The sequence below is a fragment of the Microcoleus sp. PH2017_09_SFU_O_A genome (assembly GCF_020738625.1).
In the GTDB taxonomy this organism is placed as follows: domain Bacteria; phylum Cyanobacteriota; class Cyanobacteriia; order Cyanobacteriales; family Microcoleaceae; genus Microcoleus.
Genome location: NZ_JAEQCF010000011.1, coordinates 1 through 57,671, shown reverse-complemented (window position 1 = coordinate 57,671; position 57,671 = coordinate 1). Strand labels below are relative to the sequence as shown.

54 protein-coding genes, 1 tRNA gene and 1 pseudogene (1 of these 56 running past the window's edge) are annotated in these 57,671 nt (G+C 45.4%); 28 read left to right on the top strand and 28 right to left on the bottom strand.

Annotated elements, in window-relative coordinates; all coding sequences use genetic code 11:
* The 3 genes from JGK16_RS06915 to JGK16_RS06905 form a co-directional block, all read left to right on the top strand.
* On the top strand, positions 1–1,207 hold the final stretch of the coding sequence (locus JGK16_RS06915) for an AAA family ATPase (protein ID WP_293177549.1). It extends 1,715 nt beyond the left edge of the window; 1,207 of the gene's 2,922 nt are visible here — the last part of the coding sequence; its start codon lies beyond the left edge, outside the window; its stop codon occupies positions 1,205–1,207.
* Positions 1,208–1,288: 81 nt separating this feature from the next.
* A complete protein-coding gene (locus JGK16_RS06910; RefSeq protein ID WP_293177552.1) occupies positions 1,289–1,519 on the top strand; it encodes a DUF433 domain-containing protein in 231 nt (76 codons plus the stop codon).
* On the top strand, positions 1,516–1,887 hold the full coding sequence (locus tag JGK16_RS06905) for a DUF5615 family PIN-like protein (RefSeq protein WP_293177555.1): 372 nt from the start codon (positions 1,516–1,518) through the stop codon (positions 1,885–1,887). The genes JGK16_RS06910 and JGK16_RS06905 overlap by 4 nt, the downstream gene beginning before the upstream one ends.
* Positions 1,888–2,058: 171 nt before the next feature.
* On the opposite strand, the gene JGK16_RS06900 is transcribed toward JGK16_RS06905, so the two are convergent.
* Entirely contained in the window at positions 2,059–2,286 is a 228-nt protein-coding gene (locus JGK16_RS06900; RefSeq protein ID WP_293177558.1) for a hypothetical protein, read from the bottom strand.
* 459 nt (positions 2,287–2,745) lie between these two features.
* On the opposite strand from JGK16_RS06900, the gene treS reads away from it, so the two are divergent.
* Positions 2,746–6,135, top strand: a complete 3,390-nt coding sequence (gene treS / locus JGK16_RS06895) for a maltose alpha-D-glucosyltransferase (RefSeq protein WP_293177561.1) — start codon at positions 2,746–2,748, stop codon at positions 6,133–6,135.
* Positions 6,136–6,385: 250 nt separating this feature from the next.
* On the opposite strand, the gene JGK16_RS06890 is transcribed toward treS, so the two are convergent.
* Positions 6,386–6,706 carry a 2Fe-2S iron-sulfur cluster-binding protein gene (locus JGK16_RS06890; RefSeq protein WP_293157012.1) on the bottom strand — a complete coding sequence of 107 codons (321 nt, stop codon included), beginning with the start codon at positions 6,704–6,706 and terminating at the stop codon, positions 6,386–6,388.
* A 233-nt stretch (positions 6,707–6,939) separates the two neighbouring features.
* Positions 6,940–7,587, bottom strand: coding sequence for a sigma-70 family RNA polymerase sigma factor (locus JGK16_RS06885; RefSeq protein WP_293177564.1), 648 nt, complete (start codon positions 7,585–7,587; stop codon positions 6,940–6,942).
* A 223-nt stretch (positions 7,588–7,810) separates the two neighbouring features.
* On the opposite strand from JGK16_RS06885, the gene JGK16_RS06880 reads away from it, so the two are divergent.
* The 3 genes from JGK16_RS06880 to JGK16_RS06870 all read left to right on the top strand — a co-directional run bounded on the left by JGK16_RS06880 (position 7,811) and on the right by JGK16_RS06870 (position 10,195).
* Entirely contained in the window at positions 7,811–8,533 is a 723-nt protein-coding gene (locus tag JGK16_RS06880; RefSeq protein ID WP_293177567.1) for a phage Gp37/Gp68 family protein, read from the top strand.
* 137 nt (positions 8,534–8,670) lie between these two features.
* Complete coding sequence (gene rpsH, locus JGK16_RS06875) at positions 8,671–9,600, top strand: 30S ribosomal protein S8 (protein WP_293190039.1); 930 nt, start codon at positions 8,671–8,673, stop codon at positions 9,598–9,600.
* Positions 9,584–10,195, top strand: a complete 612-nt coding sequence (locus JGK16_RS06870) for a HEAT repeat domain-containing protein (RefSeq protein ID WP_293177573.1) — start codon at positions 9,584–9,586, stop codon at positions 10,193–10,195. Before rpsH ends, JGK16_RS06870 begins: the two co-directional genes overlap by 17 nt.
* Before the next feature lie 155 nt (positions 10,196–10,350).
* Here the strand turns inward: JGK16_RS06870 and JGK16_RS06865 are convergent, their stop codons facing one another.
* Positions 10,351–14,298 carry a hydantoinase B/oxoprolinase family protein gene (locus tag JGK16_RS06865; protein ID WP_293177799.1) on the bottom strand — a complete coding sequence of 1,316 codons (3,948 nt, stop codon included), beginning with the start codon at positions 14,296–14,298 and terminating at the stop codon, positions 10,351–10,353.
* 70 nt (positions 14,299–14,368) lie between these two features.
* A complete protein-coding gene (locus JGK16_RS06860) occupies positions 14,369–15,229 on the bottom strand; it encodes a M20/M25/M40 family metallo-hydrolase (RefSeq protein ID WP_293177576.1) in 861 nt (286 codons plus the stop codon).
* A gap of 47 nt (positions 15,230–15,276) precedes the next feature.
* Between JGK16_RS06860 and JGK16_RS06855 the strand changes: the two genes are divergently transcribed.
* The 3 genes from JGK16_RS06855 (at position 15,277) to JGK16_RS06845 (ending at position 17,231) form a co-directional block, all read left to right on the top strand.
* Positions 15,277–16,443: an AAA family ATPase gene (locus JGK16_RS06855; RefSeq protein WP_293190037.1), complete on the top strand. Its 1,167-nt coding sequence runs from the start codon at positions 15,277–15,279 to the stop codon at positions 16,441–16,443.
* An 81-nt stretch (positions 16,444–16,524) separates the two neighbouring features.
* Positions 16,525–16,815: a hypothetical protein gene (locus tag JGK16_RS06850; RefSeq protein WP_293177582.1), complete on the top strand. Its 291-nt coding sequence runs from the start codon at positions 16,525–16,527 to the stop codon at positions 16,813–16,815.
* Positions 16,782–17,231, top strand: coding sequence for a PIN domain-containing protein (locus JGK16_RS06845; protein ID WP_293201069.1), 450 nt, complete (start codon positions 16,782–16,784; stop codon positions 17,229–17,231). The genes JGK16_RS06850 and JGK16_RS06845 overlap by 34 nt, the downstream gene beginning before the upstream one ends.
* Here the strand turns inward: JGK16_RS06845 and JGK16_RS06840 are convergent.
* Both JGK16_RS06840 and JGK16_RS06835 read right to left on the bottom strand, forming a co-directional pair.
* Entirely contained in the window at positions 17,228–18,298 is a 1,071-nt protein-coding gene (locus tag JGK16_RS06840; protein ID WP_293190051.1) for a DMT family transporter, read from the bottom strand. The genes JGK16_RS06845 and JGK16_RS06840 overlap by 4 nt on opposite strands.
* 91 nt (positions 18,299–18,389) lie before the next feature.
* Positions 18,390–18,752, bottom strand: coding sequence for a hypothetical protein (locus JGK16_RS06835; RefSeq protein WP_293197552.1), 363 nt, complete (start codon positions 18,750–18,752; stop codon positions 18,390–18,392).
* A gap of 143 nt (positions 18,753–18,895) precedes the next feature.
* Here JGK16_RS06835 and sppA (JGK16_RS06830) point away from each other — a divergent pair, with 143 nt between their 5' ends.
* Both sppA (JGK16_RS06830) and aroH read left to right on the top strand, forming a co-directional pair.
* The gene (gene sppA / locus JGK16_RS06830) at positions 18,896–19,714 is read left to right on the top strand and encodes a signal peptide peptidase SppA (RefSeq protein ID WP_293177588.1); all 819 of its coding nucleotides are present in this window, start codon (positions 18,896–18,898) and stop codon (positions 19,712–19,714) included.
* Positions 19,715–19,941: 227 nt separating this feature from the next.
* Positions 19,942–20,349: a chorismate mutase gene (aroH, locus tag JGK16_RS06825; RefSeq protein ID WP_293177591.1), complete on the top strand. Its 408-nt coding sequence runs from the start codon at positions 19,942–19,944 to the stop codon at positions 20,347–20,349.
* A gap of 343 nt (positions 20,350–20,692) precedes the next feature.
* On the opposite strand, the gene JGK16_RS06820 is transcribed toward aroH, so the two are convergent.
* Both JGK16_RS06820 and crtR read right to left on the bottom strand, forming a co-directional pair.
* The gene (locus JGK16_RS06820; protein WP_293190035.1) at positions 20,693–21,268 is read right to left on the bottom strand and encodes a Uma2 family endonuclease; all 576 of its coding nucleotides are present in this window, start codon (positions 21,266–21,268) and stop codon (positions 20,693–20,695) included.
* Positions 21,269–21,401: 133 nt separating this feature from the next.
* Positions 21,402–22,292 carry a beta-carotene hydroxylase gene (crtR, locus tag JGK16_RS06815; RefSeq protein ID WP_293177805.1) on the bottom strand — a complete coding sequence of 297 codons (891 nt, stop codon included), beginning with the start codon at positions 22,290–22,292 and terminating at the stop codon, positions 21,402–21,404.
* A 70-nt stretch (positions 22,293–22,362) separates the two neighbouring features.
* Between crtR and JGK16_RS06810 the strand changes: the two genes are divergently transcribed.
* From JGK16_RS06810 to JGK16_RS06800, 3 genes are all read left to right on the top strand, one after another.
* Positions 22,363–22,611, top strand: coding sequence for a hypothetical protein (locus JGK16_RS06810; protein ID WP_293202899.1), 249 nt, complete (start codon positions 22,363–22,365; stop codon positions 22,609–22,611).
* A gap of 109 nt (positions 22,612–22,720) precedes the next feature.
* Positions 22,721–24,508 (top strand): pyruvate kinase, encoded by a 1,788-nt coding sequence (gene pyk, locus JGK16_RS06805; RefSeq protein ID WP_293190033.1) that lies wholly within the window; start codon positions 22,721–22,723, stop codon positions 24,506–24,508.
* A 92-nt stretch (positions 24,509–24,600) separates the two neighbouring features.
* A tRNA-Thr gene (locus JGK16_RS06800) sits at positions 24,601–24,672 on the top strand.
* 26 nt (positions 24,673–24,698) lie between these two features.
* Here the strand turns inward: JGK16_RS06800 and JGK16_RS06795 are convergent.
* The 6 genes from JGK16_RS06795 to JGK16_RS06770 all read right to left on the bottom strand — a co-directional run bounded on the left by JGK16_RS06795 (position 24,699) and on the right by JGK16_RS06770 (position 33,872).
* Complete coding sequence (locus tag JGK16_RS06795) at positions 24,699–27,500, bottom strand: site-specific DNA-methyltransferase (protein ID WP_293190031.1); 2,802 nt, start codon at positions 27,498–27,500, stop codon at positions 24,699–24,701.
* Positions 27,493–27,900, bottom strand: coding sequence for a DUF5615 family PIN-like protein (locus JGK16_RS06790; protein ID WP_293177715.1), 408 nt, complete (start codon positions 27,898–27,900; stop codon positions 27,493–27,495). Before JGK16_RS06790 ends, JGK16_RS06795 begins: the two co-directional genes overlap by 8 nt.
* A complete protein-coding gene (locus JGK16_RS06785) occupies positions 27,884–31,168 on the bottom strand; it encodes a BPTD_3080 family restriction endonuclease (protein ID WP_293190029.1) in 3,285 nt (1,094 codons plus the stop codon). Before JGK16_RS06785 ends, JGK16_RS06790 begins: the two co-directional genes overlap by 17 nt.
* Before the next feature lie 450 nt (positions 31,169–31,618).
* Positions 31,619–32,677, bottom strand: a complete 1,059-nt coding sequence (locus tag JGK16_RS06780; RefSeq protein ID WP_293190027.1) for a potassium channel protein — start codon at positions 32,675–32,677, stop codon at positions 31,619–31,621.
* A 336-nt stretch (positions 32,678–33,013) separates the two neighbouring features.
* A complete protein-coding gene (locus JGK16_RS06775) occupies positions 33,014–33,574 on the bottom strand; it encodes a Uma2 family endonuclease (RefSeq protein ID WP_293190025.1) in 561 nt (186 codons plus the stop codon).
* A gap of 166 nt (positions 33,575–33,740) precedes the next feature.
* Entirely contained in the window at positions 33,741–33,872 is a 132-nt protein-coding gene (locus JGK16_RS06770; protein ID WP_293190023.1) for a hypothetical protein, read from the bottom strand.
* A gap of 11 nt (positions 33,873–33,883) precedes the next feature.
* Between JGK16_RS06770 and JGK16_RS06765 the strand changes: the two genes are divergently transcribed.
* A complete protein-coding gene (locus JGK16_RS06765; protein ID WP_293190021.1) occupies positions 33,884–34,984 on the top strand; it encodes an iron-containing redox enzyme family protein in 1,101 nt (366 codons plus the stop codon).
* A 123-nt stretch (positions 34,985–35,107) separates the two neighbouring features.
* Here the strand turns inward: JGK16_RS06765 and JGK16_RS06760 are convergent, their stop codons facing one another.
* Positions 35,108–35,827 (bottom strand): methyltransferase, encoded by a 720-nt coding sequence (locus JGK16_RS06760; RefSeq protein ID WP_293177730.1) that lies wholly within the window; start codon positions 35,825–35,827, stop codon positions 35,108–35,110.
* A gap of 280 nt (positions 35,828–36,107) precedes the next feature.
* Between JGK16_RS06760 and JGK16_RS06755 the strand changes: the two genes are divergently transcribed.
* A complete protein-coding gene (locus JGK16_RS06755) occupies positions 36,108–36,275 on the top strand; it encodes a hypothetical protein (RefSeq protein WP_293190019.1) in 168 nt (55 codons plus the stop codon).
* Between the two features lie 21 nt (positions 36,276–36,296).
* On the opposite strand, the gene JGK16_RS06750 is transcribed toward JGK16_RS06755, so the two are convergent.
* Complete coding sequence (locus tag JGK16_RS06750) at positions 36,297–36,539, bottom strand: ChaB family protein (protein ID WP_293190017.1); 243 nt, start codon at positions 36,537–36,539, stop codon at positions 36,297–36,299.
* A 198-nt stretch (positions 36,540–36,737) separates the two neighbouring features.
* Entirely contained in the window at positions 36,738–37,202 is a 465-nt protein-coding gene (locus tag JGK16_RS06745; RefSeq protein ID WP_293177736.1) for a YqhA family protein, read from the bottom strand.
* A 144-nt stretch (positions 37,203–37,346) separates the two neighbouring features.
* Here JGK16_RS06745 and JGK16_RS06740 point away from each other — a divergent pair, with 144 nt between their 5' ends.
* Complete coding sequence (locus tag JGK16_RS06740; protein ID WP_293177739.1) at positions 37,347–37,649, top strand: hypothetical protein; 303 nt, start codon at positions 37,347–37,349, stop codon at positions 37,647–37,649.
* Between the two features lie 78 nt (positions 37,650–37,727).
* Positions 37,728–38,144, top strand: coding sequence for a hypothetical protein (locus JGK16_RS06735; RefSeq protein ID WP_293177742.1), 417 nt, complete (start codon positions 37,728–37,730; stop codon positions 38,142–38,144).
* A gap of 273 nt (positions 38,145–38,417) precedes the next feature.
* Here the strand turns inward: JGK16_RS06735 and JGK16_RS06730 are convergent, their stop codons facing one another.
* Positions 38,418–38,786: a Lin0512 family protein gene (locus JGK16_RS06730; protein WP_293177745.1), complete on the bottom strand. Its 369-nt coding sequence runs from the start codon at positions 38,784–38,786 to the stop codon at positions 38,418–38,420.
* A 308-nt stretch (positions 38,787–39,094) separates the two neighbouring features.
* On the opposite strand from JGK16_RS06730, the gene JGK16_RS06725 reads away from it, so the two are divergent.
* Entirely contained in the window at positions 39,095–40,009 is a 915-nt protein-coding gene (locus JGK16_RS06725) for a branched-chain amino acid transaminase (protein ID WP_293177748.1), read from the top strand.
* Positions 40,010–40,148: 139 nt separating this feature from the next.
* Here JGK16_RS06725 and fghA read toward each other — a convergent pair whose 3' ends face one another.
* Together fghA and JGK16_RS06715 are read right to left on the bottom strand one after the other, a co-directional pair.
* Positions 40,149–41,003 carry an S-formylglutathione hydrolase gene (gene fghA, locus JGK16_RS06720; protein ID WP_293177751.1) on the bottom strand — a complete coding sequence of 285 codons (855 nt, stop codon included), beginning with the start codon at positions 41,001–41,003 and terminating at the stop codon, positions 40,149–40,151.
* A 90-nt stretch (positions 41,004–41,093) separates the two neighbouring features.
* Entirely contained in the window at positions 41,094–42,203 is a 1,110-nt protein-coding gene (locus JGK16_RS06715) for an S-(hydroxymethyl)glutathione dehydrogenase/class III alcohol dehydrogenase (protein WP_293190009.1), read from the bottom strand.
* A 78-nt stretch (positions 42,204–42,281) separates the two neighbouring features.
* Between JGK16_RS06715 and JGK16_RS06710 the strand changes: the two genes are divergently transcribed.
* From JGK16_RS06710 to sppA (JGK16_RS06700), 3 genes are all read left to right on the top strand, one after another.
* Positions 42,282–42,965: an SDR family NAD(P)-dependent oxidoreductase gene (locus JGK16_RS06710; protein WP_293190007.1), complete on the top strand. Its 684-nt coding sequence runs from the start codon at positions 42,282–42,284 to the stop codon at positions 42,963–42,965.
* 276 nt (positions 42,966–43,241) lie between these two features.
* Entirely contained in the window at positions 43,242–44,291 is a 1,050-nt protein-coding gene (gene fni / locus JGK16_RS06705) for a type 2 isopentenyl-diphosphate Delta-isomerase (RefSeq protein ID WP_293190005.1), read from the top strand.
* Positions 44,292–44,677: 386 nt separating this feature from the next.
* Complete coding sequence (sppA, locus tag JGK16_RS06700) at positions 44,678–46,498, top strand: signal peptide peptidase SppA (RefSeq protein ID WP_293190003.1); 1,821 nt, start codon at positions 44,678–44,680, stop codon at positions 46,496–46,498.
* Positions 46,499–46,761: 263 nt separating this feature from the next.
* Here sppA (JGK16_RS06700) and JGK16_RS06695 read toward each other — a convergent pair whose 3' ends face one another.
* Complete coding sequence (locus JGK16_RS06695) at positions 46,762–47,031, bottom strand: GlsB/YeaQ/YmgE family stress response membrane protein (protein WP_293177765.1); 270 nt, start codon at positions 47,029–47,031, stop codon at positions 46,762–46,764.
* A 461-nt stretch (positions 47,032–47,492) separates the two neighbouring features.
* Between JGK16_RS06695 and JGK16_RS06690 the strand changes: the two genes are divergently transcribed.
* Positions 47,493–48,680 (top strand): glycosyltransferase family 2 protein, encoded by a 1,188-nt coding sequence (locus JGK16_RS06690; protein ID WP_293177768.1) that lies wholly within the window; start codon positions 47,493–47,495, stop codon positions 48,678–48,680.
* Positions 48,681–48,807: 127 nt separating this feature from the next.
* Here the strand turns inward: JGK16_RS06690 and JGK16_RS06685 are convergent, their stop codons facing one another.
* Positions 48,808–49,521: a carbonic anhydrase gene (locus JGK16_RS06685; protein ID WP_293177771.1), complete on the bottom strand. Its 714-nt coding sequence runs from the start codon at positions 49,519–49,521 to the stop codon at positions 48,808–48,810.
* A 215-nt stretch (positions 49,522–49,736) separates the two neighbouring features.
* Here JGK16_RS06685 and JGK16_RS06680 point away from each other — a divergent pair, with 215 nt between their 5' ends.
* Complete coding sequence (locus tag JGK16_RS06680) at positions 49,737–50,558, top strand: MOSC N-terminal beta barrel domain-containing protein (protein WP_293190001.1); 822 nt, start codon at positions 49,737–49,739, stop codon at positions 50,556–50,558.
* A gap of 225 nt (positions 50,559–50,783) precedes the next feature.
* Here JGK16_RS06680 and JGK16_RS06675 read toward each other — a convergent pair whose 3' ends face one another.
* Positions 50,784–52,397, bottom strand: a complete 1,614-nt coding sequence (locus JGK16_RS06675; protein WP_293177777.1) for an adenylate/guanylate cyclase domain-containing protein — start codon at positions 52,395–52,397, stop codon at positions 50,784–50,786.
* A 72-nt stretch (positions 52,398–52,469) separates the two neighbouring features.
* The gene (ylqF, locus tag JGK16_RS06670; protein ID WP_293149305.1) at positions 52,470–53,327 is read right to left on the bottom strand and encodes a ribosome biogenesis GTPase YlqF; all 858 of its coding nucleotides are present in this window, start codon (positions 53,325–53,327) and stop codon (positions 52,470–52,472) included.
* A gap of 208 nt (positions 53,328–53,535) precedes the next feature.
* On the opposite strand from ylqF, the gene JGK16_RS06665 reads away from it, so the two are divergent.
* Complete coding sequence (locus JGK16_RS06665; protein WP_293202896.1) at positions 53,536–53,703, top strand: hypothetical protein; 168 nt, start codon at positions 53,536–53,538, stop codon at positions 53,701–53,703.
* Here the strand turns inward: JGK16_RS06665 and JGK16_RS06660 are convergent.
* A pseudogene (locus JGK16_RS06660) lies at positions 53,704–54,077 on the bottom strand (universal stress protein).
* A gap of 185 nt (positions 54,078–54,262) precedes the next feature.
* Here JGK16_RS06660 and JGK16_RS06655 point away from each other — a divergent pair.
* The gene (locus JGK16_RS06655; RefSeq protein WP_293177783.1) at positions 54,263–55,462 is read left to right on the top strand and encodes a phosphoglycerate kinase; all 1,200 of its coding nucleotides are present in this window, start codon (positions 54,263–54,265) and stop codon (positions 55,460–55,462) included.
* Positions 55,463–55,627: 165 nt separating this feature from the next.
* Positions 55,628–56,353 (top strand): pentapeptide repeat-containing protein, encoded by a 726-nt coding sequence (locus JGK16_RS06650; protein ID WP_293177786.1) that lies wholly within the window; start codon positions 55,628–55,630, stop codon positions 56,351–56,353.
* Between the two features lie 143 nt (positions 56,354–56,496).
* Here the strand turns inward: JGK16_RS06650 and JGK16_RS06645 are convergent, their stop codons facing one another.
* A complete protein-coding gene (locus JGK16_RS06645; RefSeq protein WP_293177811.1) occupies positions 56,497–57,162 on the bottom strand; it encodes a response regulator in 666 nt (221 codons plus the stop codon).
* Between the two features lie 70 nt (positions 57,163–57,232).
* On the bottom strand, positions 57,233–57,671 hold a 439-nt coding region (locus tag JGK16_RS06640; protein WP_293202894.1), incomplete at its 5' end, for an IS200/IS605 family accessory protein TnpB-related protein.

Sequence of the window (57,671 nt, the reverse complement as noted above, 5' to 3'; positions counted from 1 at the left end):
TGAGGGCGATATTGCGGAAATTGTTGCTAAATGGACGGGAATTCCGGTCAATCGGTTGTTAGAATCGGAACGCCAAAAATTGCTGCAATTGGAAAGCCATTTGCACAAGAAAGTTATCGGTCAAGAAGAGGCTGTAACGGCGGTTGCTGCGGCGATTCGGCGGGCGCGGGCGGGGATGAAAGATCCCGGTAGACCGATCGGCTCTTTCTTGTTCATGGGCCCCACAGGCGTCGGTAAAACCGAGTTAGCGCGGGCGTTGGCGGAGTTTTTGTTTGACAGCGATGATGCGATTATCCGCATCGATATGTCGGAATATATGGAGAAGCAAAATGTCTCCCGGTTGGTAGGAGCTCCCCCCGGATACGTCGGTTACGATGAAGGGGGACAACTTTCGGAAGCAGTGCGGAGACGCCCTTATTCGGTGGTGCTATTTGACGAAGTGGAAAAGGCGCACCCTGATATTTTTAACATTTTGCTGCAAGTGTTGGATGACGGCAGAATTACCGATTCTCAAGGTCGAGTGGTTGACTTTAAGAATACCGTCATTGTGATGACAAGCAATATCGGCAGCGACCACATTTTAGAAGTGTTTGCTAAGAAGGGAAAAACTACCAAAAAACCTGCTGCTAGGAAGCAGGAACCGAAGGAGGTGTCAATTCCCAAGACTGATTATAAAGTTGCTGATGATGGCACTGTCGAGGTATCTGCCCAGCGAGTCGATATCTCAGACAAGAGTGAAAAAGACAATAGTGAAAGTGAAGATTTACCGACTCAAGAACGGGAGACAGACCAAGAGTACGAACAAATGTTAAAACGGGTGATGACTGCTTTGCGATCGCACTTCCGGCCGGAGTTTCTTCAGCGGGTGGACGAGACAATTTTGTTCCACACTTTGAGCAAGACGGAACTGCGGCAAATCGTCACCATTCAAGTCAAGCGGATCGAGCGGCTGTTGGCGGAACAGAAAATCACCTTGGAACTGTCCGATGCTGCAAAAAACCATATCACAGATGTCGGTTACGACCCAGTTTATGGCGCTCGTCCCCTGAAACGCGCTATCCAGCGGGAGTTGGAAAACCCGCTAGCTAACAAGATTCTCGAAAATGCGTTTGTTGAAGGCGATACAATTGCGATCGACTGCGTAAATAACCATTTGCAGTTTCGTAAAAAAGACTCTCTCCCCGCGTTGGTAGGTAACAGTTTGTAGTTGTGTTAGGAACAGGCTTTCCGGCCTGTTCCACAAAAAAGAAATCTTCTTGTTTCCCAGAAAGCCTGGTAGTTTAAAATCATGAAACAACTAACTAGAATCACTCTGAATCCAGAAGTAATGGGAGGAAAACCCTGCATTCGCGGCTTGCGAGTCACTGTTGGCACGATAGTCGGACTGATGGCATCGGGACACTCACCGTCAGGCATTTTGCAGGCTTATCCCTACCTGGAAGAAGCAGATATATATGAAGCGCTTGCCTATGCAGCGTGGCGAGTTGAAGAAGTAGAAATTCCTCTCAAAATAGCGTGAAAATTTTGATTGATATGAACCTGTCACCTGAGTGGACTGTCGTATTTACTAAATACGGAATAGAGTCTCTTCATTGGTCTACAGTCGGCGATCCTCGTGCCACAGATCGCGTTATTATGGAATGGGCGCGAGTAAATGACTATGCCGTATTCACTCATGATTTAGATTTTGGCGCACTGCTGGCCGCAACCCAAGCTGATGCTCCCAGTGTCATTCAAGTGCGTATTCAAGACGTGCTGCCTGCTAATATAGAGAGTTTGATTGTGGAAGTGTTACATCAATTTGAGCCACAAATTGAGTCGGGGGCGTTCATTTCTGTGGATGAAACGCGCTCTAGGGTGAGAATTTTGCCGATTACACTTCGATAATTATTTATGGCCTGTTCTACAAAAATAAATCTGCTTGTGGAACAGGCCAGAAAGCCTGTTATTCAAAAATTAAAAACAGGCTTTCTGGCCTGTTCCACAAAAATAAATCTGCTTGTGGAACAGGCCAGAAAGCCTGTTATTCAAAATAGTCAAGCCTGCTGCTTAATATTACTAATTAGCCATCGTGCGACTGGTGTAAGCATCCATGCTGTAGGCGGGAACGCGAACAGTGTAATCAATTTCTGTTCCAGTCATCGATTTTGCCAGTTGTTCAAAAGATTCATTGCTCCAATTGCGATCGTGAATGGGCTTGGACTGTTCGCCCAGGAAATATGCTTGAGTGCCAATTAAAGATGCTGCGACCCAACCGACGACCAAAAGAGCGATTACAATAGTCATTTTTGCTATTTCCTTAAACTTTTGTTGCTTTATGTAAACAAATGTAACAAAAATTTACAAACAGCGTCAAGGCAGTGTAGTGTCGTGCAAACCGTCCGGTAGGTAGTAAAAACCGTCACTCCGACGGCCGCCGGAGAGGGTTCGAGGGGGAGAGGGGACACGGGGAAAGGATTTATATATAAGTATGTAGGGCGTGCACCGCCAAGCACGGGTCTGTAATACGGCGATCGAGATCCGAATCATGAACTGTATCCGCAATAACAAATAAGATTGTTTAATTTTTTTAGTTAAGAACTTATAAGTTTTGCGTTCATAAATTACGATTAAAACTCTACCACTGGCATGACGAATCGCGATAGAATTATGCGTTATGATTTATCAGTTTGGATTTTTCACTAACAAATCCAAATTACCAAATCCAAATTACCAAATCCAAATTACCATTCTCCCATAAAAATTATGCCAAACTCAATGTTAAATAACGATCCCTTGTGGTTCAAAGACGCCATCATTTACGAAGTACCAATTCGCGCTTTTGCAGACAGCAATGCAGACGGCATCGGCGACTTTCGGGGACTCACAGAAAAACTAGATTACCTGCAAAACTTGGGAGTAACAGCAATTTGGGTACTGCCATTTTTTCCCTCGCCACTCCGAGACGACGGCTACGATACATCTCACTATACCACCGTCAACCCGATTTACGGCACGTTAGACGACTTTAAAGAGCTTTTAGAAGCAGCGCACCAGCGCGGAATTCGAGTTATTATTGAGTTAATTGTCAACCACACTTCCGACCAGCACGCATGGTTTCAGCGAGCGCGGCGCGCCCCGAAAGGCAGTAACGAAAGAGATTTTTATGTGTGGAGCGATACGCCGGAAAAATATCAAGATGCTCGGATTATTTTTCAAGATTTTGAAACTTCTAATTGGGCTTGGGATGCGGTAGCAAAAGCTTATTACTGGCACCGTTTTTATTCTCACCAACCAGATTTAAATTACGACAATCCCGCCGTCCGCCAAGCCATCTTAGATGTGGTAGACTTTTGGTTGGAACTGGGAGTAGATGGACTGCGAATGGATGCCGTGCCTTATCTGTACGAGCGGGAAGGTACTAACTGCGAAAACCTGCCAGAAACTCACGTATTTCTCAAGCATTTGCGGCAGCACGTAGATGAGAAATTCCCGAACCGGATGCTGCTTGCTGAGGCGAATCAGTGGCCGGAGGATGCGGTTGAATATTACTCGGGTGGCGATGAATGTCACATGAATTTTCATTTCCCGCTGATGCCGCGTTTATTTATGGCTTTGCACATGGAAGATAGCTTCCCAATTAGCGATATTCTCCAGCAAACTCCGCAGATTCCTAATAATTGTCAGTGGGCATTGTTTTTGCGGAATCATGATGAATTGACGCTGGAAATGGTGAGCGATGAAGACCGAGATTATATGTATCGGGTTTACGCTCAAGATACTCAGGCGAGAATTAATTTGGGTATCCGCCGCCGCTTGGCTCCGCTGATGGGAAATAACCGCCGCCGCATTGAGTTGATGAATGCTTTGCTGCTGTCTCTTCCTGGTACGCCGGTGCTTTACTACGGCGATGAGATTGGGATGGGTGATAATATCTATTTGGGCGATCGCAACGGGGTGAGAACTCCGATGCAGTGGAGTAGCGATCGCAATGCCGGTTTCAGCCGCGCTAACCCGCAGCGGCTGTACGCGCCACCAATCGTTGACCCTGAATATCACTACGAATCTGTGAACGTGGAAGCGCAGCGGGCGAATCCAAGTTCACTCTGGTGGTGGATGAAACGCTTGATTGCTGTGCGCCAGCGCTTCCAAGCATTCGGCCGCGGCACTTGCGAGTTTCTGTACCCAGAAAACCGCAAAGTTTTAGCTTTTGTTCGCACTTATCAAGACGAACACATCCTCGTAGTCGCTAATTTGTCGCGCTTCGTGCAGACGGCAGAATTAGACCTTTCTCCGTTTAAAGGTGCTGTGCCGGTGGAGATTTTCGGTCGCGCTGAGTTTCCACCTGTTGGCGAATCACCTTACTTTTTGAGTTTGAGTCCTCACACATTTTACTGGTTTACTCTTACTCCTAAACCCGAAGAATTTTCGCTGCACGGTTTTAAGACAAACTTGCCTAGTTTGGCGGTAATCGGCAATTGGAAAACCGCTTTTGTAACAAGTCAATTAAGCGAGATGCTACTCTCTCTTTTGCCAAACTATTTACGCAGCAATCGCTGGTTCATCGGTGCAGATAGGACGATTCAATCGTTGGAAATTAGTGAAATTATTCCTGTAGAATGTCACAATGGTGCGGGAGAAGAATCTACAGTTTACATTCTGTTTGTGCTGTTGAATTATACAGAAGGTATGCCGGAAACTTACGTTTTGCCCGTAGGTTGGGAAGAGATGAAAGGCGATGCGGACGATCGCGCGATCGCACGCCTGCACTTCCCTGAAAGCAACGAAGCCGGGGTGCTATTTGATGCTGCTGGGGACAAAGGCCTGCTGAGCGCGCTGCTGGGGGCGATCGGCAATTCTCGCAGTTACAAAGGTACAGCAGGTCAACTGGTGGGAATTGCCGACATTGCATTCAACTCAGACCAAGATTTATCGCAGCTCGAACCTCACCTGTTCAAAAAAGAACAAAGCAATACATCCGCAGCTTACGGCGATCGCTACGTCCTAAAAATATTGCGAAAAGTCGAAGAAGGAATCAACCCCGAATTAGAAATCGGGCGGTTTTTAACCGATCGCAACCCGATCCAACACTACGCTCCAATTGCCGGAGCCTTGGAATATCACACAGCCGAAAAACAAGTAATTACAGTCGGAATACTGCAAAAACTAATCCCCGACAGCAGGGACGCTTGGTCTTATACATTAGACACGCTGCGCGACTATTTCGAGCAAGTAATGACAGTAGAAGCCAAGCATTTAGGCGATAATTTATCGACAGATCCCGAAAACTATTTACCCAGCGCTTTGACCGCACAAATGCGGCAACCAAACTCTCTAGTAGCCGATTTATCCCTAGAAATTCCGGCCTTAGCTCGCGAACTAATCGGCTCTTACTTAGCATCAGCCGAACTTTTAGGTCAGCGGACAGCGGAACTTCACCTCGCTTTAGCTTCAGACACCGAAAATCCCGCTTTTGCTCCAGAAAACTTCACCTCATTTTACCAGCGTTCCATCTACCAACACATGAGAAATATGGCAGGAAGAACTTTGCTGCTGCTGAAAAAGCGGCTGTCAAAACTGCCGCCAGAAGCGCATAAACTAGCACAAAATCTCCTAAACCGGGAAGAGTTGCTGATGGAACGTTTCAAGTCTATTTTGAACTTGAGAATCACGGCGGATCGAATTCGCTGTCACGGGGACTTCCATTTCGGACAAGTTCTTTATACAGGTAAAGACTTCGTAATTATTGATTTCGGAGGAGAACGGAATCGACCGTTAAGCGAGCGGCGGATGAAAAGATCGCCCCTGCGAGATGTGGCGGGAATGCTACAATCTTTCAATTATGCTGTTACTTTGGCACTGCGAAATGAAGTTGAAAGCGGTATGATCCGCCCTGAAAATCTTCCGGAGATGCAGCAGTGGGCGAATGTTTGGCACCGCTGGGTCAGCCTCACTTTTCTTAACAGCTATTTGGTAACAGCAGCCGATGCCAGTTTCTTGCCAAAATCTATACCAGAACTACAAGTTTTGCTGGATGCTTACATTTTGGAAAAAGGGGTTGCTGAGCTGGCCTACGAACTCAATTACCGCTTGGATTGGGCGGAAATTCCGCTGAAGCGGATTCTGGAATTGTTGAAATTTAATGGCAAGCCGTAGTTGATTTTTAAGTAGTGAGTAGGGTGCTTGTGGCGCACCTGGCATTAACTCGTTTCTGCTGGTATACGAATAATAATTCTCTGAATTTAGTGCTGTCTCGCTCGCGAGCTGTCATCGCGAGCGAGACAGCACTATAATATAATTATGATGTCACGGAATTTGACAGCTCGCGATCGGGACAGCACTATAATATGCACACCTTTGTGGAATCGCTAGCGAGACTCTGACAATATATAATACGCATCTGGCATTACTTAAAATAGAGAGCTGCTTCATATAAAACTTTTTCTTGATGAGTTAACAAAGTGCAGTCAGAAAGCGGGTAAGCGACACAGGTAACAGCGTAGCCAGCTTGCAATTCTGAGGGCTTCAAAAACTTTTGTTCGCTTTGGTCGATTTCACCGCTAAGCAGTTTGGCAACGCAAGCAGAACACTCTCCTTGCTTGCATCCATTCGGCAAGCGGATGCCGGCATCTTCTGCCATATCTAGGATATACTGGTCGTCCGGTACTGCGATCGTGCGATCGAGCGATCGCTCCTCATTCACCAGCCGAACTTGATAAACTGCCATTTTCACCTCTGATATTATTTCCGACTATTAGTGCGGTTGAAACCGATTTTTGTCAAATACAATCGAGACTCGGCGGTTGAAACCGCGTCTACACAAACGAAGTCCGCCTCCGCGGACTAAAGAATAATTGATGTTAGCTTCTTGATATCGGCGATTGAAACCTCTTCTTGTCAAACAAAGTCCGCAGCAGAGGGGGACTGAAGAATAATTGATATTAGCGGAATTCTCGGCTGCTAGACAAGTGCTTGTTGATAATCGAGATTTTCATCCAGATAAATAGCGCGAATATCCTGCGGCAAATTTGACTCTAAAGTTTGATATCCTTTTTGCAGCAAAGCCCTAACTTGAGCGGGCGAAATAGCTTCACCTTCTGCTTGCAAATAAGCTGCAATTCGAGTTTCGCTCCAGCGGAAAGTCTGGGCCATCAACACGACTAAACGTGGCAGTGGCGCCAACAATTCTAAGGCTTGTCTGACGTAACACCACAGGGGAGGCGAAGCGGATTGCAAAGAGTAGTGAATAGACTCAACTGGGGGTAATTCGGCTTGATTGATGCAGACAGCGGTGACATTAATCAGCCAGTTTTGGAGACTGAGATTGTCGCCATCAGGATCTTGGGTTTCGCGGCGCAAATCGAGGCCTCGGAGCTCGTGATAGATGTGCTGCCAGGTGTGGGCGAAGAGGTAATCGCCTTGTACGGGCGATCGCACGGAATGGCGGATCAGGGAGTGTACAATTTGAGCGTAGCGGCAAAAAATCGCCGTGAAGAAGCGGCCCTGATCGGGATGGTTTTGAAACAGGGTCAATAATTCCTGATCGCTGTGATGGAACAGGGATTTGACCACAGGGTGGTTGAGTTCGGAAAAAACTGGTGCTTGCACAATTGTTCTGTAAAGGTTTTGGGTATCAATGCTGTTGCAGCCCGATTCTACACTACGATCTACATTTAATGCAACTGCTTAAAAAGTGTTGATACTTAAGTCAATTTTAATTATATAATGGAGTTGTAGGTGATGCTGCATTCATCTAAATTGATACATATAAATTCTATGTATCCAGCGCATCTAAAAAGATAATTAGTTGTTTCAAGGGTCAAGTGTTTGTATGTCTAGCATTAATACTGGTATCGAGTGGTGCGATCGCACATGGAATCCAACAACTGGCTGCGATAAAGTCAGTCCCGGCTGCACCCATTGTTATGCAGAAGCATTAACAAAAAGGTTTCACACTAATTTTCCTAACGGCTTTGATTTAACACTCCATAGGAATCGCTTGGAAGAACCAAAACGCTGGCGAAAACCGAGCCGTATTTTCGTGAACTCGATGAGCGATTTATTTCATGAAGAAGTGCCAATAGATTTTCTCAAAGAAGTTTTTGAGGTAATGCGTGAAACTCCCTGGCATATATATCAAATTCTGACCAAAAGACACGAACGCCTTCGAGAAATAGCTGACAAATTAGACTGGCATGATAATATTTGGATGGGAGTTTCTGTTGAAAATCAAAACTACGTTAACAGGATTGACTGTTTGCGACAAGTACCCGCTAAAGTCAGATTTCTATCATGCGAACCACTTTTAGGTAATTTAGAACTAGATTTAACAGGCATTAATTGGGTGATTGTTGGCGGAGAATCTGGGGTAAAACACCGTCCCATCCAAGCAGAGTGGGTTGAGAATATTAAGCAGCAGTGCGAGGATGCTGAAGTCGCATTTTTCTTCAAGCAATGGGGAGGTAGAACACCTAAGGCTTCTGGGAGACTTCTGCATGAGAAAATTTGGGACGAGATGCCGGAAGGATGGGATAAACATCAATCTAGTGCATAAATAACAACAGATTCGATTTGTGATATAATAGGAGAGCTTACATACAGATTAATGATTTATCAACTTATTTGTTAGTTCATCGTGTGAAATTAGCACTATTAATTAATATTTAGTAAGTTACTTTGAAGGTTAAAAGTATGCTGATAAGTAATGCAGTGCGAGGCAAAGCGAATACTCCAGTTAGCTCTAGAACGATATATTCTAAGTTGACGACCATATATATTACCAAGAAAATAGTCAAATTTGGAGATGTTGTATATCAATTTTGTAACGTTAGTGGATTTAAAATAACTGGAGTTGATATTATAAATCCCTTAGTAACTACCGGGATATTTGTTTTGTTTTTTATCGGCTTGGTTTTGGCTTTTACAGATATAAAAGGTCTGGGATTTTTATTGATGGTCACAGCATTATACGCAATGCCAAATATTTGGCTCAAAAAATATGGACTGGAAGTATCTATGAATTCTGGTGAAAAAGCTGTCTTTACTACAAATGATATAAAGGGTCTCAAAGAAGTAATTGCAGAATTATCCAAATTCATCGAGAGTGACAATGAAACAGAAAATTGTGTCATAGATATTAACGATCGAAATATCTCATTGGCAAGATATATCGAAAATCAGGAAATAACCTGCGGAAATTTTGGTAGCTATACATCATTCAATCCGCCAAGCACAACATACGAGACAAGCGCAAATTATGAAGATGCGATCGCCCAGACAATCGCCTGCATTCGGGAAGCTAACCTAGCAGGGAATTTAACCGTCGTAGTTCCAGCAACAGAGGCAACTATCCACCTCGTACAAATAATAAAGAGTCAAGGATTAATCGCTAACTTCGAGTTAGTAGCCGACGCAAAGAACAAACATTTACTCCTGCACCTCAATTCTAAAGGGAACAACAGCAGCAACAACAAAATTACCGATCGTCAATTCGACTGGCTCAACCAGGAATTTCCAAAAGAGATAGTTCCCTTACTGCAAGATTTGGAAAGTCAAGATCCTGCTGTTCGTGCTAAAGCTGTATTGTCATTGGGAGAATTCTACAGTGAGCGAACAAAATGAGTTCACCGAGTCAAAAACCAGGACAATTGAGTTGATATGTCATATTTTGCAAAACGATCCGTCTTCTCTTGTTCGCATTAACGCTGCTGAAGCTTTGGCTAAAATGGGTGCTGACAGCAAAGAGGCGATCGCTACTCTATATCAAGCTGCATTGGAAGATAGCGATCCAAGTGTTCGGGCTAGTGCTGTTGCCGCCCTTGGAGAGATTTACAGAAATGCTATAATTTTTAATGTACTAAATCAAGCCATTAACACTATGTCAGAGCGCAAAGTACAAATGAACTTTAACGCCCCCGTCACAGGTGCTGCGGGGAATGTTGAAGGTGACTTCATCAATAATCCACCTCAGAATTTAGTTGATGCAGCAGCAGAAATTCAGCAATTGTTGAATCAAATAGCTCAGACTAATCCAACTATGACTGAATCCGCTGTAGCTGTAGCTATTCAGCATGAAATAAAGGAAAATTCCACTCTTAAACAGCGGTTGCGAAGTGCTTTAAAAGCAGGTGGCATTGAAGCATTGAAAGCAATCTTCAATCATCCGCTAGTCAGCGTTCCTATTGAAACAATTAAGGGTTGGATAGAAGCTGAATAATATTAAGATATCGCACTTTTTGTATACCGTTCGCAGGAGTTAAGCTGTTCGACATTCAAACTGCACTATTTGTGTGCCAGACCCCATACTGTAAGGCGTTGAGGCAATAAATTTAAATGACTAACAGCTTATCACCCTCGATCCGATGAAGGCTATTAACCGCGATAGCTAGGAAAACCATAACCTCCGCCGCCAGGAGTTTCAATTACAAACACATCCCCCGATCGCATTTCGACACTCGCCGTACTCCCCAATTCCTCCACATTTCCATCAAATCTTTCAACATAATTTCGCCCAACTTTCCCCGCTTCACCTCCATGCAAACCGCAGGGAGAAATCACCCGCCGCCCGGAGAGAATTCCCGCAGTCATCGCTTCCAGAAATCGCACTCGCCGCACCACTCCATTACCGCCGCGATGATTTCCATTTCCCCCGCTATTAGCCCGGATTGCAAAACTTTCCAACAACACCGGAAACCGCCATTCCAACACCTCTGGATCGGTTAAACGCGAATTAGTCATGTGAGTTTGCACCGCATCTGTGCCGTCGAAATTTGCACCAGCACCCGAACCGCCGCAAATTGTTTCATAATATTGATAGCGTCGATCGCCAAATGTGAAATTATTCATGGTGCCCTGAGAAGATGCGATCGCACCCAGCGCACAATACAAAGCATCCGTAATATTCTGCGAAGTTTCCACATTTCCCGCCACCACCGCCGCCGGATAACGCGGATTCAGCATACAGCCAGCGGGATTGATGATTTCGAGAGGCTTCAAACAGCCAGCATTCAGAGGGATATCGTCATCTACCAAGGTGCGGAAAACATACAACACAGCCGCTTTACACACCGCAGCGGGAGCATTAAAATTGTTGAATTGTTGGGAAGAAGTGCCAGTAAAATCTATTTTTGCACTGCGCGCAGACTTGTTAATTGTAATAGCTACTTTAATTTGTCCGCCGCTATCCATCGGATAAGTAAACTCGCCGTCAGTCAAAACCTCAATTACGCGCCGCACAGATTCTTCAGCATTATCTTGCACAAAACCCATATAAGCTTGTACTGTTTCCAAGCCGTAATGTTCTACCATCTTGACAAGTTCTGCTAAACCGCGATTGTTGGCGGCAATTTGGGCTTGCAAATCGGCGATATTTTGTGCGACATTGCGAACCGGAAAATCCCCGGCTGTCAGAATTTGTAGTAATTCTGTTTCTCGGAATTTACCCTCGCTGACTAGCTGAAAATTGTCAAACAATACGCCTTCTTCAGTGACTATTTTACTATTGGGAGGCATGGAACCGGGAGTGATGCCGCCGATGTCGGCGTGGTGTCCCCGCGAAGCAACATAAAACAAAGGAAGCGAGGAATCACGATTAAATACTGGAGTAATTAGGGTGATATCTGGTAAGTGCGTGCCGCCATTGTAGGGATTGTTAGAAACATAAACATCGCCCGGTTTAATAGTATGACTTTGTGCTAGGATTAAAGCTGAAACACTTTCGCTCATGGAACCGAGATGCACGGGAATGTGCGGCGCGTTGGCAACTAATTGCCCGTTTGCATCGAAGATTGCACAGGAAAAGTCGAGGCGCTCTTTGATGTTGACTGAGGAACTTGTATTTTGTAAAGTCACGCCCATTTGTTCGGCGATCGCGCGAAACAAGTTATTAAAAATTTCTAGCAAAACTGGATCTGATTTAACCGCCGATGAATGGGTTTTAACTGCATTCATCTGTGTGGATCTGCGGTTCAAAATTAAGTCATTGTTTTCGGTAATTTCGCCTTCCCAACCCGGTTCTATGATATTAGTTCCAGTTGCTTCGACAATCATCGCCGGGCCCGTAATGCAGTCGCCAGATCGCAAATCGTCTCTCTGATAAACAGGCGTTTCCCGCCATTCAGCAGCAACATACATTTGTACAGGCAAGATGCCTGTGCCACAAGATGGGGAAGTTGTTGATGCTTCAGCCACAGGCAAGATGCCTGTGCCACAAGATGGGGGATTTGTTGATGCTTCAGCCACAGGCAAGATGCCTGTGCCACAAGATGGGGAAGTTGTATAATTATCAGCCACAGGCAAGATGCCTGTGCCACAAGATGGGGGATTTGTATAATTATCAGCCACAGGCAAGATGCCTGTGCCACAAGATGGGGAAGTTGTAGAATTATCAGCCACAGGCAAGATGCCTGTGCCACAAGATGGGGAAGTTGTAGAATTATCCAGTACATCCATTGTTTCTACAACTTCTACAGAAACTGCTTCTACAATTAGCGATTTTTCCGGCATAATAAAACTGTAACGCTGTCGGTGTGCTGCTTCAAAATCAGCCTGCATCTCCTCAACACTCCCAGCAAAATTCACCATCAAAACCGAATCGCTTCCCTGATATTTAAGATGCAGCTTCCTCACAACCAAAACCTCTTTCTCTCCCTCTGCGCCCTCTGCGCCTCTGCGGTTCAATTCCCCTTTTCCCTCCGCCTCCAATTGCGCTAAAATATCATGCAAATCCGCAATTAATTCAGCAGTTAATAATTGCTCGATCGCCCTTTCGCGCATAGCCCGCACATCAGCCAAACCCATACCGTAGGCGGATAATACCCCCGCGTAGGGATGAATAAACACCCGTTTCATGCCCAAACTATCGGCGATCGCACAAGCGTGTTGGCCGCCCGCACCGCCAAAACAGCACAAGGTATACTCGGAAACGTCGTAACCGCGCTGAAGCGAGATTTTTTTGACCGCATTAGCCATCTTTTCCACCGCGATCGCCAAAAACCCCTCCGCCACCTGTTCCGGTGTCCTCTCGCCCCCAATTTCCCCCGCTAACTGCACGAATTTTTGCTTAACTACGTCAGAGGCGATCGGCAAATCTCCCGTCAATCCAAACACTTTCGGGAAAAAATCAGGCTGAATTTTCCCCAACATCACATTACAATCAGTCACCGTCAAAGGGCCGCCCTTCCGATAGCAAGCAGGGCCTGGATTTGCGCCCGCAGACTCCGGCCCGACACGGTAGCGCGCGCCGTCAAAAAACACGATCGAACCGCCACCGGCTGCTACAGTGTGAATTGCCATCACGGGCGATCGCAATCTCACCCCTGCAATTTCAGTCTCAAATTCGCGTTCGTATTCGCCGTTAAAATGGGCAACATCTGTCGAAGTTCCGCCCATATCAAAGGTGATGATTTTGTCAAAACCAGCCTTTTTACTCGTTTGAACTGCACCGACAATTCCCCCAGCCGGGCCTGATAAAATACTGTTTTTTCCTTGAAATTGGGCGGCATCAACTAAGCCGCCGTTTGATTGCATAAACATTAATTGGGGGAATTGGGCATTGGGAATTGGGCATTGGGAATTGGGCATTAATAATCCCTCATTCCGAGAACCTACCTCAATTAACTCACTGGTTATTTGTTCGACATATCGGCGTAAAATCGGAGATAAATAAGCATCGACAACCGCAGTATCTCCCCGCGAAACTAATTTCATTAAAGGGCTGACTTCGTGAGATACTGATATTTGACTAAAACCAATTTCTCTGGCTATTTGAGCAACTTGTTTTTCGTGTTCCGAATAGCGGTAGCCGTGCATAAAGACGATCGCACAACTGCGAATTCCGTCATCGTAGGCTTGCTGCAAAGCCGGGATAAACTCAGGATTGACAGCAATTAACTCTTCACCTCGGGCGCTGTAACGTTCTGCAACCTCAATAACGCGATCGTACAACATCTCGGGCAGCACAATGTGGCGGGCGAAAATATTCGGGCGATTTTGATAGCCAATTCTCAGCGCATCGCCGAAACCTTTGGTAATTAACAGAATAGTGCGATCGCCCTTACGTTCCAGTAAAGCATTTGTCGCCACCGTCGTCCCCATTTTAATCGCTGCAATCTTGTTCGCCGGTATCGATTCCCCCGCCTCAATCCCCAAAATATCGCGAATTCCTTGCACTGCTGCATCGGTGTAGCGATCGGGATTTTCCGACAGCAGCTTGTGAATAACTAACCTACCATCAGGACTTTGGGCGACAATATCGGTAAAAGTACCACCGCGATCGATCCAAAATTGCCAGCAAGTGCGATCGGGAAAATCAACATTCATATCTTTTTCTATCATCTTCTTTCTTTATTCCTTCGCGTTTTTCGCGTCTTCGCAGTTCATTAAAATAAAATTATAGATATCGAATAGCCTCAACCAAGCCCCCACAAACACCAGCCAAAAAATCCAAATCCAAAGTCTCAATCTTATCACTCGGTTGATGATAGTGCGGATTCCGCATATTAGCCGTATCCGTCACCATAATCGCCGGATAACCATTATCCCAAAAAGGAACATGATCGCTGCGGCGAGTATCCGGCACAATCAAACCTCGATTCGGCACCGGCAACCACTCGCAATCCTGACCGACTTTGCGGATATTTCTGCTCAAAGTAATCATATCGCGCACAGTCCGCAAGTTCCCAATTAAAGCAATAAAGTTGCCAATATTCGGATAAAAATATTTTAGTCCAGCCGGATAGCTTTGGGAGTTCGGAGTGCGATCGCAATAACCCAACATTTCCAAAGCAATCATCAACCGAATTGACTGTTGCTGTTGCTTGCATTTAGCTGCATAATGCCTGCTTCCCCAACAACCAGATTCTTCCATATCGAACGCAACTAACTGTACTGGATATTTTAGCGGTTGAAGTGCGATCGCCCTTGCGAGTTCCAGCAACACAGCAACACCCGTAGCATTATCATCAGCCCCAGGCGTCCCCGGCACAGTATCGTAATGAGCGCCTATAATAATCGGCAAATTTTCTTGCTTCCCCCCCTTAGCAAGGGGGGGATTGAGGGGGGGTAAATCCAAGATAAAATTGTGATGAATTCGCCCGCGCACCGCAAAATCGTCGGTTTCTACAGCGCCCCACTGTCCCAACTGTTCGCGAATGTATTGCTGCACATAGAAGTGCCCTGCGGATGCCAAGTAAGGATTGCGATCGCGTACAATTTGAATTAGGTGGCTGTGCAGGCGTTCTTTTAGATCCATGACATCCGAGATACAATGAGTACATTCAGATTATAGGGGATTTAATTATGATTAAAGAAGTCAGAATCAAAAATTACAAGTCTATTCAAAAGCTGAAGCTGGAATTAGGACGAGTCACCGTACTGATTGGCGAAAATGGCTGCGGTAAGAGCAATATTTTGGAAGCCATCGCCCTGGCTTCGGCGGCTGCTAATGATAAACTGGATAACGAGTTTCTTGCTGCACGGGGGATTCGGGTGACAGAACCTCGATTTATGCGATCGGCTTTTGAAAAAGATAATCTTACTAAAGATATCAGCATTGAATTAAGACAGAATGATAAAGAACAATTTAGTTGTATTTTACAAAATGATAATTCTCCCTATTCTCAGTGGATTAGTAAAAAATTTTTTGGTAATTCTGAAATATCTACAGAGAATGCTCTTAAACTTTTTGTTGAGCAATACGGGGGACAAGACAAACTTTTATCAATTTTAAAAGGAGCAACTCAACTAACGGAACAAGAATTATCAATATTCAACAAGGATGTAGACTCATTTATTGAATTATATTATCTAAATAAGTTTATTGTTTACTCCCCTGAAAACCCAGCTTTACGAACCTTTGAAAAAGAAGGGCAAATTCAACCATTAGGCATTAATGGTCAAGGTTTGTTTAAACTTATAAATATCTTGAATGCAGATAACCCAGATAAACTTAATCAAATCAAAGACAAGCTGCAATTGATAGATTGGTTTAAAGATTTTGAAATTCCTCACAATCTATCAGCGATGCAAACTTCTCTCCAAATTACAGATAGATACTTAGATACAGATTTAAGTTATTTCGACCAAAGAAGCTCGAATGAAGGCTTTTTGTTTTTACTGTTTTACTTTACCTTGTTCATAAGCGATATCACACCTAAATTTTTTGCAATTGACAACATTGACGCTTCTCTAAATCCTCGATTATGCCGCCGGTTAATCGAAGAATTAGTCGAACTAGCAAAAAATAACGATAAACAAGTCATCTTGACAACTCATAACCCCGCTGTTTTGGACGGCTTAGATTTAGATGATGATGAACAGCGGTTGTTTGTGATTTCCCGCAACCAATTAGGTTATACTAAAGCTAGACGTATTCTCAACCCGGAACCTTTGGATGGACAAGAACCTGTAGATTTATCAGAGGCATTTTTGAGGGGCTATATCGGCGGACTTCCTGAAAATTTTTAATATGATTAAGTTTGGATTGATTACAAAGGGACTTACCGAATTTTTATGTCCTATAATAGAGACAAAGCTTAGGAGATTAGTATGCAAGCATACAAACTTAGAGGTAAAATAGATGAGGCTGGGAATTTGGTAGTTTTGGAATCCCTGGATATGCCAGCCGGAGATGTGGAAATCATCGTTTGGCCGGTGGCTGATGCGGTTGTCAGTTCCCCACAGCTAGTAATCCAGTCAGAAGAAGCTAACCTTAAAAGAAAAGTGAAAACTAAAATCAAGGCTTTGCAAGCCTGGTTTGAGAATACTCAGCCTGTCCCGCCTGACTTCGATGCAGAGGAAGCTAGATGGGAAGCTTTGAAGGAGAAACACAAGCTATGAAAATCTTGCTAGATACCAATATCATCTTAGATATCGCCCTTGAACGACAGCAATTTTTTGGTGAAAGCGAACAAGTTTTGTCCTTTGTTGAACAGGCACAAGTAGAAGGTTATATTTCAGCCTCTACTTTTGGCGATATTTACTACATCATACGCAAAGTTAAAGGTCGAGATTCAACGCTTGAGTTTTTGAAATATATAGCCACATTTTGTCAAGTGGCGACTGTGGATAGCTCTGCTATTTCAATGGCATTAATTTCCAACTTCAAGGATTTTGAAGATGCGATTCAGTATAGCACTGCCGTAGTCAATCAAATTGATGCCATTGTCACCCGCAACCCGCGAGATTTTCCGGTGACAACTCCTCGAATTGTCACTCCCAATCAGTTAATTGAAGAGTTAACCAATTCTGTCTAAACCTCCGGCTCCAATTCTGTAGCCCGCACTTGCACGGGAAATTCAACTGCATTCAACTCCGACGACTCTAATAACTGCACTTCCTCCTCAGAATTCGCTGCACCATTCCGGCCTTTCCCCAATTTCTCAGCCAAAGTATCCCGCTGATTAATCAAATAAATACTTACCAAAGTCAGCCCGACTCCCATCGATTGCAGCGGATTCAATACTTCGCCCAACAACAAATTGCCGAACAGCAAAGCAAAAATCGGAGTCAGAAAAGTCAGAGAACTTAAACTCGTCAAACTGCCGCTTGAAGCAAAGTAAAAGAATAAACCGTAGGCGATCGCACTTCCGAACACAGTAGAATACCCTAAAGCCATCCAACCCGACAAATCGATATTCACAAACTGCCCCGACTCAGTAGCCGCCGAAATCGCCAACAACGGCAAACCGCCTAAAATCATGTGCCAGCCCGTCGCCACCACCGGGTCAACATAGCGGCACACCCACCGCACCAAAACCGTACCTACAGCCATCGACAAAGCCGCCAACAGCATCAACCATTCCCCGCCCTGAAACACACTTTCGATACCCGCAGAAACCTGCACATTTTCAGGATGAAACAGCCCCAAAATAAAGCCATCCGGCAATCCAATCAAACTGATGCCGATAACGCCAATTACTAAGCCCAACCAGCCCCAAAAACCTATTTTTTCTTGAAACAGCCACAAACACAAAATCGCCACGGCTAGCGGTTGAGAATCAATCATCACTGAACCCAAACCCGCACCGGTTCTCGCCAAACCTTCGGCTAAAAATCCTTGAAACAAAGTGCCGTCAACTAATGCAAACAGCGAAATCCACAGCCAAGCTTTCCAACCCTGCGGCTGCTTTTTTCCCATCAAAGCCGCCGCCAGCAACACCAACACGCCCGCAGGTAATAAACGCACGACAGCCACAAACAGCGGTGTCGTGTGTGGCATCACCCCTTTCATCGCTACCATCGCGGTTCCCCACAGGAAAAACGGCGCAATGAGTAACAGCGGGGCAAAGGGCAGTTTGGAATCGGTAAGTTTTAGCTGCATGGCGGAGGCTCCAAATAATTGATGAGAGTGGCGCTCTCGGGAATGATGTAGATTTGTTAAGCAATTATTACAATTATATATCGAAGGTGGGTTAAGTGCGATCGAACGGGCAAGATGCCCGTTCCACAATTTGTGAAATTGGTTGTAGAACAGGCATCTTGCCTGTTGCAGTTCCACAATTTCTGCAATGGTTGTGGAACAGGCATCTTGCCTGTTGCGGTTCGACAATTTGTGAAATTGGTTGTAGAACAGGCATCTTGCCTGTTGCAGTTCCACAATTTCTGCAATGGTTGTGGAACAGGCATTTTGCCTGTTGCAGTTCCAAAATCAGTGAAATGTGTTGTGGAACAGGCATCTTGCCTGTTGCAGTTCCAAAATCAGTGAAATGTGTTGTGGAACAGGCATCTTGCCTGTTGCATTCCAAAATCAGTGAAATTGTTTGTGGAACAGGCATCTTGCCTGTTGCAGTTCCAAAATCAGTGAAATTGGTTGTGGAACAGGCATCTTGCCTGTTGCGAACACAAGCACAACATCTAACCCAATGAATAAGGCACACTAGAAGTGAGATACAAAATTTCACATTGCCCGAAACTGCCCATGATTTGGCCATTCAAGCCCCGCTACCGCAAACAAATCGCCCGCATCGAAGTCACCGGAGCGATCGCCGGAGAAACCCGCAAACGAGTTCTAGAAGCGCTCAAAACCGTTGAAGAGCGCAAATTTCCCGCCTTGCTGCTGCGGATAGACAGCCCCGGGGGCACTGTCGGCGATTCCCAAGAAATTTACAGCGCCCTCAAGCGTTTGGGCGAAAAAATCAAAATTGTCGCTAGTTTTGGCAATATTTCAGCTTCTGGCGGAGTTTACATCGGCATGGGAGCTCAACATATCGTTGCTAATCCCGGTACAATTACCGGCAGCATCGGCGTGATTATCCGGGGTAACAATCTAGAAGGGCTGCTAGAAAAAGTCGGCGTTTCTTTTCAAGTGATTAAATCCGGGCCCTATAAAGATATCTTGGCATTCGATCGACAATTGACCGAGCCCGAACAGCAAATTCTGCAAGACTTGATCGACAGCAGCTACCAGCAATTCGTGGAAACCGTCGCCGAAGCCCGGAAACTCCCCGTTGAAAACGTCAAAACTTTTGCCGACGGTCGCGTTTTTACCGGCCAGCAAGCCTTAGAATTGGGTTTGGTCGATCGACTCGGAACCGAAGAGGACGCTCGCCGCTGGACTGCCGAACTCGCAGGCCTCGACCCGGAAAAAACCGAATGCTGCACGCTAGAAAAACAAAAACCTTTCCTAAATCGCGTTTTGGGGAGTAGTCTGGATACATCCGGGCTTTGGGCTTACAAGAATTTGCTGGAATTCGAGCTGTCTACTAGCGGTTTGCCGCTGTGGCTGTATCGCCCGTGATTAAATAAATTAGTCATTGGTTATTGGTTATTGGTTATTGGTTATTGGTTATTGGTTGTTGGTTGTTGGTTGTTGGTTGTTGGTTGTTGGTTATTGACAAACCAACAAATAACAAGTAACCCTTCGACTCCGCTCATGGCAACGCAAATAACAAATAACAAGTAACAAATAACAAGTAACAAATAACCAATAACCATTGACAACTAGCAACTGACAACTGATAAAAAATGGAGAATATTTGCGTGGATTGGCAAGTGCGGGCGATTCGCGGGGCAACAACTGCCAGCGATAATTCGGTAGAAGCAATTCGAGAAGCGGTGAGAGAACTGTTAGATGAATTAGAAACAAGAAATAATTTAGATCCGGAATTAATAATTAGTGTTACGTTTTCTGTTACCCGCGATTTGGATGCTGTCTTTCCGGCTGCGATCGCCCGCGAACGCCCTCGGTGGTGCAATGTTCCTTTGTTGGACGTGCAGCAAATGTACGTTAAGGGTTCATTAGAACGCTGCATCCGCTTTTTAATTCACGTCAATTGGCCCGCACACACCGAAATTTATCATCCTTATTTGCGCGGAGCTCAAAATTTGCGGCCCGATTGGAATTTAGCCGTTGCAGTTGCTGCGGAAAAATAAGAAAATCACTTTTTGATTGATTCAAGAGTAAACCCACCAGCCATGGTGGGTTGATTTTTAACTGAGGAATGAAAAGATGTAATAACAAAATGAGTGATTACAAAGGATGTAACTACTGCCAACATTTTCGAGCAGACGGAACTTGTCCGGCTTTCGATCCAGGTCTAATTCCCTTAATAATTGTTGACGCGCAAATCAAACACACTAAGCCTTTGAAAAATCAGAAAAACACAATTGTTTACGAGCCAACTGAAAAACACATAATGTACAGGTATAGTCCTGATTAAGTATTGATGAAGTTGAGCTATTAGCTGCAATTGTTATGGATTGCAACAGTCTGTTGTTAATCCCAGATTTGCCGTAAATTCAAGGTAAATCCCGGCAACACATCTACCGAAACAGTTTGAGGTGCTTGCAATACCTCAACTTCTCGATCGGGGCGATAAATTTCCATTTGTTGCTTTTTGCGGTTAATTAACAAACCCAGACGACAGCCATTGTCGATATACTCTTGCATTTTGTCTTGAGTTTTTTTCAGGCTATCGCTTGGTGAAAGAATTTCAATCACAAAATCGGGACACAGCGGGATGAATTTTTCTCTTTGTTGTGCAGTCAAAGCCTCCCAGCGAGATTTTTCGACCCAAGAGACATCGGGAGATCGATCGGCTTTGTTTGGTAGAGTAAACCCTGTCGATGAGTCGAAGACTTCGCCGAGTTGAGTTTGCTCGTTCCAGATTGCCAGTTGTACAATCAGTTTGACGTTACGTTTTCCGGTTTCTCCTCCTGTCGGCGGCATCACGATTAATTCTCCATTAGGGTTCCTTTCTAGTTTTAAATCTGGGTTTTCTTGACAGAGTAAATAAAACTGTTCTTCGGTAAGTTTGATAATTGGGTTGAGGTCGAGAGTAATTTGGGTCATGGCAGTTGCGATCGGCTGAATTGAAATAGGCTTCTCCAGCAGATAAATTTATTTTAGCTTACCTTTTTCGGTTGGGATTGGCTTAGATAAAAAACATAAAAAAACCGGCTTCTCGAAGAAACCGGATTTTTTGTCAATCAGTGGCTTTCTTGTGATGCAGCCTAATCCCTAAAAAGATGTCATATATAAAACTCCAAAAGTCCTTTTTACCTTCCAATATTCCCAGACTTTGAGGAGAACCCTTTTCATCTAACAGCGGCTTCACAGCTTCATAAGCTGGCTTGTAATTGTACCAAGGAATTGAAGGCCACAAGTGATGGATCAAATGATAGTTCTGTCCCAAAATTAAAATATTCAGAATTGGACTAGGATATACTCTGGCATTTTTCCAGCGATCGCGCTCGTGAAACGGACGGTGTGGCAAATAATCAAAAAATAAGCCCAAGGCTAACCCCACTACCAAAGCAGGAGAAAACCAAAAGTTCAGCACATAGCCTAAATGGTCGTATTGAATTGAGAGATAAACCACTCCGATCACAAACAAACGGCTGAAAAACCATTCCCAAAGTTCGTATTTCCGCCACAGTTTGCGCTTAAAGAAGAAAATCTCGTGGTAAAAAAACCTCGCAGCAATTAGCCACAGAGGCCCACCCGTAGAAACATAATGGTCTGGATCGTTATCTGGGTCGTTAACGTGGGCGTGATGCTGCATATGTACCCGCGTAAATACCGGGAAAGCAAAGCCCAACATCAGCGCGCTACCGTGTCCCAAAATAGCGTTAATTGTACGATCGCGGTGCGCCGCGTTGTGAGACGCATCGTGAATCACCGTTCCAGCCATGTGCAACGCCAGCACGTTCAGCGAAAAACAACACCAATCCGGCCAGTCCCCGTACCAGTAACCCACAAAGGAAATCGCGATAATCGCTAATGCACTCAAAAACAACAGCAGCGTCGGATTCAAGTCACCCGGAGGACTCAGAAACTCTTTCGGCACTGTCAGCGGCCGTCCTGCCTCCGACATTTTTGTTAACACTCCTTAATATTTCACACTTGCGTAGTATAAGATACAAGTCTGCCAATAGTAAAGTTTCGTGAAAAAACAGAGTCCGATCGCCAGACAGTTGCCTCTGCACAAGAAGCCAAGTATTGCTGCGGTGAAACGATCCCAATCCTCGATTAGCCGCATAGCAGAGCAGCTCAAGTCTAATAAATGGGTATATCTGTATTTATGTCAACCCTGGGAGCGGAAATATTTTCTAAAAAAGCCGATCGCCAAGAAAAGATTACCGATCGGTAAAAAGTCAGATATTCTATATATTGGTCAATGCCTGCTGTTTTGACGACTATCAAAATTTTTAAGACTTGAGACTAGCGTCATTGCTTGTACTGAAAGATGAAAAGTTAGCCGAAATTTAAACTAGAAATCCTCCAGCCACCCCATCTCAATTCATGCAACTGCCAAAAGCCCTACGCCGAACTAAAATTGTAGCCACCATTGGCCCAGCAACATCCGACCCAGAAGTGCTCCGCAACCTCATAGAAGCTGGCGCCACAACTTTGCGACTCAACTTTTCCCACGGAACAGAAGATGACCACCAGCGCAGCATTCGCTTAATCAGACAAACGTCCTTTGAACTCAACCAGCCGGTCGCCATCCTCCAAGACCTTCAAGGCCCAAAAATTCGTTTGGGGCGCTTTGAAACAGGCTCTATAGTTGTCAAAAACGGCGATCCTTTCATTTTGACCAGCCGCCCGGTAGCCGGCACAGAGCTGATTTCCTCCGTCACCTACGAACCCCTAGCTTCGGAAGTCCCAGAGGGAGCCGTAATTCTGCTCGACGACGGAAAAGTGGAAATGCGTGTGGAAAAAGTAGACCGCGGCGCGGGAGAATTGTACTGTCGCGTCGTTGTCGGCGGCCCGCTTTCCAACAACAAAGGCGTGAATTTTCCGGGCGTATACCTGTCAATTAAAGCGCTCACGGATAAAGACCGCAAAGATTTAATGTTTGGCCTCGACCAAGGTGTCGATTGGGTAGCCCTCAGCTTCGTGCGGAATCCCCAGGATATGCTCGAAATTAAAGAACTGATTGCCAGTGCGGGCAAGCAAGTACCGGTAATTGCTAAGATCGAAAAGCACGAGGCGATCGAACAAATGGAAGAAATTCTCGCCCTTTGCAACGGCGTGATGGTCGCCCGGGGCGATTTGGGCGTGGAACTCCCCGCCGAAGATGTGCCGATTTTGCAAAAGCGCTTGATTGCAACTTCCAACCGCATGGGGATTCCGGTGATTACCGCTACCCAGATGCTCGACAGCATGGTCAACAATCCCCGTCCCACCCGCGCCGAGATTTCCGACGTAGCCAACGCGATTCTGGACGGAACCGATGCGGTAATGCTCTCCAATGAAACAGCAGTCGGCAGTTTCCCCGTCGAAGCGGTGGCGACGATGGCGAGAATTGCAGTGCGGATGGAGAGGGAAGGAATTAGGGGCAATATTAGAAATGTAGAAGATGTTGGTCGATCGATCACCAACGGCATCAGCCAAGCAGTCAGCCAAATCTCCGAACAGTTAAACGCAGCGGCCATCATGACGCTGACCAAAACCGGAGCCACAGCCCGCAACGTCTCGAAATTCCGACCCAAAACACCGATTTTGGCCGTTACTCCCCACGTAGACGTAGCCCGACAACTGCAATTAGTATGGGGAGTCAAACCATTACTGGTGCTGGATTTGCCCTCAACAGGCCAGACATTTCAATCTGCCATTAATGTCGCCCAAGAAAAAGAGTTCCTGTGCGACGGAGATTTAGTAGTGATGACAGCCGGTACTCAGCAAGGGGTTGCCGGCTCGACGGATTTGATCAAAATTGAGGTAGTCACAGCAGTTTTAGGCAAAGGCACCGGTGTCGGTTTGGGATCTGTGAGCGGCATGGCCAGAGTTGCTCGCACTGCTGCGGATGTAGCCAATTTCCACGCAGGAGACATTTTAGTAGTAGAACGCACCAGCGCCGAGTTTGTAGAGATGATTCGCAAAGCAGCCGGTGTAGTAACGGAGGAGGAAAGTTTGACTTCTCACGCCGCGATTATCGGTTTGCGTTTGGGCGTGCCGGTGATGGTGGGTGTGGAGAATGCCATGCGGGTAATTCGGGACGGCACGATGCTGACGCTGGATATGCAGCGTGGCTTGGTTTATTCCGGGGCCCGCGGCGGCTCAAATGACGGAGAACTTGCGGTTTAACAAGTTCTGAGTTTTGGGTTGTGGAGTTTTTCATGAAATTCTACAGCTCATTGCTTTTTTGTTGAATTTGTGCTATAATTCATAATCGTCTTGCCGATGTAGCTCAGTGGTAGAGTAATCGATTCGTAATCGATCGGTCGCGGGTTCAAATCCCGCCATCGGCTTTGGGTTTTGTGAAGTGTCAAAAGTTCTAAAGACTTTCATACACTTTTAACACTTCATCCCCGTAGTGGTTAATCACCTTAACCGCAATCTTTCCCGATTTACCATTCTTGCCTTTGGGAGAATCAAAAGGACGGCTAGTAGTAGAATACATCTGACTCCAAGCATCTTCATCAATTTCTGCTTTCAGCGCCCGCTTTAATTTTTCATAAGGTTGGTTAGCACCTGTAAAATAGGCATGACGCACAAAAAAGCTTTCCTCATTGTAGTCAGTGTCAATAAACCAACAAGCAATATCATCAGGCGAACTGCTGCGAATCTCCCCGGTAGTGGGATCGTAAATATCTAAACCTTTTAAGGTGACTACTAGCTGACCATTTTGGCGTTTTAACTCAATATCTGGTTCGCCAAATACCATAAATAAATTACCAGCCCCTGTTTTCTTGAGCAGTTCATCACCCAGTAACAAATCAGGATTCATGCGAGTGATTAAAACTTGCAATTTGCCATAACGTTTTGCTTCTTCATTAACATTAGGTTCAAAGGCAAAACCGCAGACAATTAATACATCATTCCCCAAGCCTTTAACAGCTTCTTTGGCAGCTTCTTTGATATCATCAACGCTGACAGTGCCGTATTCTGGCCCGATGTGGACTGCTACCCGCTTGATGGTTTCATCGCTTTCTGCGTACTCGCCTACAGCATGAATGTAAGTACCCGCATGAGATTCTAAATACTCTAAATTTTCAAACTTGAGGCGTTGATTTTTTAAAGTATTTTGGATTCCTGCCCTTTTCAGGTTGTCAATGATTCTGACTTCAAATTGATCTGATGCTTGGGTAACGCCTTCCTGTTCTGAGGCTGGGTATGCTTCATCAGTAGAAAGAATGCGGTGAGGTGAAAGACTTTCGACAGTAAACGGGCCAGTTATCCGAATGCGTTTATTGTTTTCATAAGGTTTGTCATAGAGTAGTTCCGTATCCGCATTACGGGCAATAGATTCATCGATTTCTTCCTGCCGTTGTTGCCTGAGTTGCCACCATTTAGCTATTAATTCTTTAGCTTCGTCTGACCATTTAGCATCGGATTCTCTGGGAATTTCCCATTCTTCCCAGGATTTTTTGAGTAACTGGTTTAATTGAGTGCGAACTGGTTCTAGTTGTAACTGCCATTTGGCATGGATAGTATCAATTTCTGGATTATTGGCGATTGATCCCAATGTAACATGAGGAACGCGCTTATAAACAAAGCCTTTTTTGATTGCGTTGTCTGTCTTAGGTTGTGTTGATGGCAGTTGTTTAGTGATTTCCGCTTCTTTCTGGATGCCGTCAGGGGAATCTGCTAGGAAGTAGTAGGGATATTTAGCAGACATGAGGCGAGTTCTAGCTAGTGCTAAAGCAACACGGCTTGTGTCGATGGTAATCCAACGTCTTCCCCATTGTTCGGCAACATACGCTGTGGTTCCAGATCCGCAGGTTGGATCTAATACTAAATCACCGGGATCTGTAGTCATTAAAAGACAGTTTTCAATTATTTTGGGATTTGTTTGAACTACATAAACTTTGCTTTCCGAGAAACCACCAGCCGTTTTTGCCCAAACATTTGTAATTTGGCTAACAGGGTAATCATCAAAAAAAGATTTATATCTAAGATATCCACCTAGTTTAATTATTCGGTTAGCTAATTTTAATCTTTGTATTCCTGGCAAATGCGTTTTCCAGCTTTTGCCCCTTAATGGATAAAATTTTTCGCCTTGATAATCAATAGGAAAATTTGTACTAGCTCCCCAACCAGTCGCAAGTAAATCGATGCGTTGAAAAATTTTTAAGTTATCGCTAATATGACTTTTTTCCTGCTTGTCTTCAGTTGTTAATCTCTGATGATTACCATCAATATCCTGTGCTAGAGTAAATTCAGAATTGCTTACTAAATTTTTTTCTTCATAGAGCTGTCTATATTTAACACTTTCTTTGTTTTTGGAGTACCAAATAATATAATCTTGAACCCCAGCGATGTATTTACTGCCTAGAGAAACTTTAGTAGTAGCAGAAATTTGACTAATAAAGTTTTCGCTCCCAAAAACCTCATCCATCAAACACCGAACCAAATGCACATTGTCATCCCCAATCTGCACAAAGATACTACCAGTTTCCGTCAATAACTCTCTTGCTACAACCAACCGATCGCGTAAATAACTCAAATAAGAATGAATCCCTAACTCCCAAGTATCCCGAAACGCTTTCACCTGTTCCGGTTGCCTTGTTACTTCTTCAGCCTTCCCATCTTTAACATCGCGCTTCCGAGTCGAAACCTGCCAATTAGAACCAAACTTAATCCCATAGGGCGGGTCAAGATAAATCATCTGCACTTTACCCTTTAAACCCTCCTTCTCCGCCAATGAATTCATCACCAACAGCGAATCACCCAGAATCATCCGGTTAGCCCACTTCACCCCATCCTTATGCTGATAAAAGTCAATTAATTGGTCAAACTCTAACCCATTGAAATCACTAAATAAACTTAATTGTTCCGCTGGCTGTTCTTTCTTAACCTGCTTCTTAAAATCCTCAATAATCGCATGGGGGTGTATTTTCTCCTGAATATAAATCGGCACAGCAGGCACTTCTAAATCCTGACTGTCCTGTTCGTCTTTCCCCTGCCACACCAACTGCGGATCTAAAGATGGATCGCGGGGATAGAGAACTTTTTGAGGTTTTTTCTCGTCGTCAGCCATAAAATCACGCAACTCTTCAGTAGGAATATTAGCCCGTTTATCCTGATGTTTCACACTATCAATAGGTGTAGATTTGTCATTCTTTTTCCTAGGCATTAGTTATTTCCTTATAGATAAATGTTTGAATTTTACAGCCTTTGACATTCTGCTTTTGTACTCGAAACAATCGAGACTTCAATTCACTGAAATCTAAAATCAATTCATGAATTTTTAAGGCTTGTTGTTCATAATCAAAATCTCCTTGACATTCTTTACACAGGATAATTCCACTGTGTTCTTTGACAAGCTTGTGTAGTTCAATAAAATCCTGCCTATTGAGCGTAATCACAGCCCGCTCTTGTTGATGGGCAAACTTGAGAACATCATCATCGGGAATTCCTTGATTAGCCTGTTTTGCGTCATAGGATGTCAACACATCATGTCCGAGATAACGAAGTTTGTTGACGATATCTAGGGGGAAATTTTCGTTAGAGTAAAGCCTAGCTATCTTCATCATCGTCATCCTGGGCAGCAATTACTCGATCGATTTCTGTTTGATGCTGTTCGTAGTATGACGAAGCTAATCTTAAATCTGCGGGAGTTAACCCCGGATAATTCCTCAGTATTTCCTCATCAGATGCCCCCAGTTTGTAAAAAGAAATAATTGTCCAGACAGGAATGCGTGTATTGCGTATCCTAGCGTTACCTCCACAAACACCAGGGGTTTTTTGAATGGTACTAATATTCGTGTCCGTTTGTGCTGTCTGCTTAGACAAATACATCCGAATAGATTTTTCGGCATTCCAAGGATCGGATATTTCTAAGAAATCCCAACGCCCTAATCCCCCGTGATTTTTTACTGCTGGTATCCAAAGAGTTCTAGCAGTCGCCACCTTAGCGGCTTTGTCCTTTCTCGCTTCCCCCGATACTTCCAAAATTAAATTCAATAGTTCTTTTGGCCCATCATTAATTCGCACAATAAAATCAGGCAAATAATTTCTCTGTTCCCCATTGAGAGTATAGGGAATAGTAAAGCCTAAATTGTGATTTTTTACATAGGAGATAACCTCATTCATTTGTTCTAAGGATTGCACCATCTTTGATTCCCAATTACTATCGAGTACCACATGGGAAACATGACATTTATGAGGGTTAGTCGTATAAACCGCACGGGCGGTGTCAAAGTCTACATAGCGAGTCGAACCAAAAGTATCATAGGGGCGGAGAATTGGCTTTAAAGATTTTCGCAACTCTCCTTCCACAATGGCATGATAAATCTTGTCTGTCGCATCGTGGGCAAATTCAGTCAGCATTAACAACTGAGGATAGGTATTGTCTTTGTAACGGACACATTCTTTGAGCCACTGTTTAGTTATTTGCAAAACTTGGGGAAACAACCAAGCTTGTACATCTGCATCAAAAAAATGTATTGTAGTTTTTTCTGGTTTCTGATTCCCATCCCATCGAAAATACTTTTCTAAGGTTAGTTTTGCCAACAAAAAAGCGACTTCCTGTTCTCTGTGGGATTTCAATTGATCCAATGTATGAATACTGGATTGACCAACAATGGGAGCATTGACTGTAAGAGTAGGCAAATCAGCCGTAGAAATAACATATTGACAAACATCTGTAAAATTAGCTGTTAATTTGCCCCTGCTAATGTCGTAGCGATAACCCGTCAATCGAGGGAAAGTAATTTCAGATTCATTTCGTTCTGCTAAAGCTCGAACACGGGTAGGGAGTGTTCCCCGCTTGGGTGTTTTATTAGAACCTGCACAGGGGATAAAAGCAAAGGGAATACCGTAAACTTCGGCATATTCGGGTTCATACATTCCCTCTTTATTCACTGCATAGTTAATCCGTCGCAGTCCCCGTCCAACAACTTGTTCGCACAACAACTGAGTGCCAAAAGCTCTTAACCCTAAAATGTGGGTGACGGTACTAGCATCCCATCCTTCAGTCAACATAGAAACAGAGACTACACAGCGAATGTGTTCCCCCAGTTTTCCGGGTTTACCAACGGTATTTAATACTTCGCGCAGTAACTCTTCTGGTGTGATTTTTTCGGGATCTTTACCTGGATATCTTTGTCGATATTCGGCTTTAAATTCTTCAATCTCCTGTGCTGTAATTTTTTTGAATTCAGCACTCATCGCCTCGCCTGATTCTAGTTGTTCGCTGTCTACCAGAATCGTGTTAGGTCTAGCTGTCCAGTTTTCGTTTTGGACGTTACTAAATAATGGTAGTTTACCGGGAGCTAAAACAGGTCTACCATCAGGATATTTTTTGCCAGTATCCCAGCCAGCAATATAGTCATAAACTAATTTAGAGACATTGGTATTATTACAAACAACGATAAATACAGGCGGTGTTTGTCCTCTGTCAGTAGCTTCTGTGTCCTGTTCCCATAATTCAAAAGCTTTTTTGTAGTTACTATAGAGACTTTCTAAGGCTCCCTCTAACTCTTTAGGAAGTTTTGGTTCGGGTGATGATTTACTTTCATCTTGGGTACTGCGTCCTTTCTTGGGGAGTTGATCGCGAATTAATGGCCAAATACTGCGATAAGCAGGCAATTCGCCTTTCATATTGTCGTCAGATACGGGGACGCGGGGAATTTTGACAATGCCTGATTCGATCGCATCAATCAAGGAAAAGTCAGAAACTACCCAAGGAAATAGATTGCCTTCTTGATAGCCAGAACCTTTTAAAAAGAACGGTGTAGCTGACAAGTCATAAACTACTTTGACCCCAATTTTTGACTTTATAGCTTCAATGCCAGAAATCCAAAGTTGTGCCTGATCGTTGCGTTTTTCTGCTTCTTTGCGGTCATCACCTTTGAGCTTGGCATCGTCATCACCAACGCGACGACGGTAACAGTGGTGAGCTTCATCATTAATCACGATAATGTTTTTCTTGTTTCCTAAACCTTTGCAAACTCGCCTTACCATTTGGTCTGGGGTTTCAGTGAAAGCACTTTTTTGTCCTTGGGCGAGAATATCTTTAGTTAACCGAGCTGCTGAATTAAGTTCTCGCAGTTTAAAGGCATGATAGTTAGTAATAACAATTTTAGCTTTTTCTAATTCTGGGATTAAATCTGGTGGTACTAGGTCAAGTTTTTTGTAGTAATTTTCAGCATCATTAGGTTGGAGTACCCGCAGGCGATCGCGCACGGTAATTCCTGGTGCTACTACTAAGAAAGCATCGCTAAATTTATTGTTCTGAGGGTTGGCGGCTTTATTAAGAGTATGCCACGCCATCAGCATTGACATGACTACTGTTTTACCGCTTCCTGTCGCCATTTTACAGGCCATGCGGAACAGCAGCGGGTTCGCATCTTCATTGAATTGTCGGAGTTGATTCTCAATCCAGTTATCGCCGCACTTTTTTGCAACTTCGGTGATATAGATAACTGTCTCTAAAGCTTCTATTTGGCAAAAATATAATTTACGTTCGCGATCGGGGTTAGTCCAATATGCCAACAATTTTTTAGTGGTAGGGGTAACGTAGAGATAGCCGCCACGTCTCCACAGGCTAACGCGATCGCGAATTTGGTTAATAAACTTGTTTTCTGCTACTCTGTCTTGTGTCCATTCACCTAGATTTAGCTCTAGTTGTTGAAACTGCTTGCTTTTTTTCTTCGGTTGGGCGATCGGGATAAAATAATGGCTGATGCGACGCTCTTCGAGAATTTCATCGGTAATACCATCATCGTCAAAGCGAAAGTGGTACTTGGGTTCCAAGAAGGCAGAGTTAATAATAGGATTTTCAATGACAACTTGATTCATCTATTTCCTGATACTTGTTATATGGACATAGCGATCGCCAATGATAGAGAATTCCTTATTCCCTAACCAATTGTCCCAAGGTCAGAGCAAATTCCCTCCAAATAGACTACCATCATAAATCATCCTTTTATCTATATTTTAACTGAAAATAAGTTACTTATATTTATATATCTACATAAAATATTATCTAAAATGATGGACTTCTGGAAATTGCTCATCTGCCCAAACCTCATAAAACAGTGCTGACACCAGCCATGCACCCACAAAGCAGAAATCTTAAACCTGGGCCCACAATTGGGACATTCCCAACCTGCGTAGGTGAAATCTGCCAAAGCGATCGCACCTCCCAACCCCACCAACTTCCCCAAGGATCGTCGGCGTTAACTCCTTCGCCTGTCGAAACCGCCCCAAAAGAGGACTGGCATTCCTCACGAGAAACCCCACATTGTATTAGTTCGGAGGGCGGGGGATGCGAAAACTTAGGGGGCTGAGGATTTGATTGAGGGCGCGCAATTGTTCGGCAGTACCCAAACAAATCAGCATATCTCCTCCTTCGATCGCAGTTTCTCCAGTTGGCCCGACAATCAAAGTGCCGCCAGCCCGTCGAATTGCTAACACTAATGCCCCGGATTGCGATCGCAATTTGGCATTTCTCAAAGTTTCTCCGACGTAGACACAACTATTCGGATCTACCAGAAATTCTTCCATATAAAAAGAACTATCCGTACCCGTCAATACGCCGTCTAAAAAATCCATCACCTGAGGGCGCAAAGCAGCCGCTGCCATCCGTTTGCCGCCCGTAATGTAGGGGGATACGACGGCATCGGCGCCGCCCCGCTGCAACTTCTTTACGGCTTCTTCTGTGGTGGCGCGGGCGATCGCCCGTACCTTCGGATTCAGAGTTTTCGCCGACAGCACAGTGTACAAATTCTCAGCATCCGACGGCAAAGCTGCTACTATGCAAATTGCGCGATCGATCCCCACATTCAACAAAGTTTCATCGAGTGTCGCGTCTCCCTGCACCGCCGTGTACCCCAACGCCAAAGCAGCCTGCACCGACTGTAGCGCCGAATCTACCACCACAAAAGGAATATTTTCTGCCTCAAATTCCAAGGCAATCTGTCGCCCCGTGCGCCCGAAACCGCAAAGAATGTAATGTTCGATCAAAGAATCCACCAAACGCCGCTGCTGCCTAATTCTTGCTCCTTCTTGAAAATATCCTTGAATCAGCGCTTCTGTAAAGCGGTTGACGATATAACCAATCACCATCACGCCCATCAAAATCAGGCACATGGTAAACATTCGCCCGCGTCTTCCGAGGGGGTGAATTTCACCGTAGCCGACAGTTGCTAAAGTAAATACAGTCATGTAAGCGGCATCGAGCAAAGGCCATTTTTCCACCAGCCAATACCAAAGAGTACCCGTGCAGAAAATGCCGCCAAGGGCGATGATGCCGCCCGTTAACTGTTTTTGCAGGCGCTGGTACTTTTGCTCTAAAGTTGAATACACCGATCGCCCTGACCTATTATTTATTACCTGCTACCAAATTTAAGCATATCAAGACTTAGGCAGAAACCCGGTTCCTCGGAGTAAATCTACAATCTACAATCTCAAATCGCCCGATCGACTTTCAATCCCGTCGCAGAGGTGGCGGTTGCTGGAATTGGCGAGCGGCAATTATTGCAGTGCGATCTGCAATTTTTATGAGGAGTATTTTCGCGCTCGCCTAGAATGCAAATAATCCTGAATTCAAAAAATAATGCAACTGCAAGCAAACTTAAAACCCATATCCACTAAGTCATTCCCAAATCTCAAATCTCAAATCTAAAATGGTATAATCCTGATTTAGCCGATCGCCAAATCCACACTAACTACAAATTCGGGAAAAGCCAGCGGCGACACTCGATCGCCCCGCCAAAACCTCAGCATTAAACTGTAACCGTTAACAGTCGGCTGGCGGTAAACTTCCAAGCAGTTTTCCTGTAAATTGACTATCCAGACTTCCTGAATTTGCGATCGGGCATAAATAGGAAGTTTCACATCTCTGTCATAGTCTATGGAAGTGTCAGCTACTTCTATTAATAGTAAAACTTCCGATGGGAGGGGGTGGGCGGTTGAATAGTAATCGGCGCGAGGTTGCAGCAATACTATATCAGGTTGCGGCTCAGTGCGATCGCTCAACTGAACGGGGTTCTGCACGTCAAAAGTAGCCAAATTTTCGGGAATTTGGCTGCACAGTCTGGCTAAGCGCCTCACAGAGGAAGCATGACGAGTTCCAATAGCGGCCATTTCAACAAGTTCTCCTTCTATCAATTCTAGGCGATCGCCCTCCGAAAGAATCCCAGCTTTACCCATCAGATGGTATTCTTCTACTGTGAAAAGTCTTTTGAGCAACTGCACAGCCATAACTTACCGTTCCTCTAATTAGTTCTTAGATTATAGTCGATCGAAACATAGCTATATTAACAGGGGTTATAAAAAATTATAACTTTGGTGGGATTTGTTTTTGACGAACCGCGAAGGCGCGAAGGACACGAAAGAAGAGGAAAGAAGAGGAGAGAAGAAGGGAAACTCACAAATATCTATCAATAGAAAGGTGTGTCCGGCTGAATGATTCGGTATCTTGAAAATAAGCAGCCAAAATATTCAGCAATCTGCAACGGTTGGCTGTTTTGGCAGGCTGCACAATAATCTGAGTTAACATAACTTGATTCCATGCAAAATACCGCAGATTTACTCCCCAAAATTGACTCGCCGAGTCTTCCTAAAAAGCAACCCGCACTTCCAAATTACGAAGCAGCCGATCGCCAATTTGTCAATTTGCTGCTAGTGGATGATTTAGACAAGACGGTGGCTGCAAAACCGTTACTTGTTAGCGATTTTGAAAGCGCGATCGCCGTGGCGCTGCGATCGGCATATCAGCAACCGGAGGGCGATGAGGCCGCGCACCGTTTCTTGCAGCGCGTACTGTACCGCATCAACCGCCTCAACTTGTTTTGGTACGACGATTTGCGCCGCTACAACAACGAACGATCGCACTATTTGCGAGGAGTGCGCGATCGCATCGAAGAACCTTGGCAGCAGTGGGAAATCGCCCAAATCGACGTTGCAGCCGTGCAAAACATCGAGAATGTCAAGCAAGCCCTGCGCGATCGTGCAGCCGTCGATGTCGATCCTCCGCTGTCTGAGATCGATCGCTACCTGCGAGAAGAGATGACAGCAGCGGGATACAGACACCTGCTGGCGATCGCCTCCTTCGACGGTTTAGTGGAAGCCAGCCGTCTTTCCCGCATCCTCGGCGGGGCAGGCAACGAAATTCAGTCAACCCTGACGCGGGTGCTGATCGAAGAATACGGCGGCGGTCGCTTACCCCGCAAGCACTCGACCTATTTTGCCCAAATGATGGCAGAATTCGGGATGAGCACAGAACCGGAGGCGTATTTCGATTTAGTACCTTGGGAAGTGCTCTCCAGCATCAACCACAACTTCCTGCTTACCGAACGCAAGCGCCACTTTCTGCGCTACAACGGCGGACTCACTTATTTTGAGGTGGCTGGGCCCGTCGCTTACCGCAATTATCTAGGCGCCGCGCAGCGCCTGGGGTTGTCCCAGGCTGCGATGGGTTATTGGGAACTCCACATCCGAGAAGATGAGCGTCACGGGCGCTGGATGCTTGATGAGGTGGCGATCCCGCTGGTTGACAAATACCCGCAGGATGGGTGGGAATTGGTGTTGGGCTACGATCAAGAGAAGTCGATCGGCGATCGGGCTGCGTTGGCTGTAGTGCGATCGATCCAAGCAGCAGAACACAATTGACACGTAGATGGGGATTTGCCGTTGGGTGGGGGCGGGTTCACAGACAATAATTGCCACTCAACCCACAATCTAATCAACCCGCCCCCACCGATAAAACAACGAACGATCGATCCGTGCTGTATTTTACAAGGCTGTCATTAACTGAATTAGCTCGATCGACAAATCTCTGGGCGACTTTTGCTGCTTCTGAAACAAAACTCCCGCCAGCAGATAGATATTTTCCGAATAAAAAGCCATGCCCTGTTTTTGCAGATTGGCGATCGCGCTTTTCACCTTCGGTTCCGAACTGTAATAGCCAAAAGTTAGAGGTGCAATCTCAAAATTCGCCACCGAGTAGCCTCGATCCAAGGCATCATCGATCAAACCCACAGGATTAGAATAGCTCGAAACCATCAGCAAAACTTTGTCGCAGCCCAAAGATAAAAGTTTTTTAGCAATTGTAGAACCATCAGTCCCGCCGTGCAACAGCGGCTGATAGAGCTTGTCATCCGCCGCCGGCAAGTAAGGCGGATTTGAAATTATACAATTCGCCGACTGATATAAAGGCGAATCAAAAAAAGAGCAATTTTGGACAGTGTATTGTTCGCTCAGTTGATATTGCTTAATTTGAGACTCAGCAATTTTCGACGCAACCTTATTTAACTCAAATCCTTGTATTTTTCCGTCAAAATTAGTTCTGACCAAAGACTTAATAACTGGACTTCCCTCTCCGGAACCAAATTCTACTATAAGTCGAGAATTGTCAGCGGTATCTAACACTAAACTTTCCAAGCAGTGCGAGTAAAAATCAGATTCTTCAGGGCAATGAAATACCTGTTTTAGAGGATGGGATGAAGTGAGCATAAATTCTGTAACAAAGTTTACTTTTTTAAAGTTATCTAATAAATAATTGTGAAGCCATCTGTCGCAAGAGCTATTTATAAACTTTTTAAATCTCTCTCTTGTCTCAGAAAGATTCGCGGACGTTGTTGGGCTTGGGCCCTCTTGGTTTCAGTGGTTATATAACCTGTCAGTCATACCTCACCTTTTTGAGAAAGGCTATAACTTATCAATACACTGCTTGGTTGGTAGTGAGGAATTCATTACTCGGAAAATGCGGACTTAATTCCTCGGAAAATGCGGAATGAATTCCCAACGATCGAACCTCAATCATATTGGTTCGATCGTTGGGAATTCATTCCTCATCAGACGAGAGATGACTCAAGTCCCAACGCTCAAACCCGATCGAGGTTATTTTAGCGGACACGATAGAACTGATAACGTTCGCGAGCGGGGACGCTCGCACTTCTGAGTCATGACTGATGACTAATGACTAATTACCACCAGACTGTACAGATTTGCGAGTTTGGTTAGTATCGTCGCCCTTGTGATGCCACGTGCCACCGTCACCTTGAACATACTCTGATTTTACGCTGTTCCAAGCAACGCGAGTAGCAGCATCTTGGCTCATTCCATCTTCGCTAGCGCTCTTAAAAGCCGCTTTAAAAATATTCTGCGCCCCTTGGGGTAGTTCTTGTGCTTCTGAAGGTAATGTGTCAAATTGTTGTTCTGGCATAATGGTCTCCTTTTTTTTAACATAAATGCTATTTTATATAGAATAAACAACTACCTTCCTCTCTCTAAAAGCAAATTTAAGACAGCATTTATCTCAGTCCGAAGACCGATGTAATCTTAAATTTATTAGTTTCAGAAAAAGGAACTTGCTTGCCGTTGCTGGTGGCACGGAATTTGGGTAATTTACCCGATCGCACAGCTATAAATCTGACTTCGGCTTTTTCACCTGCGAACTTAGAAAATACGTCAGCGAAGCGATTACTAAACCGATACTCCCTCCCAAGGGAAGGATGTTCGGATCGCCCTTCCACCTAACTACCTCAGCGAGAAACAATACGCTCAATACAACGACGATCACGCTGGTGAGCTTGGTTTTGAGATCCTCGATGCTGTGAATTTCCAGCCAGTGGGGTACTTTTATGCGCTCGTCAATGAACAGCTCGTAAAGTCCGAGGGCAGTAATGTAAAATACTGTGGCTAACAGAAACAAATCTACAACTTCGATCAAGGACAGAATCAGTTGTTTGGAGTTTTCGCTGGAAACCGCTCCTGTAGTTAGAATGTGGCCGATGGTAGCGACTGTTTCCAGCGCGCCGTAGACCAAAGGTAATAGCTTAGAAACTATTGAGTCTGTGGGGTAAGTTTCAATTGGAAAAACAATCAAGGGAACGGGACTAAATTTGCTCTCTTACCTTCATTATCCCGTAGCGAATATGAAAAGAGTTGTACGTTCCGTTGTCAATTTGACCATAAGGTTTTGCAATCAAAAGCGATCGCAGGACTCTACAAGGCAAAAGCAAGCATAACCATGAAATCTTCTAAATTGTTGAAAGTTGTTTTAGCAGGGGCTTGTACTTTAGGTTTAGCAACGGTTTCCTTAGCAGTGCCTGCTTCTGCCCAGTCGGGAGGCGGTGCAGGCACGGGTACTAGCGGTACGACAGGTACAACCGGTACCAGCGGTACAACTTCGGCGCCGACTGAGACTAATTCTGGAGTTTTGAGCGATCGGCGCGATCGCCCCAACAATCTGGGCTGGCTGGGTGCCTTGGGCGCGTTAGGTTTGCTCAACTTGTTTCGCAAAAAAGACGATGCAGCGTCGGTTCGTCGGTAGTTTCGGGCGATTCACGCTCGGGATAGATTCGCACGCGCGTACTATTGAAAACTTGAAAACATAGAGGCTTAGAAATTCATGACTTCACCAAATCGCCAAAATTTGTTCGTAAAATTGGTTACTGTTGCCGGAATTGCCGGCGTTAGTTCCTTGCTCGCCGTGCCCGGATTCGCAGAATTGAACCGCCAGACTAACGACTCGAACAATTCTAATTCTGCGGGCTTGATTGCGATCGACGCCAACAACAATACCAATCCCGGCGGCCGTCCTTTTGACTCGACTAATCCGAACTACACTAACGATTTGGGGGGCAGTCCTTCGGACTCTACAAATAGCCCCAGCAACAATAACAATCCCGATCGTTCTTCGGAAGCTCCTGTGAGCGATCCGAACAACAATACCAATCCGGGCGGCCGTCCTTTCGACTCTACTGTCCCCAGCAACAATAACGATGCCGGCGGCCCTAGCAACACTCGCAATAGCCCCAGCAACTAGAATAGACCTCTTAAATTTTGGGACGGGCTAGAAGCCCATCCCACAAGAAAAAAGATTTTTGTGGGATGGGCTTCTAGCCCGTCCTAACTATTTTTGCAAGAGGTCTAATAATCCAGTCCTTCAGCCGCAATAATTAGCTAGAGTCCGATCGCACTTTCACGCGATCGGACTCTATTTTTGCTGCTGTTAAACTTAGGCTAAATTAATAATTTTCTCACCGACGGGCGATCGCACTTGCGCGCCCGCCGATTTATTCAAACAACACACTATTAGTTACTGCTGATTGTCCACAAAAACAGTCACAGCCGCCACAGCGATTAACATTTCATCATTTTTATCATTCAGAGAGGCGATCGCCCTTCCTGGCACAATCATGCCCCCTTGCTCCACAATCAGAGTTTTGCTACCAAAAGGCAGCACCGCCAACACATCATCCGGCCGCACTTGTTCCGGGTAAGGAACAGCCACCTTTACCTCAACAATCATCTGATTGGGGTCAGTCAAACCCGCCACTTCCCAGACGCCTAGCAGAGCATTATTGGCGATCGCATTTCGTACAGCCCTAGCCGCCGCCACAGTAGGTTCCTGCCCGTGCTGGTCGATACCCATCCCCATTTCAATGATGAAACATTTACGTGCCACAGTTGCCCCTTCCTTGATTTTTGTGAATAGTCGTTAGCGAAGCTTACAGAAAAGAATCGCACTCTTTACCAAAACAATTATCAACCAAACCGACCGCAATTTTTATTATTTTATAAATCGTTATAACAACACAAGAATCATCTTAGTTCAAAAAAAACAATCAAACAACCGACAATCTCATAACCATAGTTAATCAGTCATTGTCAATCTAAAATCCCAAATCCCAAATCTAAAATCGCATAACTTATGGTAATATAACCAAAATCACCATTCCTCGCGGACTGCCAAACTCATCGCCAGCTTGAATCATGGATAGTTTTCTCCCCATCGCCTACTTTCAAAACCAATTTCTCCCATTTACCGACGCCAAAATCTCCATCGCCACCCACGCCCTGCACTACGGAACCGGAGTTTTAGGCGGGTTGCGAGGAATTCCCGACCCCCAAAATGGCGATCGCATCTTACTATTTAGATTAGACCGCCACTGTCAAAGATTAAGTCAAAGTGCCAGCTTCCTCCACTGCGATATTCCCGCCGACAAAATCCAACAAGTAATCACTGATTTTGTTAAAAAAAATCAGCCAACAAAATCATTTTACATCCGTCCATTTATCTACACATCAAGTTTAGGAATAGCCCCCAGACTGCACAACGTAGACACAGACTTCTTTGTTTACGGATTAGAACTTTCCGACTACTTGCCAAAAGAAGGAGTCAACTGTAGAATTAGCTCTTGGTACCGCCAAGAAGACCGCAGTTTGCCACTAAGAGGTAAAATTAGCGGCGCCTACATCACCTCAGCCTTAGCCAAAACCGAAGCAGTAGAATCCGGCTTCGATGAAGCTATCATGATGAATACTCAGGGAAAAGTCAGCGAAGCTTCAGGAATGAACATATTTGTCGCCCGAAATGGCAAATTAGTTACTCCCGGTTTCGATCAAGATATTCTCGAAGGAATCACCAGAGACAGCGTAATCACCATCGCCCGAGACTTAGGAATTGAAGTCACAGAAAGACCAGTTGACAAATCAGAACTGTTGATTGCAGACGAGATTTTTCTGTGCGGAACCGCCGCCAAAATTACGCCAATTAACCGAGTAGAAAACTATCAATTGCCTAAAAACAGACCCATCACCGAAAAGATTTTGGACAAACTGACGGGGATTATCGAAAATCGCGATAGCAAGTACAAAGAGTGGGTATTTGCGATTAGTCTGAATTAACGCGATACTCAAGGATCCATGAAGTAAATTAACCGGATTTGGTTAAATACCAAATCCGGTTAAATACCCCCTCGATCTCTTAGTCTGCGGAGGCAGACTTCGTGTGTGTAGTCGCGGTTTCAACCGCCGAGTCACTTTTTTACTCGCACAAAGCAGCCGCATGATGGCGAATGTGATCCTCCATAAAACTAGCTACAAAATAATAGCTGTGATCGTAACCTTCCTGCATCCTTAAAGTCAGCGGCTGTCCCACTTTTGCACAAGCAACCGCAAACGCATCCGGCAACAATTGTCCGTCAGCTAGATACGAATCATCAGTACCGCAGTCAATCAAAATCGGACGCTTGTATTGCTGTTCCAGCACTAATTCGCTAGCATCCCAAGCCTTCCAACTCTCCCGATCGCCACCGAGGTAGTGTCCAAATATTTTTTGTCCCCAAGGGCAGCGCACGGGCGCGCAAATAGGCGCAAAAGCCGAAACTGACAGATAGCGATCGCCATTTTTTAACGCGCAAATTAAAGCCCCGTGTCCGCCCATCGAATGCCCGAAAATTCCCTGTTTTTCACGTATCACCGGAAAGTTTGACGCGATTAAATTCGGCAACTCATCAACCACATAACTGTACATTCGATAGTGAGAATTCCAAGGTGCGGCTGTCGCATCCACATAAAAACCCGCGCCGCTTCCCAAATCCCAATTGTCGGCTTCCCCAGGAATGCCAGTATTTCGCGGGCTAGTGTCGGGCGCCACCAGCATTAACTCATATTTTGCTGCCCATTGTTGCGCCCCCGCTTTTGCCATAAAATTCTCTTCCGTGCAGGTTAATCCTGACAAGTAATAGAGGATTGGTACGGGTTGTGATTCGGCTTGTGGTGGCTGGTAGACAGTGAATTTCATCTCGCTGTTGCAGGCGGATGATTGATGGCTATAAAAGCCGAGTTTGCCACCCAAACTTTTATATTGTTTTTCCAGTTTTAGGGATTTTGAGATCATGTTAATTTTATTTCATTTGTGAATTAGATTTTTTTTACCGCAGAGAGCGCAGAGGGCGCAGAGGAAGAGAGAAGAGAGAAATATTTTTGTTCAAAATGTTAAAACTGTGCGTATTACTTTTCCTTGGTGCATCAAATCAAAGGCGTCATTAATTTGCTCGATCGGCATAATCTGGGTAATCAAACTATCAATATCAATTTTACCATCCATGTACCAATCAACAATTTTCGGAACATCGGTTCTGCCCTTCGCGCCACCAAAAGCCGTGCCTTTCCACACCCTACCAGTTACTAATTGAAACGGGCGGGTGCTAATTTCTTGCCCGGCTCCCGCTACTCCGACAATCACGCTCACACCCCAACCTTTGTGACAGCATTCCAAAGCTTGGCGCATCACATTAACGTTGCCGATACATTCAAAAGTGTAATCAGCTCCGCCTTTGGTTAAATCTACCAAATAAGGCACTAAATCGCCCTCAACTTCGCGGGGATTTACAAAGTGAGTCATGCCGAATTTTTTCGCCATTGCTCGTTTGTCGGGATTCATATCTACGCCGACAATCATGTTGGCTCCCACCAGGCGCGCTGCTTGGATTACATTCAAACCCACGCCGCCTAAACCAAAAACTATGACATTAGAACCTGGTTCTACTTTGGCAGTATTGATGACAGCGCCGATGCCAGTTGTAACGCCGCAGCCAATCAAACAAACTTTGTCAAAGGGAGCGTCATCGCGAATTTTCGCTACCGCAATTTCTGGCAATACTGTATAATTAGCAAAGGTAGAAGTTCCCATGTAATGGAAAATTTTCTCGCCATTAATTGAAAATCTGCTCGTGCCATCGGGCATTACGCCTTGCCCTTGAGTGAGGCGAATTGCTTGACAGAGATTCGTTTTGCCGCTCAAACAATACGCGCAGTTGCGACATTCGGGAGTGTAAAGTGGAATTACCCGATCGCCCTTTTTGACACTTGTCACTCCCGCCCCAACTTCCGCGACAATCCCGGCTCCCTCGTGGCCGAGAATTGCCGGAAACAAACCCTCGGGATCGGCGCCGGAAAGAGTATAAGCATCAGTGTGACAAACACCCGTCGCTTTGATTTCCACCAGCACCTCACCATCTCGCGGCCCATCTAGATCGACCGTTTCAATGGTCAAAGGTTGGCCGGCACTGCGAGCAACTGCTGCTTTTACTTTCATGCTTTCCCCCTGGGATGATTTGTTAAATGCTCCGTCAATATGTATTCTATTACTTAATCTAAAAATTGCACCAATTCTATGACAAAATTAATTGTAATTACCGGAGTCAGTCGCGGTCTCGGTCTCGCGATGACCGAAAAGTTTATTGAATTGGGACACACAGTTTTAGGATGCGCCCGCTCTTCGGAAGCAGTGGAAAAACTAAAACAAAAATATCGCGCGCCCCATCATTTTACTTGTTTGGATGTCGCTAGCGACGAGCTAGTCAAAGCTTGGGCTACAGAAATTTTGGCAAAGCAGCAACTGCCAGATTTGCTGATTAACAATGCAGCTATAACTAATTATTCCGCGCCTCTGTGGAATATCAGTAATGAAGAGTTTTCTGAGGTAATTGATGTTAATATTAAAGGTACAGCTAATGTGATTCGCCACTTTGTCCCGGCAATGATTGCTCGAAAAAGTGGCATAATTGTCAACTTTAGTTCGGGTTGGGGAAGGTCAACTTCGCCGGAAGTCGCGCCCTATTGCGCTTCTAAGTGGGCGATCGAAGGATTGACGCGATCGCTCGCCCAAGAACTCCCGCGAGGCATGGCAGCGATTCCTTTGAATCCCGGCATAATTCACACCGATATGCTGGAAATTTCTTTCGGAGAACACGCAGCAAGTTACACGCCAGTCAAAACATGGGTGCAAAAAGCAGTGCCTTTTTTACTAAAATTGAAACCTTCAGATAATGGCGTGCCGATGACCGTTCCGGGATAATATAGCAACAGAAAGCAGAATTTGCGAACATCTCTCTTTTCTACTCCTCTGCGCCCTCTGCGCTCTCTGCGGTTAAATAAAAAAAGGGAGCATCCCAATTGTGCAAACATATCCGCAAGGGCGAAGCATTCGCGCCTGTATCCTATCGACTATATAAGAGATTTTCAGCGCGAATGCTTCGCCCCTACAAAAAACGGGATGCTCTCTAAAAAAATCTCAGAAATCAAATAAAATTACTGTATTTCCCAATCAAAACTCTCTCCCCCAACAGCCACTGTGAACTTGCCATTAACCTCGCCCTCGCAAACCGAAACCCGCAAAGCAGACCACCTCAGGATCTGTCTCGAAGAAGACGTACAATTTCGCGAAACTACCAGCGGACTGGAACACTACCGTTTTGCTCACTGCTGTTTGCCAGAAATCGATCGCACCCAAATCGATCTCACATCCACATTTCTCGGCAAAAAACTAGGCGCTCCGCTGCTAATTTCCTCAATGACAGGCGGTACAGAACTAGCCCAGACCATTAATTATCGCCTCGCCGATGTCGCTCAGGAATACAAACTCGCAATGGGAGTCGGTTCCCAGCGATGCGCTGTCGAAAACCCTCAACTTGCTCCTACATTTGCCGTGCGCCGTCGCGCTCCCGATATTCTGCTATTTGCTAATATCGGAGCGGTTCAATTAAACTACAATTACGGTTTGGAAGAGTGTCAAAAAATTATCGATATTCTGGAAGCAGATGCCCTAATTTTACACCTCAATCCGCTGCAAGAGTGCGTTCAAACTGAAGGCGATACTAATTTTAAAGGACTGCTCGAAAAAATTGCTAAATTGTGCGATAAATTACCAGTACCGGTGATTGCGAAAGAAGTAGGCAACGGTATTTCTGGAAAAATGGCACAGAAATTGCGATCGGCTGGGGTAAGCGCGATCGACATTGCCGGAGCCGGAGGCACTTCTTGGGCCAAAATAGAAGGAGAGCGAGCCAAAGACGGCAAGCAGCGGAGGTTGGGCGCCACCTTTGCCGACTGGGGAATCCCGACAGCCGAGTGCGTTGTCAGCACCCGCGCCGTAGCGCCAGATGTTCCCCTGATTGCCTCTGGGGGCTTGCAAAACGGCTTGGATGCAGCCAAGGCGATCGCCCTCGGCGCGGATGTGGCGGGGCTGGCGCGGCCGTTTCTGGAAGCAGCCGCAGCATCGGAATCAGCAGCAGGTGTTCTAGCTGAGGTTTTAATTGCAGAAATCGCTACTGTGATGTTTTGTACGGGCTGCGCTAACTTAGATGAGTTAAAACATTCTGGGGTTTTGGAAAGGTTAAGATAAAAGTATGTCAGTTGGCAGTTGGCAGTAGACAGTTGGCAGTTGGCAGTTGGCAGTTGGCAGTTGGCAGTTGGCAGTGGGAGCATCTCAGTTTTGCATTTATAGAGCGTCTCCGCTCGCGAGCGGTATAATACTCGCGAGCGGGGACGCTCGCACTATATATAAAAAATGCTTTTTTCAAAAATGAGATGCTCCCGTTGGCAGTTGGCAGTAGTCAGTAGTCAGTAGTTACTGATTATTGGGAGAGATTCAAAAATAACAAATAACAACTGCTAATTACCAACTGCTAATTACCAATTACCAACTGTAACTGTTAACCATCAACTGTCAACTATCAACTATCAACTGTCAACTGTCAACTGTCAACTGTCAACTGACTAATTATCTAAATGAAAGATTTCCTAAAATATACTTGTGCAAGTTTGCTGGGAACCTTCCTGGGATTGTTGCTGCTGGGCGGCATCGGATTGGGAGGACTGGTACTGCTAATTGCTCTGGCGGCATCGTCGTCTAAAGATTCAGGCCCGCAAGTTAAAGATAAGTCTGTATTGGTATTAGACCTTTCTCTAAATATCACCGATAGCAAACCGAGCCGCAGCACGAGCGCGGCGATTCAAGAAGCACTTTCGGATGAATCCGGGGATGCTGTGACGCTGCGGACTGTTTTAGATGCGATCGAATCTGCGAAAAAAGACCCGAAAATCGTGGGGATGTATCTCGAAGGCAGTTCGGATTCCAGCAGCAGCGGGTTTGCTAATCTCAAAGAAGTTCGATCGGCATTACAGCGTTTCCGAGATGCCAAAAAACCCATTTTTGCTTACGAAATGGACTGGAATGAGCGAGATTATTACCTCGGTTCAGTTGCTAACACAATTGCGATGAATCCTTACGGATCTCTTGAAATCAACGGTTTTAGCAGTCAAGCAATGTTCTTAACCGGTGCTTTCGAGAAATACGGCCTCGGAGTGCAAGTCACTCGCGTCGGTAAATACAAGTCAGCCGTCGAACCGTTTTTGCTCAAAAAAATGAGCCCGGAAAATCGCCAGCAAACTCAAAAATTGCTGGGAGATATTTGGGGCGAATACTTAAAAACTGTCGGGCCGAGCCGCAAATTGAGCGTTCCCCAACTGCAAGCAGTTGCAGATAATGGCGGAACTTTGATGGCTAACGAAGCTCTCAAAGGCAAGTTAGTTGATAAAGTTGTCTACTTTGATGAAATTGCAACAGAACTGAAAAAACTAACAGGAACCGATGCAGAAGATAAATCTTTCAAGCAAATAAGTTTGAAAAACTACGCAAGAGTTGCTGAGAGTAAAAACTCTACTCGCGCTCACAAGAAAAACCAAATTGCTGTCCTTTACGCTGAAGGTGAGATTGTAGACGGCGAAGGCGGCCCGACTCAAGTAGGGGGCGATCGCATCGCTGAAGAAATGCGTAAAATCCGAGAAGATGACGACATAAAAGCAGTAGTTCTGCGCGTCAACAGCCCTGGAGGCAGCGCGACGGCTGCGGAAGTCATCGGGCGCGAAGTCGCGCTGACAGGCAAAAAAAAGCCAGTTATCGTATCGATGGGCAATTTAGCAGCTTCCGGCGGCTATTGGATTTCGATGGGTTCTAGCAAAATCTTTGCCGAAGCCAGTACGATTACTGGTTCCATCGGCGTTTTTGGGATGCTATTCAATGCCGAAAAGTTGGCTGCTAACAACGGCATAACTTGGGACGTGGTAAAAACCGCCCGTTTTGCGGATACTAACACGGTTTCCCGCCCCAAAAATCCTCAAGAATTGGCGAATATTCAGAGAATAGTCGATCGCATTTACGATCTATTTATCACCAAAGTCGCCGACTCCCGCAAACTGCCAAAAAACAAGGTGCAAGAAATTGCTCAAGGCAGAGTTTGGTCTGGTACGGCTGCGAAACAGTTGGGCTTAGTCGATGAAATTGGCGGCCTAGAAGATGCCGTTAGAGAAGCAGCTAAGCAAGCTAAGCTAGGCGACGATTGGCAGTTAGAAGAATATCCAAAACGCCGCAGTTTGGAAGAGCAAATTTTGGAAAGAATATCCGGCGTTCGCGTTGTGAAACCAGCCACCAAACTCGATCCGCTGAGTGCAGAAGTTAAGAAAATGCAGGATGAATTGGCTGTTATCAAGTCGATGAATGACCCGCAAGGGATTTACGTTCGCTTACCTTTCGACTTGCGGATTAATTAACTTTACTCTTCAACCCGCGTCGGCGGGTTTTGTCGCGGGTTTTGTCTGTGTAGAAGCGGTTTCAACCGCCGAGTTTCAACCGCCGAGTTTGTCTTTACTCTTCAACCCGCGTCGGCGGGTTTTGTCTGTGTAGTAGCGGTTTCAACCGCCGAGTTTCAACCGCCGAGTTTCAACCGCCGACTCCGATATTGAAAAACCCGGTTTCCTCAAGAAACCGGGTTTATGAATACCCTATACGATCGACTGGGAATTGGCAATATTTATTATGCAGCACGCTGAGTCAACAATCCCCAGATGAAAAGTACCACGATCGCGCCGATGACTGCAAAAGCTATGCTGGGTACAGTTAATGCTCCGAAGGATGCTCCCGCGCTAGTCCCCACAAAGACTTGGCCTAAATAACCTCCCACCAGCGCGCCGATAATTCCTAAAACTGTTGTTGCGACAAAACCGCCACCTTGAGTTCCCGGATAAATGGCTTTGGCGATCGCACCAGCAATCAGTCCTAAAACGATCCAAGCAATAATTCCCATTTCTTTTTCTCCTGAGTGTTTAACTTTCGTCTGCCTTGTCTTATGTTCTAAGAATAACAACTGATATCCCGTCCTTTCCTCTACCGTAGGGATGAACCGATAGAGGTAGAATTTCTCATGAATCGTCCTAATTTAAGGCTTTTTAATATGTCAAAAGAGTTATTGAAGAACGCACAACTAAGAATGCATAACGTAGAGCGCACAACTAAGAACGAAGCCTTTAATTATCTAGGATAGAAGGCTTTATTTATTTAGGACAGAAGCAATCGACTACTCATATAAAGTGCAATTTCAGAACGTCCCAACCGTTGGGTGCGGTTGGTACAACCAAATTTTTCTAAGGAAGAAAGGTACCTATGCTCAAAGCCGAAGGGCAATAGGAAAAATTTTTCTGGGACTTTTTGTGTTTTACTGGTAAAAAAATTACAATAATTCAGTCAAATTAGGAAAGTTGGCCCCCGATGAATCTGACACTGTGCACGATCGTGAAAAATGAAGAAGCAACACTGTCGCGGACTTTGGACAGCGTGAAGGGTGTTGTTGACGAAATTGTGGTGGTAGATACCGGTTCGCGCGATCGCACTCGTGAAATAGCCCGAGAATCCGGGGCGAGGGTTTATGACTTTGAATGGTGCGACGACTTCGCAGCGGCGCGCAACGAGTCTCTGAAGCACGCCCAGGGCGACTGGATTTTGGTGTTGGATGCCGATGAGGTGCTGGTACCGGAGATTGTACCTCAGATCCAGCAGGCAATTAAGAGCGATCGACTGTTGCTAATCAATCTCATCCGCCAAGAAATCGGTGCATCTCAATCACCCTATTCCCTAGTGTCGCGTTTGTTTCGCAATCGCCCCGGCATCCGCTTTTCTCGCCCTTACCACGCCATGGTAGACGACAGCGTGGCTGAGATTTTGCAGCGCGAACCAGAGTGGAAAATAGCTTCTCTCCCCGATGTGGCGATTTGGCACTCTGGTTATCACAAAGATGCGATCGCAGCAAAAAGCAAATTCCAAAAAGCTCAAACAGCAATGGAACGCTATATAGCTTATTATCCAAACGATGCTTATGCGTGCAGCAAATTAGGCGCGCTGTACGTAGAAAGCGGGCAAATCGCGCGGGGCATTAATTTATTAACTAGGGGATTGACTGCGGCGACAATTGATGAATCTATTGTTTACGAACTTAACTATCATTTAGGCATTGCTTACCGCCAGCAACAGCAATTTGCCAAAGCCAAAGAACACTATCAACTCGCAATTAATACAGATGTTTTCCCGGCGCTCAAATTAGGTGCTTACAATAATTTGGGCAATTTGCTCAAAGATGAAGGAGATTTGCCAGCAGCAGAAAAAGCTTACAAAGCAGCTTTAAAAATAGATCCCAATTTTGCACCAGGTCACTACAATTTAGGACTCACACTGAAAGCAACCGGAAATTTGGTAGATGCGATCGCCTATTACCGACAAGCCATTAAAATCGATCCCGAACACGCCGAAGCCCATCAAAACTTGGCAGTAGCGCTGCTGAAAATTGGCAAAATGCCCGAAAGTTTAGCAGAATTCAAAAGAGCGATCGCCCTTCACGAACAGCGCCGCCCCTTTGAAGCAGAACGCCTGCGCCGCGGACTGCAAGAAATGGGTTTAATCTAAACCTGCATATCTACTTTCTCGTTAAGTAGGTCATTTGTAGGGGCAATCGTCGGTAGTTTCCCATCGATCCCAGAGGGGTAAGCACTCTTGGCATTAACCCTACAAATTGCGAAAAATACCAACAAAATCAAGCAATTATCTCTACTTTGCCGCTGTCCAAATCGTAGCGCGCCCCAACAACTTTAAGCTTTCCCGCTTTCACTGCTTCAGCCAAAATAGGCGACGCAGATTTTAACTTTTTTACATTCATTTTTACATTAGCTCTGACTGCGTTATCCCAAGCATCGCCCAATTGATTTTTTGTAGCATCAACGGCTGGTTTAATCGCCGCCACCAAAGTGCTAATGTGACCCGGCACAGCTTTACCATCCAAAGCCGCTTTCACAGCACCGCAGCGTTCGTGACCCAGAATTACTAATAGCGGAACGCCTAATTCTAATGCGGCATATTCCATATTTCCGAGAACCCCGTCGTCGAGAAAATTTCCAGCTACTCGGATATCAAATAAATCCCCCAATCCTTGGTCGAAAATAATTTCGGGTGTTACCCGCGAATCAGAACAAGCAAGGATGGTTGCAAACGGATGTTGACCCTTTGCTACTTCGGTAATTCGCGATCGGCTTTGGTCGGGAAATGTCCGTTTTTGGTGAATATACCGCTGATTCCCGTTCATCAATTTCTTGAGTGCGGCCTCAGGAGTGATGTTTGAGACTACTCCTTCTGCATAGGCCGGTTCAGTTTTGAACAGCCCTGGGGCCATGGTTGCCACCAGCGCCCCTGCACTTGACATCCAGATCGCACTCCGCCTCGACATCTTGCCTATTTTTTTTGAGTCGGTCATTGCTTGCAACTCGGTTAATTGTTTTATATTTATTAGTATAATATTTGCCATCAGCCCAGCAAAAATTCTTTACTTTTTCTTTACAAGTAGCTGCCAAATATAAACTAATAAAAAATCGCCCCTTGTAATTTCATGGAATTAACTGCGGTCATCATTCTGCCTGCGGAGGATGCTATAGTGTATCTAAAACAACAATTATTTATCAATGAATCACAATGTCTTACGTCGCCAGCATTCATATCTATCCGGTCAAGTCCCTTGACGGCATAGCTGTCAGTCAAGCTAATATTCTTGCCAGCGGAGCTCTAGCAGGCGATCGCTCTTTTGCCATCTGCGATCTTTCCGGAGCATTTGTTAACGCTAAGCGCAACAGCGGAGTCCATTTTCTGCGCCTATCATTTGACATAAAAAAGAGAATCGCCGGTCTGAAAATTCAAGACACCGAACAAGAAATATTTTTTCATGTAGATAGAGAACGCCCCGCAATAGAATCTTGGTTGAGCAACTACTTCGGTTTCCCGGTCAAATTAATTGAAAACTTGCTCGCAGGCTTTCCCGATGATACCGCAGCACCCGGGCCAAGCATTATCAGTACCGCAACAATAGCCGAAGTAGCATCTTGGTTTCCCAGAGTTTGCGTTAACGAAATGCGCCATCGCTTGCGAGCTAATATTGAAATAGGAGATGTCCCGGCTTTTTGGGAAGATCGACTTTTCGGAGCAGCCGATGAAGTTGTCAGGTTTAAAATAGGGCCAGTAATATTTGAAGGTATTAATCCCGGTCAGCCCTGTCTGCAATCCAACCGAAATTCTGCTGCTCAAGAAGCTTATCCAAACTTGAAAACTATGCTAACAGCCAAGCAAAATGAAATCATGCCTGAATTGCAAAAAAAAGGGCATTTCAATCACTTTAGTCGGCTGCTCGTTAACACGCGAGTGCCACTTCAATCAGCCGGAAAAATAGTACACATAGGAGATGAAGTTCAAATCCTCAGCGTCAAAAACTCCCTATTTAATACCATTCCCGATCAGTTATAAAAGTTTTATGATGACTTCATATCAAATCCGGTAACACCGGAATTAATATTACCCAGAGTCAGGACGCGGCAGTGCCGTTTCCCTACAATTAAGTGGGCGTTAGTTACATCTCTTGCAAGCATGACGATTATTTTGGGGTAGGGAAACGGCTTTTGGAGTGTCCTCCGTTAGTCCAAATCAATATGCCCCATGCCCCATGCCCCATGCCCCATGCCCCATGCCCCATTACCTTAAATTTCTGTTGGTACTATAAACCACGATCGGTCTGTCAATTCCTTTAAAGCGGAAATCTCCCATCGGCTCAAAACTTTGGGGCGATCGCAGCAACGTGTAAGTAGCTTCGCTCACCACGCATTCCCCAGGCTGACAAATTCCCTCCATCCGAGCAGCCAGATTAATAGTCGAACCCAACACAGTATAATCAACTCTTTTAGAACTGCCGACATCACCAATTATTGCCTTGCCGCTGTTAATAGAAATCCGCAATTGCAGCGGTTCGCCCAAACTCTTATTTGCATTGAGTTCGTCAAGACGGTTGAGCATTCCCAAAGCAGCAGCCACCGCGCGATCGGCATGATCCGGTTGAGGTTCCGGCGCTCCAAAAAATGCCATAATACAATCTCCAATAAACTTATCTAAAGTTCCTCCTTCCCCAAAAACTTCTTGCAGCATTTCCTCAAAGAAATTGTTCAGCAACCGGGCAATTTCAGGGGGCCTCAAGCGTTCAGACATCGCAGTAAAGCCCACAATATCTGCAAACAAAATGCTGATTTCGCGTTCCACAGGCGGCAGGCGGTGGTCAATTAAAGTCCCCGTATTCATTAAATGCTGCACCACAGCCGGAGAGTGATAGCGTTCCAATCTTTGCCGCATAGTTTCTTGGGTGCGGAGTTTTTGTGTCAGCAGCCACCGCTGCACGCTAGAAGCAGCGATATTTCCTAAAGCTGAAAAAAAGCTCAAGTCTTCATCTCCGCCCAGATACCACTCTCTAGAAGTCAGTTGAGCGTCGCCGTAAAGCACTCCAAAAACTGTATTTTCATCCCAGAGAGGAACAGCTATCGCCGTGCGAATTCCTTTATCGATCATGCTTATATTGTCGTCAAACTGTTCGTCAAACTGAGCGTCGGCAGTTTTGAGAGCAACTTGTTCGTCTAATACTTTGCGGCAAATAGTCCGGCCGATCCAACTGCCGTCAGCAGGGATATATTTATTTTTGGCAGTGGGTCTGGCGGCAGTCTTAACTACTTCGAGTTCGCCGTTATTTTGAAAGTCTATTAATAGTGCCAAACGTTCGATATTTTTGATATCGCGGAACACGATTTGCTGGACTTGATCGAAAATTGCTTCGATGGATTCAGCGGTGTTTAAATACTTCGCAATATCGACTAAGTATTTTAAACGCGAGATAGCTTGTTCGTAATTTTTTTCAAGTTTTGTGTCTGGTTCTATCCACTGTTTTTGCAGTTCTTTAGCTTTGCCGAGGATAGTCACTCCTTCGGGCATGGTGCCGATTTCAGGAAGTTGGGGGTCAGAGCGATCGGGCAAAACGACAATCAAATTAATCCGGTGTCCCAGATAAATCACATCGCCCTGATTGACTAAGTGAGGTTGGTTGAGGGGACTGTTGTTTAGTAGCGTCCCGTTGGTACTGCCCATATCCTCAACTAGCCACTCCCCTGAAGCTATTTTAAACAAGCGGGTGTGGTGCCGGGAAATGTCAGAAAAAGGCAGTTGCAAATCGCATTCTAGCAACCTACCGATAATAAATTGCTCGCCTTCGACAGGCACGGTTTTTTCGATGATTCCATTAATTTGAAGTTCCAGATTCAGTTCATTCATAGACAGCACCGCTGTTGAATTTTCAAGGCTTTGATAAGACTTGAATTCATCAGATCAAATCTCCTACAAGTCTTATAAAGCTGGCGGCAACTCCAAAGTAAGCTGACCCAACACACCAGTTCTAAAATCGTTTAACATCTGCCGCGCCGTTCGTTCGACATCTCCTTTATACCTGTCTTTTGCTACTTCGTGCAAATAATCTTCACCATTGCTAGATCCTATATCTAATTTATACCGAGATTTGAAACCAGATACTGATATCAATGTGTCATCAGCCGCCTCCAGCCCGAGGAGCAAATCAACCATAGCTGCTGCTACTACCTGATTGTCGTAAGCTGCTTCGCCAATATCTTCGCAAATAGCTAATTTTATGGCATTTTCTTGATTGTTAATCCGGGTGGGGATTACTCCGGGGGCGTCTAGTAACTCAATTTCGTCAGAAATGCGAATCCATCGGAGCGATTTAGTTACTCCAGCTCTGCGGGCACTGTCTACTACTCTGCGCCCTAAAAGGCGATTAATTAAAGCAGATTTGCCGACATTGGGAAAGCCCATCACCACGGCGCGGACTGGACGGGGTAGCATTCCTCGATCGAATCTGCGTTTATTTAGCTGCACCCCAGCCTCCTGGACAGCATCGGAAACATCGTGTACTCCTTGACCGTGCTCGGCGTTAGTAAAATAAGCAGTTTCGCCCTGAGATTCAAACCAGGTTTCCCACGCATCGAGGGTTCTAGGCGTAATCATGTCCATGCGGTTGATGACCAACACTCGCGCCTTACCGCCCACCCAGGTAGGCATTTGGGGGTGGTAAGTCGCTAGTGGAATGCGGGCATCTCGGACTTCGAGCACCACATCTACCCGCTTTAGCTGTTCTTTTAATGCCCGTTCAGCTTTGGCAATGTGACCGGGATACCAGTGAATTTTCATTAGTTATTAGTTATTAGTTAGTTGTTAGTTGTTAGTGGTCAGTTATCAGTTGTTCGTTGTTCGTTGTCAGTTGTTCGGGGAGCATCTCAATTTTTGCAAAAAGCATTTTTTTGTTGTAGTGCGAGCTTAAGAGCTCGCTTGGTTTTAACAGCAAGCGAGCTCTTAAGCTCGCACTACAAAATCAAAACTGAGATGCTCTCGTTGTTCGTTGTCAGTTGTTAGTTGTCAACTGCTTTCGGAGTCAACTAAGAGGGCGAGCAAGGCGGGGCACCGCCCCAACTGTCAACTGCTTTCGGAGTCAACTGCCAACTGTCAACTGCCAACTGCCAACTGTCAACTGCCAACTGTCAACTGTCAACTGTCAACTGTCAACTGACTAAGGCACAATCAAAACTGCACAAGGAGACAGATTGATCACCCGACTGGTAACGCTGTCAGACGCACCATCATCAGTTAAACCCATCCGTCAGCCACATCACAAATCGTGAAAGCAGGTTTGCCTTCTCGTTCGATGATTTCAGCTTCAATTCCCTGCTGGGAAAACATCGACTGGGCTTCAGACAGCAGTTTGGCGACTGCTTCGGGGGAACTCATCACCTCTCGCGGTGCCTCACCCTCCTCGGCTGGGGGTTCGACTACCGACAGAATAACTAAACGAGAAGCGTAGGTTTTCACAATATTGACAACCTTTTCCGCCGCTTCGCGGGCTTCTCGGCTTTGATCTACAGGAAATAAGACAGTCTTGAACATAGTTCGCATTTCCCGGACACGGACTCCGATAAAATGTTTACGTTGAGCCAAATCAGTGCCGTTTGTTTCATCTTCCGTTTTTTGTACGGGCGCGGTTGAATGCGCCCGAGGCCCCAAGTGCAAGTGACGAGTGCCGCCATTTCAACGGAATTAGACAAAAACACAAATATTAGGAGGTTAATCCTGTGACAAAAAAAACTGTAGCAAATTTATCGGCATCGGACTTATCGGGCAAACGGGTATTGGTGCGCGCGGACTTTAACGTGCCGCTCGACAACGGCAATATCACCGATGATACTCGCATCCGGGCTGCTCTGCCGACTATTCAGGATTTAGCGTCGAAGGGCGCTAAGGTCATTTTGTGCAGTCACTTCGGGCGTCCCAAGGGTGTGACGGAGAAGTTGCGCTTGACTCCGGTTGCTAAGCGGCTGTCGGAATTGTTGGGGAAGGAAGTCAAAAAGACTAACGACTGTATTGGTGATGAAGTGGCTGCTACTGTGGCGGCGATGGCTGATGGCGATGTGATTTTGCTGGAAAATGTCCGCTTCTACCCTGAAGAGGAAGCAAATGACCCAGAATTTGCCAAGAAGTTAGCTTCTGTTGCTGATTTGTATGTCAATGATGCTTTTGGTACGGCTCACCGGGCTCACGCTTCGACTGAGGGTGTGACTAAGTATCTGAGTCCTTCGGTGGCTGGGTTTTTGATGGAGAAGGAGTTGCAATATCTCGGTAGTGCGATCGACAATCCGCAACGTCCCTTAGCTGCTATCATCGGTGGTTCTAAGGTTTCCAGCAAGATTGGAGTCATCGAAAAACTGCTCGAAAAGTGCGACAAATTGCTGCTGGGTGGCGGCATGGTGTTCACGTTCTACAAAGCTCGCGGTTTGAACGTTGGCAAGTCTTTGGTGGAAGATGACAAGCTCGAACTGGCTAAGTCTTTGGAAGCGAAGGCAAAGGAACGGGGAGTTACTTTCCTGTTACCTACTGATGTGGTAGTTGCTGACAAGTTTGCTGCTGACGCCAACACTCAAACTGTCTCCGTTGAGAGCATTCCCGACGGTTGGATGGGTTTGGACATCGGCCCGGATTCTGTGAAAACTTTCCAAGATGCTTTGGCTGATTGCAAAACGGTAATCTGGAACGGGCCGATGGGCGTGTTTGAGATGGAAAAGTTTGCTGCGGGAACTGAAGGAATTGCTCATTCTTTGGCTGGAATTACTAAGACTGGTACTACCACGATTATCGGTGGCGGTGACTCGGTGGCGGCTGTGGAACAGTTGAATCTGGGGCCAGAAATGAGCCACATTTCTACTGGTGGCGGCGCTAGTTTGGAACTGCTAGAAGGTAAGGAATTGCCTGGTGTTGCGGCTTTAGATGAGGCTTAATTAAGTTGACTGGGGCGGGCTTTGTTGCCCGCCTTGCGGCGAATGCTATTCTTTTTACCACAGAGAGCGCAGAGAACGCAGAGAGGGAGAAAAGAGTGAGGGAAATGGGTTGAAATTTTACTGTTTGCGAGTACGATCGATCTGAAGTGGCAGTGAGGTTTGTTTGTGAAATTTAAAATCTTGGCAAGTGTAACGGCAACTGTAGCAGTTTTAGCGCCGTTTTTGCTGGCACCCCCCGTGAAAGCTCAAAATCCCGATCACGTCCAACAGTTGCTAGAAACTAAGGAGTGTGAGGGCTGCGATTTGAGAAATGCTGATTTGTTTAAGGCGAGTTTGTACAGAGCTAATTTAAGAGGATCTGATTTAAGCGGAGCTAATCTCTACGAAGCTAATTTGCTAGAAGCAGATTTAAGTGGTGCTAATTTGGCAAATACTAACTTGGTTAATGCTGAAATGTATGGTGCCGACTTGGACAGCGCTAATCTGCGAAATGCGGATTTGTCTAATGCTTTTTTGGGGCGGGCAAATCTGACGAGAGCTGATTTGCGCGGTGCTAAGCTTTTTAATACTAATTTGGGCGAAGCTTATTTGCTGCAAGCTAATTTGTCGAATGCAGATTTGCGACGTTCGCTGCTGTTTAGAGTGAATTTGAATCGCGCTAATTTAAGCGGGGCTGATTTGTCTTTTGCTGACGTGCGCGATACTAATTTGCAGAATGCTATTCTGTCAAATACCAGGCTTCCTAGAGCTCAATTGACCGGGACAAATATCGATGCGGCGAGGGACGTGCGGCAGGCTGATTTGGAACGTGCAAATTTGCGGGGTACAAATTTGGGGCCGATGGTTTGCGTGACGACGAGTTTTCCTTATTGTGTTTTGAATTTGGAATAATATCAGGTTCTCTCGAACGACGACAATCAGATGGGTTTGTAGTGAGGACTTTAGTCCTCAGATTATGAGGACTAAAGTCCTCACTACAAACCGTTTTTATTGCGGGTAATTAAGGGCTGGTACACCGTAAGTTGAGACCGGAGCTAAGTTTGAGGTGGTTTGTATCCCCTTTCTAGGGCAAATCTCACAAGCTGGGCGCGATTTTCTAACTGTAGTTTGCTGAATATGCTGCCTAAATGAGCTTGGACGGTGCGGGGGCTAATAAACAGTCGATCGCTAATTTGTTTGTTAGTATAACCCTGGATCACCTCCCAAAAAACTCTTTCCTCGGCTGGTGTTAGAGGCAAAGGTGCTAGTGGTGGCAATACTGCGACAACTTTGGGCTCCACCGCCAGGGCGGTAGAAGTTTGCAGCAGTCGGACAATCTCGGCGTGAATGCGGTGGGAGCGCTCTAACTGAGCTTTCACCTTAGCCAAGATTTCTTCAGACTGAAAAGGTTTTACCAGATAATCGTCAGCGCCGATCGCATGACCTTCAACTTTTGCCTCAATTTCGCCTTGACCAGACAAAAATATAAACGGCACCAACTGTCCCAAACGTGTAGTACGCAAGCGCCGGCAAAACTCAAACCCGTCCATTTCCGGCATCATCACATCTGAAATCACCAAATCTGGGGGGGCATTTTCAAAAATTGAGAGCGCCTCAACTCCTGAATTAGCGCATTCAACCCGGTATCCTTGGCTTTCGAGATACATTGCCAAGACTGTTTGACAGTCTGCTTCGTCGTCAACTACTAATATTCTTTCCATGAGGGCCTTGCACCAATTCCAGTTGACAGTTCTTGAAACTGCGGCTGATTCTTTTACGCTGAACATTTCTCTACATAGCTGTGCAATGCTGGAGATGTAACGATCGCAATTCCGTCATGGCTGACAGAACAGGTCGAATCCGACAAAGCACGTAACAAGATATTACGTGATTTCCACAAGTCTTAGACGTATAGGCTTCTGACACATCAACAACAATCGAACCATTTTTGTCAGCTTGATGTTTGATGATTTGCTTGAAGCGATAATGGGCCCATGTCAACATTTGACGTGCCGACTTCTTGTTTATCTTCCGCTTGGCACGTTTGACCATTTGAGATGTTTCAAAAGTCGGCAGAAAAATAACTTGATAATTTGTGGTTAGAAAATGTGCGGATTTTTTATGCAGTTCGTCAACCAGATTTTGAATTTTACTTCTAATTCTGGCCGCAGCTTTTCTCATCGACCGTCTTTGTTTGGCAGATACTTTGGTCATTCTTCCCATTAACTTG

Coding starts and splice junctions, on each gene's coding strand:
- JGK16_RS06910 (WP_293177552.1), top strand. CDS start 1,289: ATGAAACAACTAACTAGAATCACTCTGAATCCAGAAGTAATGGGAGGA.
- JGK16_RS06900 (WP_293177558.1), bottom strand. CDS start 2,286: ATGACTATTGTAATCGCTCTTTTGGTCGTCGGTTGGGTCGCAGCATCT.
- treS (WP_293177561.1), top strand. CDS start 2,746: ATGCCAAACTCAATGTTAAATAACGATCCCTTGTGGTTCAAAGACGCC.
- JGK16_RS06890 (WP_293157012.1), bottom strand. CDS start 6,706: ATGGCAGTTTATCAAGTTCGGCTGGTGAATGAGGAGCGATCGCTCGAT.
- JGK16_RS06880 (WP_293177567.1), top strand. CDS start 7,811: ATGTCTAGCATTAATACTGGTATCGAGTGGTGCGATCGCACATGGAAT.
- rpsH (WP_293190039.1), top strand. CDS start 8,671: ATGCTGATAAGTAATGCAGTGCGAGGCAAAGCGAATACTCCAGTTAGC.
- JGK16_RS06865 (WP_293177799.1), bottom strand. CDS start 14,298: ATGAATGTTGATTTTCCCGATCGCACTTGCTGGCAATTTTGGATCGAT.
- JGK16_RS06860 (WP_293177576.1), bottom strand. CDS start 15,229: ATGGATCTAAAAGAACGCCTGCACAGCCACCTAATTCAAATTGTACGC.
- JGK16_RS06855 (WP_293190037.1), top strand. CDS start 15,277: ATGATTAAAGAAGTCAGAATCAAAAATTACAAGTCTATTCAAAAGCTG.
- JGK16_RS06850 (WP_293177582.1), top strand. CDS start 16,525: ATGCAAGCATACAAACTTAGAGGTAAAATAGATGAGGCTGGGAATTTG.
- JGK16_RS06845 (WP_293201069.1), top strand. CDS start 16,782: ATGGGAAGCTTTGAAGGAGAAACACAAGCTATGAAAATCTTGCTAGAT.
- JGK16_RS06840 (WP_293190051.1), bottom strand. CDS start 18,298: ATGCAGCTAAAACTTACCGATTCCAAACTGCCCTTTGCCCCGCTGTTA.
- JGK16_RS06835 (WP_293197552.1), bottom strand. CDS start 18,752: ATGCCTGTTCCACAAACAATTTCACTGATTTTGGAATGCAACAGGCAA.
- sppA (WP_293177588.1), top strand. CDS start 18,896: ATGATTTGGCCATTCAAGCCCCGCTACCGCAAACAAATCGCCCGCATC.
- aroH (WP_293177591.1), top strand. CDS start 19,942: ATGGAGAATATTTGCGTGGATTGGCAAGTGCGGGCGATTCGCGGGGCA.
- JGK16_RS06820 (WP_293190035.1), bottom strand. CDS start 21,268: ATGACCCAAATTACTCTCGACCTCAACCCAATTATCAAACTTACCGAA.
- crtR (WP_293177805.1), bottom strand. CDS start 22,292: ATGTCGGAGGCAGGACGGCCGCTGACAGTGCCGAAAGAGTTTCTGAGT.
- pyk (WP_293190033.1), top strand. CDS start 22,721: ATGCAACTGCCAAAAGCCCTACGCCGAACTAAAATTGTAGCCACCATT.
- JGK16_RS06795 (WP_293190031.1), bottom strand. CDS start 27,500: ATGCCTAGGAAAAAGAATGACAAATCTACACCTATTGATAGTGTGAAA.
- JGK16_RS06790 (WP_293177715.1), bottom strand. CDS start 27,900: ATGATGAAGATAGCTAGGCTTTACTCTAACGAAAATTTCCCCCTAGAT.
- JGK16_RS06785 (WP_293190029.1), bottom strand. CDS start 31,168: ATGAATCAAGTTGTCATTGAAAATCCTATTATTAACTCTGCCTTCTTG.
- JGK16_RS06775 (WP_293190025.1), bottom strand. CDS start 33,574: ATGGCTGTGCAGTTGCTCAAAAGACTTTTCACAGTAGAAGAATACCAT.
- JGK16_RS06770 (WP_293190023.1), bottom strand. CDS start 33,872: ATGTTAACTCAGATTATTGTGCAGCCTGCCAAAACAGCCAACCGTTGC.
- JGK16_RS06765 (WP_293190021.1), top strand. CDS start 33,884: ATGCAAAATACCGCAGATTTACTCCCCAAAATTGACTCGCCGAGTCTT.
- JGK16_RS06760 (WP_293177730.1), bottom strand. CDS start 35,827: ATGCTCACTTCATCCCATCCTCTAAAACAGGTATTTCATTGCCCTGAA.
- JGK16_RS06755 (WP_293190019.1), top strand. CDS start 36,108: ATGAATTCCCAACGATCGAACCTCAATCATATTGGTTCGATCGTTGGG.
- JGK16_RS06750 (WP_293190017.1), bottom strand. CDS start 36,539: ATGCCAGAACAACAATTTGACACATTACCTTCAGAAGCACAAGAACTA.
- JGK16_RS06740 (WP_293177739.1), top strand. CDS start 37,347: ATGAAATCTTCTAAATTGTTGAAAGTTGTTTTAGCAGGGGCTTGTACT.
- JGK16_RS06735 (WP_293177742.1), top strand. CDS start 37,728: ATGACTTCACCAAATCGCCAAAATTTGTTCGTAAAATTGGTTACTGTT.
- JGK16_RS06725 (WP_293177748.1), top strand. CDS start 39,095: ATGGATAGTTTTCTCCCCATCGCCTACTTTCAAAACCAATTTCTCCCA.
- fghA (WP_293177751.1), bottom strand. CDS start 41,003: ATGATCTCAAAATCCCTAAAACTGGAAAAACAATATAAAAGTTTGGGT.
- JGK16_RS06715 (WP_293190009.1), bottom strand. CDS start 42,203: ATGAAAGTAAAAGCAGCAGTTGCTCGCAGTGCCGGCCAACCTTTGACC.
- JGK16_RS06710 (WP_293190007.1), top strand. CDS start 42,282: ATGACAAAATTAATTGTAATTACCGGAGTCAGTCGCGGTCTCGGTCTC.
- sppA (WP_293190003.1), top strand. CDS start 44,678: ATGAAAGATTTCCTAAAATATACTTGTGCAAGTTTGCTGGGAACCTTC.
- JGK16_RS06695 (WP_293177765.1), bottom strand. CDS start 47,031: ATGGGAATTATTGCTTGGATCGTTTTAGGACTGATTGCTGGTGCGATC.
- JGK16_RS06690 (WP_293177768.1), top strand. CDS start 47,493: ATGAATCTGACACTGTGCACGATCGTGAAAAATGAAGAAGCAACACTG.
- JGK16_RS06685 (WP_293177771.1), bottom strand. CDS start 49,521: ATGACCGACTCAAAAAAAATAGGCAAGATGTCGAGGCGGAGTGCGATC.
- JGK16_RS06680 (WP_293190001.1), top strand. CDS start 49,737: ATGTCTTACGTCGCCAGCATTCATATCTATCCGGTCAAGTCCCTTGAC.
- JGK16_RS06675 (WP_293177777.1), bottom strand. CDS start 52,397: ATGAATGAACTGAATCTGGAACTTCAAATTAATGGAATCATCGAAAAA.
- ylqF (WP_293149305.1), bottom strand. CDS start 53,327: ATGAAAATTCACTGGTATCCCGGTCACATTGCCAAAGCTGAACGGGCA.
- JGK16_RS06645 (WP_293177811.1), bottom strand. CDS start 57,162: ATGGAAAGAATATTAGTAGTTGACGACGAAGCAGACTGTCAAACAGTC.